Source organism: Klebsiella sp. CN_Kp066 (genome assembly GCF_040065135.1).
Classification (GTDB): Bacteria; Pseudomonadota; Gammaproteobacteria; order Enterobacterales; family Enterobacteriaceae; genus Klebsiella; species Klebsiella oxytoca.
In genome coordinates this window covers 1-57,671 of record NZ_JBEAIU010000039.1, presented here as the reverse complement: position 1 = coordinate 57,671, position 57,671 = coordinate 1, and the positions used below count along the sequence as shown (strand labels likewise).

Annotated in this window: 51 protein-coding genes and 1 pseudogene (1 of these 52 running past the window's edge); 36 read left to right on the top strand and 16 right to left on the bottom strand. The window is 54.5% G+C overall.

Going from position 1 to position 57,671, the window contains the following annotated elements:
- From ABLV75_RS15415 to ABLV75_RS15390, 6 genes are all read left to right on the top strand, one after another.
- Window positions 1-887, top strand: partial view of a substrate-binding domain-containing protein gene (locus ABLV75_RS15415; RefSeq protein ID WP_004104536.1) — the 3' portion only. Its footprint begins 97 nt before the window's first position; the window shows 887 of its 984 coding nt (coding positions 98-984); its start codon lies off the left edge, out of view; it ends in the stop codon at window positions 885-887.
- Window positions 888-920: 33 nt separating this feature from the next.
- A complete protein-coding gene (locus tag ABLV75_RS15410; protein WP_049128400.1) occupies window positions 921-2,435 on the top strand; it encodes a sugar ABC transporter ATP-binding protein in 1,515 nt (504 codons plus the stop codon).
- 27 nt (window positions 2,436-2,462) lie between these two features.
- Complete coding sequence (locus ABLV75_RS15405; RefSeq protein ID WP_004104530.1) at window positions 2,463-3,461, top strand: ABC transporter permease; 999 nt, start codon at window positions 2,463-2,465, stop codon at window positions 3,459-3,461.
- A 27-nt stretch (window positions 3,462-3,488) separates the two neighbouring features.
- Window positions 3,489-4,550: a zinc-binding dehydrogenase gene (locus tag ABLV75_RS15400; RefSeq protein ID WP_004104527.1), complete on the top strand. Its 1,062-nt coding sequence runs from the start codon at window positions 3,489-3,491 to the stop codon at window positions 4,548-4,550.
- Between the two features lie 9 nt (window positions 4,551-4,559).
- Window positions 4,560-5,441, top strand: coding sequence for an aldose 1-epimerase (locus tag ABLV75_RS15395; RefSeq protein ID WP_004104525.1), 882 nt, complete (start codon window positions 4,560-4,562; stop codon window positions 5,439-5,441).
- A 91-nt stretch (window positions 5,442-5,532) separates the two neighbouring features.
- Window positions 5,533-6,666, top strand: coding sequence for a 3-phenylpropionate MFS transporter (locus ABLV75_RS15390; protein WP_004104522.1), 1,134 nt, complete (start codon window positions 5,533-5,535; stop codon window positions 6,664-6,666).
- On the opposite strand, the gene csiE is transcribed toward ABLV75_RS15390, so the two are convergent.
- A complete protein-coding gene (gene csiE, locus ABLV75_RS15385) occupies window positions 6,663-7,940 on the bottom strand; it encodes a stationary phase inducible protein CsiE (protein WP_004104520.1) in 1,278 nt (425 codons plus the stop codon). The two genes, ABLV75_RS15390 and csiE, sit on opposite strands and share 4 nt — an antisense overlap.
- A gap of 124 nt (window positions 7,941-8,064) precedes the next feature.
- Here csiE and ABLV75_RS15380 point away from each other — a divergent pair, with 124 nt between their 5' ends.
- Both ABLV75_RS15380 and ABLV75_RS15375 read left to right on the top strand, forming a co-directional pair.
- Window positions 8,065-8,703: a DUF1007 family protein gene (locus ABLV75_RS15380; protein WP_004114434.1), complete on the top strand. Its 639-nt coding sequence runs from the start codon at window positions 8,065-8,067 to the stop codon at window positions 8,701-8,703.
- Window positions 8,694-9,674 carry a nickel/cobalt transporter gene (locus tag ABLV75_RS15375; RefSeq protein WP_004104516.1) on the top strand — a complete coding sequence of 327 codons (981 nt, stop codon included), beginning with the start codon at window positions 8,694-8,696 and terminating at the stop codon, window positions 9,672-9,674. Before ABLV75_RS15380 ends, ABLV75_RS15375 begins: the two co-directional genes overlap by 10 nt.
- A 54-nt stretch (window positions 9,675-9,728) precedes the next feature.
- Here the strand turns inward: ABLV75_RS15375 and suhB are convergent, their stop codons facing one another.
- Window positions 9,729-10,532 carry an inositol-1-monophosphatase gene (gene suhB / locus ABLV75_RS15370; protein ID WP_004104514.1) on the bottom strand — a complete coding sequence of 268 codons (804 nt, stop codon included), beginning with the start codon at window positions 10,530-10,532 and terminating at the stop codon, window positions 9,729-9,731.
- 120 nt (window positions 10,533-10,652) lie between these two features.
- Here suhB and trmJ point away from each other — a divergent pair, with 120 nt between their 5' ends.
- From trmJ to sseB, 11 genes are all read left to right on the top strand, one after another.
- On the top strand, window positions 10,653-11,390 hold the full coding sequence (gene trmJ, locus ABLV75_RS15365) for a tRNA (cytosine(32)/uridine(32)-2'-O)-methyltransferase TrmJ (protein ID WP_004114430.1): 738 nt from the start codon (window positions 10,653-10,655) through the stop codon (window positions 11,388-11,390).
- 251 nt (window positions 11,391-11,641) lie between these two features.
- Complete coding sequence (gene iscR, locus ABLV75_RS15360; protein ID WP_004104510.1) at window positions 11,642-12,133, top strand: Fe-S cluster assembly transcriptional regulator IscR; 492 nt, start codon at window positions 11,642-11,644, stop codon at window positions 12,131-12,133.
- A 175-nt stretch (window positions 12,134-12,308) separates the two neighbouring features.
- A complete protein-coding gene (gene iscS / locus ABLV75_RS15355) occupies window positions 12,309-13,523 on the top strand; it encodes a cysteine desulfurase (protein WP_004134936.1) in 1,215 nt (404 codons plus the stop codon).
- A gap of 26 nt (window positions 13,524-13,549) precedes the next feature.
- Window positions 13,550-13,936, top strand: a complete 387-nt coding sequence (gene iscU / locus ABLV75_RS15350; RefSeq protein WP_002913991.1) for a Fe-S cluster assembly scaffold IscU — start codon at window positions 13,550-13,552, stop codon at window positions 13,934-13,936.
- Between the two features lie 19 nt (window positions 13,937-13,955).
- Complete coding sequence (gene iscA / locus ABLV75_RS15345; RefSeq protein WP_004104506.1) at window positions 13,956-14,279, top strand: iron-sulfur cluster assembly protein IscA; 324 nt, start codon at window positions 13,956-13,958, stop codon at window positions 14,277-14,279.
- Between the two features lie 75 nt (window positions 14,280-14,354).
- Complete coding sequence (hscB, locus tag ABLV75_RS15340; protein ID WP_004114426.1) at window positions 14,355-14,870, top strand: co-chaperone HscB; 516 nt, start codon at window positions 14,355-14,357, stop codon at window positions 14,868-14,870.
- 15 nt (window positions 14,871-14,885) lie between these two features.
- Window positions 14,886-16,736 carry a Fe-S protein assembly chaperone HscA gene (hscA, locus tag ABLV75_RS15335; protein WP_004114424.1) on the top strand — a complete coding sequence of 617 codons (1,851 nt, stop codon included), beginning with the start codon at window positions 14,886-14,888 and terminating at the stop codon, window positions 16,734-16,736.
- 1 nt (window position 16,737) lies between these two features.
- The gene (gene fdx / locus ABLV75_RS15330) at window positions 16,738-17,073 is read left to right on the top strand and encodes an ISC system 2Fe-2S type ferredoxin (RefSeq protein WP_004104503.1); all 336 of its coding nucleotides are present in this window, start codon (window positions 16,738-16,740) and stop codon (window positions 17,071-17,073) included.
- A gap of 1 nt (window position 17,074) precedes the next feature.
- A complete protein-coding gene (gene iscX, locus ABLV75_RS15325) occupies window positions 17,075-17,275 on the top strand; it encodes a Fe-S cluster assembly protein IscX (protein ID WP_004104502.1) in 201 nt (66 codons plus the stop codon).
- Window positions 17,276-17,382: 107 nt separating this feature from the next.
- Complete coding sequence (gene pepB / locus ABLV75_RS15320; protein ID WP_023329919.1) at window positions 17,383-18,669, top strand: aminopeptidase PepB; 1,287 nt, start codon at window positions 17,383-17,385, stop codon at window positions 18,667-18,669.
- Window positions 18,670-18,773: 104 nt separating this feature from the next.
- Complete coding sequence (gene sseB / locus ABLV75_RS15315) at window positions 18,774-19,550, top strand: enhanced serine sensitivity protein SseB (protein ID WP_023329918.1); 777 nt, start codon at window positions 18,774-18,776, stop codon at window positions 19,548-19,550.
- 39 nt (window positions 19,551-19,589) lie between these two features.
- Here the strand turns inward: sseB and sseA are convergent, their stop codons facing one another.
- The 3 genes from sseA to ABLV75_RS15300 form a co-directional block, all read right to left on the bottom strand.
- Window positions 19,590-20,435: a 3-mercaptopyruvate sulfurtransferase gene (gene sseA / locus ABLV75_RS15310; protein WP_023329917.1), complete on the bottom strand. Its 846-nt coding sequence runs from the start codon at window positions 20,433-20,435 to the stop codon at window positions 19,590-19,592.
- Between the two features lie 124 nt (window positions 20,436-20,559).
- The gene (locus ABLV75_RS15305; protein WP_105890613.1) at window positions 20,560-21,744 is read right to left on the bottom strand and encodes a M20 family metallopeptidase; all 1,185 of its coding nucleotides are present in this window, start codon (window positions 21,742-21,744) and stop codon (window positions 20,560-20,562) included.
- A 35-nt stretch (window positions 21,745-21,779) separates the two neighbouring features.
- Complete coding sequence (locus ABLV75_RS15300) at window positions 21,780-22,991, bottom strand: hypothetical protein (RefSeq protein ID WP_224358701.1); 1,212 nt, start codon at window positions 22,989-22,991, stop codon at window positions 21,780-21,782.
- A 421-nt stretch (window positions 22,992-23,412) separates the two neighbouring features.
- On the opposite strand from ABLV75_RS15300, the gene ABLV75_RS15295 reads away from it, so the two are divergent.
- From ABLV75_RS15295 to ABLV75_RS15235, 13 genes are all read left to right on the top strand, one after another.
- Window positions 23,413-28,359, top strand: a complete 4,947-nt coding sequence (locus ABLV75_RS15295) for an alpha-2-macroglobulin (protein WP_348855016.1) — start codon at window positions 23,413-23,415, stop codon at window positions 28,357-28,359.
- The gene (pbpC, locus tag ABLV75_RS15290; RefSeq protein WP_348855015.1) at window positions 28,360-30,684 is read left to right on the top strand and encodes a peptidoglycan glycosyltransferase PbpC; all 2,325 of its coding nucleotides are present in this window, start codon (window positions 28,360-28,362) and stop codon (window positions 30,682-30,684) included. It begins immediately after the preceding gene.
- Between the two features lie 170 nt (window positions 30,685-30,854).
- Entirely contained in the window at window positions 30,855-31,286 is a 432-nt protein-coding gene (gene ndk, locus ABLV75_RS15285; RefSeq protein ID WP_004114414.1) for a nucleoside-diphosphate kinase, read from the top strand.
- Between the two features lie 353 nt (window positions 31,287-31,639).
- Window positions 31,640-32,806 carry a bifunctional tRNA (adenosine(37)-C2)-methyltransferase TrmG/ribosomal RNA large subunit methyltransferase RlmN gene (locus ABLV75_RS15280; protein ID WP_004104488.1) on the top strand — a complete coding sequence of 389 codons (1,167 nt, stop codon included), beginning with the start codon at window positions 31,640-31,642 and terminating at the stop codon, window positions 32,804-32,806.
- Window positions 32,807-33,080: 274 nt separating this feature from the next.
- Entirely contained in the window at window positions 33,081-34,070 is a 990-nt protein-coding gene (rodZ, locus tag ABLV75_RS15275) for a cytoskeleton protein RodZ (RefSeq protein WP_004114411.1), read from the top strand.
- Window positions 34,071-34,096: 26 nt separating this feature from the next.
- Window positions 34,097-35,218 carry a flavodoxin-dependent (E)-4-hydroxy-3-methylbut-2-enyl-diphosphate synthase gene (gene ispG, locus ABLV75_RS15270; protein ID WP_004104485.1) on the top strand — a complete coding sequence of 374 codons (1,122 nt, stop codon included), beginning with the start codon at window positions 34,097-34,099 and terminating at the stop codon, window positions 35,216-35,218.
- A gap of 91 nt (window positions 35,219-35,309) precedes the next feature.
- On the top strand, window positions 35,310-36,584 hold the full coding sequence (hisS, locus tag ABLV75_RS15265; protein ID WP_004104483.1) for a histidine--tRNA ligase: 1,275 nt from the start codon (window positions 35,310-35,312) through the stop codon (window positions 36,582-36,584).
- Window positions 36,585-36,618: 34 nt separating this feature from the next.
- Window positions 36,619-37,239, top strand: coding sequence for a YfgM family protein (locus ABLV75_RS15260; protein ID WP_004104480.1), 621 nt, complete (start codon window positions 36,619-36,621; stop codon window positions 37,237-37,239).
- A gap of 10 nt (window positions 37,240-37,249) precedes the next feature.
- The gene (gene bamB, locus ABLV75_RS15255) at window positions 37,250-38,428 is read left to right on the top strand and encodes an outer membrane protein assembly factor BamB (RefSeq protein WP_004104478.1); all 1,179 of its coding nucleotides are present in this window, start codon (window positions 37,250-37,252) and stop codon (window positions 38,426-38,428) included.
- Window positions 38,429-38,542: 114 nt separating this feature from the next.
- Window positions 38,543-40,021, top strand: coding sequence for a ribosome biogenesis GTPase Der (gene der / locus ABLV75_RS15250; RefSeq protein WP_348855014.1), 1,479 nt, complete (start codon window positions 38,543-38,545; stop codon window positions 40,019-40,021).
- A 156-nt stretch (window positions 40,022-40,177) separates the two neighbouring features.
- Window positions 40,178-40,555: a TonB family protein gene (locus ABLV75_RS15245; RefSeq protein WP_004104475.1), complete on the top strand. Its 378-nt coding sequence runs from the start codon at window positions 40,178-40,180 to the stop codon at window positions 40,553-40,555.
- A 57-nt stretch (window positions 40,556-40,612) separates the two neighbouring features.
- Window positions 40,613-41,005 (top strand): cell envelope integrity TolA C-terminal domain-containing protein, encoded by a 393-nt coding sequence (locus tag ABLV75_RS15240; RefSeq protein WP_004104474.1) that lies wholly within the window; start codon window positions 40,613-40,615, stop codon window positions 41,003-41,005.
- A gap of 118 nt (window positions 41,006-41,123) precedes the next feature.
- Complete coding sequence (locus tag ABLV75_RS15235) at window positions 41,124-41,339, top strand: zinc ribbon domain-containing protein (RefSeq protein WP_004104473.1); 216 nt, start codon at window positions 41,124-41,126, stop codon at window positions 41,337-41,339.
- On the opposite strand, the gene ABLV75_RS15230 is transcribed toward ABLV75_RS15235, so the two are convergent.
- From ABLV75_RS15230 to xseA, 3 genes are all read right to left on the bottom strand, one after another.
- A complete protein-coding gene (locus ABLV75_RS15230; RefSeq protein WP_004104472.1) occupies window positions 41,336-41,680 on the bottom strand; it encodes a protealysin inhibitor emfourin in 345 nt (114 codons plus the stop codon). The two genes, ABLV75_RS15235 and ABLV75_RS15230, sit on opposite strands and share 4 nt — an antisense overlap.
- The gene (locus tag ABLV75_RS15225; protein WP_004104471.1) at window positions 41,677-42,705 is read right to left on the bottom strand and encodes a M4 family metallopeptidase; all 1,029 of its coding nucleotides are present in this window, start codon (window positions 42,703-42,705) and stop codon (window positions 41,677-41,679) included. Before ABLV75_RS15225 ends, ABLV75_RS15230 begins: the two co-directional genes overlap by 4 nt.
- A gap of 81 nt (window positions 42,706-42,786) precedes the next feature.
- Window positions 42,787-44,160: an exodeoxyribonuclease VII large subunit gene (gene xseA / locus ABLV75_RS15220; protein WP_004104470.1), complete on the bottom strand. Its 1,374-nt coding sequence runs from the start codon at window positions 44,158-44,160 to the stop codon at window positions 42,787-42,789.
- Window positions 44,161-44,318: 158 nt separating this feature from the next.
- Here xseA and guaB point away from each other — a divergent pair, with 158 nt between their 5' ends.
- Window positions 44,319-45,785, top strand: a complete 1,467-nt coding sequence (gene guaB, locus ABLV75_RS15215) for an IMP dehydrogenase (RefSeq protein WP_014230355.1) — start codon at window positions 44,319-44,321, stop codon at window positions 45,783-45,785.
- A 68-nt stretch (window positions 45,786-45,853) separates the two neighbouring features.
- Window positions 45,854-47,431, top strand: a complete 1,578-nt coding sequence (guaA, locus tag ABLV75_RS15210; protein ID WP_004104468.1) for a glutamine-hydrolyzing GMP synthase — start codon at window positions 45,854-45,856, stop codon at window positions 47,429-47,431.
- Between the two features lie 164 nt (window positions 47,432-47,595).
- Here guaA and ABLV75_RS15205 read toward each other — a convergent pair whose 3' ends face one another.
- The 7 genes from ABLV75_RS15205 to ABLV75_RS15175 form a co-directional block, all read right to left on the bottom strand.
- Window positions 47,596-48,300 carry a fimbria/pilus periplasmic chaperone gene (locus tag ABLV75_RS15205; RefSeq protein ID WP_004104466.1) on the bottom strand — a complete coding sequence of 235 codons (705 nt, stop codon included), beginning with the start codon at window positions 48,298-48,300 and terminating at the stop codon, window positions 47,596-47,598.
- A 173-nt stretch (window positions 48,301-48,473) separates the two neighbouring features.
- Window positions 48,474-49,646, bottom strand: a complete 1,173-nt coding sequence (locus ABLV75_RS15200; RefSeq protein ID WP_077270096.1) for a fimbrial protein — start codon at window positions 49,644-49,646, stop codon at window positions 48,474-48,476.
- Between the two features lie 21 nt (window positions 49,647-49,667).
- Window positions 49,668-50,366, bottom strand: coding sequence for a LuxR C-terminal-related transcriptional regulator (locus tag ABLV75_RS15195; RefSeq protein WP_023321422.1), 699 nt, complete (start codon window positions 50,364-50,366; stop codon window positions 49,668-49,670).
- Window positions 50,367-50,479: 113 nt separating this feature from the next.
- The gene (locus ABLV75_RS15190) at window positions 50,480-53,014 is read right to left on the bottom strand and encodes a fimbria/pilus outer membrane usher protein (protein ID WP_023321421.1); all 2,535 of its coding nucleotides are present in this window, start codon (window positions 53,012-53,014) and stop codon (window positions 50,480-50,482) included.
- 46 nt (window positions 53,015-53,060) lie between these two features.
- Window positions 53,061-53,792 (bottom strand): fimbria/pilus periplasmic chaperone, encoded by a 732-nt coding sequence (locus ABLV75_RS15185; protein WP_004104459.1) that lies wholly within the window; start codon window positions 53,790-53,792, stop codon window positions 53,061-53,063.
- A 47-nt stretch (window positions 53,793-53,839) separates the two neighbouring features.
- On the bottom strand, window positions 53,840-54,400 hold the full coding sequence (locus ABLV75_RS15180) for a fimbrial protein (protein WP_004104458.1): 561 nt from the start codon (window positions 54,398-54,400) through the stop codon (window positions 53,840-53,842).
- A gap of 173 nt (window positions 54,401-54,573) precedes the next feature.
- On the bottom strand, window positions 54,574-55,017 hold the full coding sequence (locus ABLV75_RS15175) for a hypothetical protein (RefSeq protein ID WP_004104457.1): 444 nt from the start codon (window positions 55,015-55,017) through the stop codon (window positions 54,574-54,576).
- Window positions 55,018-55,536: 519 nt separating this feature from the next.
- Between ABLV75_RS15175 and ABLV75_RS15170 the strand changes: the two genes are divergently transcribed.
- Entirely contained in the window at window positions 55,537-56,322 is a 786-nt protein-coding gene (locus tag ABLV75_RS15170) for a winged helix-turn-helix domain-containing protein (RefSeq protein WP_049128512.1), read from the top strand.
- The gene (locus tag ABLV75_RS15165; protein WP_023321419.1) at window positions 56,306-56,785 is read left to right on the top strand and encodes a hypothetical protein; all 480 of its coding nucleotides are present in this window, start codon (window positions 56,306-56,308) and stop codon (window positions 56,783-56,785) included. The genes ABLV75_RS15170 and ABLV75_RS15165 overlap by 17 nt, the downstream gene beginning before the upstream one ends.
- Window positions 56,786-56,986: 201 nt before the next feature.
- Here the strand turns inward: ABLV75_RS15165 and ABLV75_RS15160 are convergent.
- Window positions 56,987-57,671: pseudogene (locus tag ABLV75_RS15160) on the bottom strand (cell envelope biogenesis protein TolA); the annotation flags it as partial.

The following is a 57,671-nucleotide window of genomic DNA, read 5'->3' as shown; positions in this document are numbered from 1 at the left end:
TCGGTGCTATCTATCTTGATACTCAGGGTTATTATGCCGGTGTTCGTCAGGGCGTGCAGGATGCAGCCAAAGAGAGCCAGGCAAAAATTCAGTTGATTGAAACCAACGCTCAGGGAGACATTTCTAAAGAGAGTTCGTTTATTGATACGCTGGTTGCGCGTAACGTTGATGCCATCATTCTTTCTGCCGTTTCAGAAAATGGCAGCAGTCGCGCGGTTCGCCGGGCCAGTGATGCGGGTATTCCGGTTATTTGTTACAACACCTGTATTAATGAGAAAGGCGTGGATAAGTATGTATCTGCTTATCTGGTTGGCGATCCGCTTGAATTTGGTAAAAAGCTGGGTGACGCTGCCGCCGATTATTTTATTGCCAACAATATCGGCGCGCCAAAAATTGCGGTCATTAACTGTGAAGCGTTCGAAGTATGCGTTCAGCGGCGAAAAGGCTTTGAAGCTGCGCTAAAAGCTCGCGTTCCGGGTATGCAGATTGTCGCTAATCAGGAAGGGACCGTTCTCGATAAAGCTATTTCTGTGGGCGAGAAGTTGATTATCTCCTCACTTGACCTGGACGCCATTATGGGAGAGTCGGGCGGCGCGACGTTGGGCGCGGTTAAAGCGGTACGTAACCAGGGCAAAGTGGGAAAAATAGCCGTATTTGGCTCTGATATGACAACGGAAATCGCGCAGGAATTACAGAATTATCAGGTGCTGAAGGCGGTTGTGGATATTTCCGGTAAGAAAATGGGCAACGCCGTTTTTGCGCAAACCATGAACGTAATTAATAAAACTCCCGCGGAAAATAAAATTATTCCTGTCGATATCGATATCTACGTTAAATCTGAAGATGGAAAGCAGTGGCTGGCTACCCATGTCGATGGTCTGCCTTGATGACTTATGTCAGCTAATAGAGGTAGCGATATTATGACGGTAATAGAAAATGGTTCGGCGGCGGTCGCGAAAATCATCGGGGGCAATAAACGTTATCCCGGCGTCGTTGCGCTTGATAACGTCGATTTTACTCTCTCAAAGGGGGAGGTTCGCGCGCTATTGGGAAAAAATGGCGCGGGAAAGTCGACGCTTATTCGCATGCTAACCGGCAGTGAAAGTCCTGATAGCGGCGAAATCTGGTTGGGAGGAATTCGTCTTGAGGGTAACGATGCCACGCTGACGCGACGTGCGGCGGAGCTGGGGGTCAGAGCTGTATACCAGGAGTTGAGCCTGGTGGAAGGATTAACGGTGGCGGAGAATCTCTGTCTGGGAGAGTGGCCGCGGCGTAGCGGCATGATTGACCAGTCTCTTATGGCCCATCATGCCACTGAAGCACTGGCCGCTCTCGGGGTGGACGTTCCGCCTGATGCCCTGGTCGATACGCTCAGTCCGGCACAAAAGCAACTAGTGGAGATTGCCCGCGTGATGAAAGGCCAGCCGCAGGTGGTCATTCTTGATGAACCGACCAGCTCGCTGGCGAATGCGGAAGTTGAGCTGGTGATCAACGCGGTAAAAAGGATGTCGGCGCTGGGCATTGCGGTGATTTATGTTAGCCATCGTATGGAAGAAATCCGCCGAATTGCATCCTGCGCGACCATCATGCGCGACGGTCAGGTGGCGGGGGACGTCACTCTGGATAGTACGACAACCCAGGAAATCGTCTCGCTGATGTTGGGCAAAGAGCATGTTGATCTCCCGCTGGTGAAGTCTGATACCTTGCTTACGATGCCGGTTCTGCATGTCACTCAGTTATGCCATCCGCCTAAGTTGCACAATATTAGCTTTACGTTACACCGCGGCGAAGTGTTGGGCATTGCCGGGCTGCTGGGGTCTGGACGTAGCGAGTTACTTAAGGCGATCGTTGGATTAGAACCTTTCTCCAGCGGGGAAATTACGCTCAATGGCGTAAGAATTATGCGGCCGGAATACGCTACCATGCTGAAAAGCGGCGTAGGTTATACCCCGGAAAACCGTAAGGAGGCGGGGATTATTCCACTACTGGGTGTGGATGAAAATACGGTGATGACTAACCGGCATAAGGTGAGTCAACGCGGCGTCCTGAACTGGCAACGGATCGAGGAATTGACGGCGGCAGTGATGCGCCGAATGACGGTTAAAGCGGCAACTACGCAAACGGCAATTGGGACCTTATCGGGTGGCAATCAGCAAAAGGTGGTGATTGGGCGCTGGGTTTACGCCGGTAGCGAAATATTACTTCTTGATGAACCGACGCGTGGAGTCGATATCGAAGCCAAGCAGCAGATATATCGCATTGTGCGGGAGCTGGCTGCTGAAGGTAAAAGTATCATATTCATTTCCAGCGAAATAGAAGAGCTGCCGTTAGTGTGCGATCGTATTTTGCTACTGCAAAACGGCGAGTTTAGCCGCGAGCTTTTAGCCCCTGTCAACGTCGATGAATTAATGTCGGCAATTTTATCCACGCATTAGCCATTACGTTTATTGAGGAACTCACAGATGTCCGCCTCATCATTAACGCTGCCGCAAGGCAAAAGAGCTACACCGAAGCAGTTTATCAGCCGTCATATTAATGAAATTGGCCTGCTGGTGGTTATTACTATTTTGTATCTGATTTTTTCATTTAACGCGCCGGGATTTATTTCTTTAAGCAATCAAATGAACGTGCTGCGCGATGCCGCAACGATCGGGATTGCCGCATGGGCGATGACGCTGATTATTATTTCCGGCGAGATAGATGTCAGCGTCGGACCTATGGTGGCGTTTATCTCCGTCTGTCTGGCTTACCTGCTGCAGTTTCAAGTACCGCTTAGCGTAGCCTGCCTGCTGGTTTTATTACTTGGAGCCGCTCTTGGGACGCTAGCCGGAGTACTTCGGGGAGTATTCAGCGTTCCCAGTTTTGTTGCCACTTTAGGTTTGTGGAGCGCATTACGTGGTATGGGATTGTTTATGACCAACGCGCTTCCGGTACCTATTGATGAAAGTGAGATTCTGGACTGGCTGGGTGGGCAGTTTTTTGGTATTCCCGTATCGGCATTAATTATGCTGATTCTGTTCGCCATCTTTGTTTTTATCAGCCGTAAGACCGCGTTTGGCCGTTCCGTTTTTGCTACCGGTGGTAATGCTGCAGCGGCCCAACTTTGCGGGATTAACGTCAAACGCGTACGGATTTTGATTTTTACGCTTTCCGGCTTGCTGGCCGCGATCACGGGAATTCTTTTGGCTGCCAGACTGGGGTCGGGTAATGCGGGGGCGGCAAATGGTCTGGAGTTTGATGTTATTGCCGCAGTGGTGGTTGGAGGTACCGCGCTGTCGGGCGGCCGCGGTTCGCTGTTTGGCACCTTATTAGGGGTGCTGGTGATAACCCTTATTGGCAATGGACTGGTGCTGCTGGGGATTAATTCATTCTTCCAGCAGGTTGTTCGCGGATTAATTATTGTGGTGGCGGTGCTGGCGAATATTTTGCTGACCCAACGCAATAATAAAATCAAACATTAATGTTTATTAATTTGTATAGAGGGAATTATGAAAACAATGCTGGCTGCTTTTTTACCCGGAAACTCCACAGTTGAGCTTAGAGAAGTCCCTGTGCCGACCCCAGGAATTAACCAAGTCCTGATTAAAATGAAATCCTCAGGAATTTGCGGTAGCGATGTGCACTATATTTATCATCAGCACCGTGGTACCGCTGCGGCACCGGATAAGCCCCTGTATCAGGGGTTTATTAATGGCCATGAGCCGTGTGGGCAAATTATTGAAACGGGCGCAGGATGCCGCCACTTTAAAGCGGGCGATCGGGTGTTGGTTTACCATATTTCCGGCTGCGGGTTCTGCTCTAACTGCCGCCGCGGCTTCCCTATTTCCTGTACCGGGGAGGGCAAAGCGGCCTACGGCTGGCAGCGCGATGGCGGTCATGCGGAATATTTATTAGCGGAAGAAAAAGACTTGATTCATCTTCCGGATGCCCTGAGCTACGAAGATGGGGCGTTTATTAGCTGCGGCGTTGGGACTGCCTATGAGGGCATTTTGCGCGGCGAAGTATCCGGTAGCGACAATGTTCTGGTGGTTGGTCTGGGGCCGGTCGGCATGATGGCTATGATGCTGGCGAAGGGACGCGGCGCGAAGCGCGTTATCGGCGTCGATATGCTTCCGGATCGCCTGGCGACGGCAAAGCAGCTTGGCGTGATGGACAACGGATTCCTGGCGACGACGGAAAACCTTCCGGCGCTGATTGCCGAACTGACGCACGGTGGTGCAGACGTTGCGCTCGATTGTTCTGGTAATGCTGCCGGACGCCTGCTGGCGCTACAATCGACCGCGGACTGGGGGCGGGTGGTCTATATCGGTGAAACCGGGAAAGTTGAATTTGAGGTGAGCGCCGACCTGATGCATCACCAGCGGCGTATTATCGGCTCCTGGGTGACCAGCCTGTTCCATATGGAAAAATGCGCCCGCGATCTGACCGACTGGAAGCTTTGGCCACATAGCGCCATTACGCATCGTTTTTCTCTTGAGCAGGCGGGAGACGCTTATGCGCTGATGGCGAGCGGTAAGTGCGGCAAAGTGGTGATTAATTTTCCCGATTAAGGAGGCCAGATGACGCTTTATACGCTGGAAAACGGAACGCTGCGGCTTGAGATTGCGGATCAGGGCGGCGCTATCGAAGGACTATGGTGGCGGAACCAGGGGAAATCGGTCCCCGTGCTGCGCCCGGGACGGAAAAGTGGAATTGCGGTGGAATCTTCTTGTTTCCCGCTCGTGCCGTTTGGTAACCGGGTCAGTGGGAATCGGTTTTGTTCGCCGACGGGAGAGTATCAGTTACGGCCTAACGTTGAGTGGGATAGCCATTACCTTCACGGCGATGGCTGGCTGAATGCCTGGCGCTGCCTTGAGCAATCCCCGACGCAGCTTAAATTAGAGTATATCCATCCGCAGGGCGTTTATCGCTATACGGCGCAGCAGTTATTTACTCTGAACGAGAACGGTATTGAGGTAGAGCTGGTTGTCACTAATGATGGCGATTCGTTGCCGTTTGGCCTTGGCTGGCACCCCTATTTCCCGTTGTCGTCAGAAACCCGCGTGCAGGCGCATACCAACGGCTACTGGCTTGAAAAAGAGCACTGGCTAACCGGTGAGCATCAAGAAAGCTTGCCGTCGGAGCTGGATTTCAATCATCCATCCCCGCTGCCTACGCACTGGGTGAACAATGGTTTTTCCGGCTGGGATGGCGCTGTGGCAATCCAGCAGCCGGATTTGGGGTATCAGCTTTCGATGACCACCGAGCCGCCTGCGCCATGCTATTTCGTCTTTGTTTCCGACCCGGCGTTTGATAAGGGGTATGCGTTTGATTTCTTCTGTTTTGAACCCATGAGCCATGCGCCTGACGATCATCATCGTCCGGACTTTGGTCAGTTGAATACGCTGTTATGCGGTGAGAGCATGCGGCAAAAAATGACGCTGAAAATTCATTCCTGTTAATCCTGAACCTGCCCGGAGACGGGCAGGATAATTGCCTCTTGCACCCGCCCCGCTTTATCGCCAGACTGTCGCCTCCATTCGGGAGGGAATCATGGTCTTACACTCCACGCGCTGGCTGGCGCTTAGTTACTTCACCTATTTCTTTAGCTACGGTATCTTCCTGCCTTTCTGGAGCGTCTGGCTTTCCGGACTTGGCCTGACGCCGGAAACCATCGGTATGCTGCTCGGCGCCGGGCTGGTGTCGCGTTTTCTTGGCAGCCTGCTGATTGCGCCGCGGGTCAGCGACCCGTCCCGACTGATCTCTTCTCTACGCATTCTGGCTTTGCTGACGCTGCTTTTTGCGCTCGCATTTTGGGTCGGCCATCATGTCGCCTGGCTAATGGTGATTATCGTCGGCTTTAACCTCTTTTTCTCGCCGCTGGTGCCGCTCACCGACGCGCTGGCGAATACCTGGCAAAAGCAGATCACCATGGACTACGGGCGCGTGCGTCTGTGGGGATCGATAGCTTTCGTCATTGGTTCGGCGCTAACCGGGAAGCTGGTCAGCCTGTATGACTACCGGATGATACTGGTGATGCTCAGCGTCGGTATTGCTTCAATGCTGCTCGGCATGCTGCTGAAACCGTCGGTGCAGCCGCAGGGAGAGTCCCGCCAGCAGGAAGCGGCCGGCCTGGCGGCCTGGCTTACGCTGGTGCGGCAAAGCTGGCGCTTCCTCGCCTGCGTCTGTTTGCTGCAGGGAGCGCACGCCGCCTACTACGGATTTAGCGCTATCTACTGGCAGGAGGCGGGGTATTCGGCCTCCGCGGTGGGCTATCTGTGGTCGCTTGGCGTGGTGGCGGAAGTGGTGATTTTCGCGCTGAGCAAAAAAGTCTTCCGTCGCTTTAGCGCCCGCGATCTACTGCTGCTGTCCGCGGTGTGCGGGCTGATTCGCTGGACGTTGATGGGCTGGACGACGGCGCTACCCTGGCTTATCGTCGCGCAGATCCTCCACTGCGGCACCTTTACGGTGTGCCATCTGGCGGCGATGCGCTATATCGCAGCGCGTCAGGGCAGCGAAGTGATCCGCCTGCAGGCGGTCTACTCCGCCGTCGCGATGGGCGGCAGCATTGCGGTGATGACGGTATTTGCCGGTTTCCTCTACCAGCATCTGCACCAGGGCGTGTTCTGGGTAATGGCGTTGGTGGCCTTACCGGCGCTGGTGGTGAGGCCAAAAGCGGTAGCCTAGGCCTCCAGCATTTTGCAAATCTGCTGCTGCTGATGATCGCTGAACGCCTCTTCAGCATGAAACAGCGGCGGTGAAAACAGCGGTAGCGCGGTGGTATAGGGAGTGACGATCAGCGTCACTTCCTTCGGGGCGCCCTCTTTCTGAAAGGTGCTCACGCTCAAATACTTGATATTGAGCGGCAACAGGGTTAACTCGCGCAGCTGCTGCTCCAGCGACTGCTCAAGATCCGGATTATCATCGGTAAGCAGCACCACCTGCTTCTCTTGCAGATCGCTTTTTTGCATCAGCCATGCGCCGAAAATCACCGCGATCAGGCTGACTTCCTCCTGGCTAAACCGCACTTGCCAGCTGGCTTCAAACTCCTCCAGTGCGGCCTGGGTGGTGCGCATCAGGCGGGGATAAAGACGGCCAATTTCCTCCGGCAGCGCGTTATCGATACCGATAGCGAAAACGCTGCGATGTAACGCCTGCGAGAGGTGGATATAGAGTTGATCGCTGAGCCCCTGTTCATCGCTAAACGGACGACCCGCCAGGTTCTGAAAGCGGTGAATCAGGCCAGATATAGCCAGATGCAGACGTCGATCCTGCTGATGACCATCGCGAATAGGATCGGGAGTTTTCAACAGCATAAACAGCAGGGTCAAAAACAGCTGTTCTCCTGCGTGGGGCGCTGCCGCAACCCGCCGCTGCCAGTGGCGGACAATCTCCTCCGCGAGGGCAAATTCGGCGGCGGCCTGCGCCCAGCGCTGCTGCTCGTGAGTGAAAGAGGGACTCTGCCCAAGGTGGTGCTGCAGCAAACAATACTGTAAATAAAGACGCAGAAAATGCACGTCGCGGCAGTCAAACTGCCGGTTCAGGGCGCGCGAGCAGCGGTTGACCAATGCCTGAAGATTGGTGTCATCATAGAGCGTGCGTGCGATACCTTGCTGTTTAAGCTGCGTTTTCAGAGCCGGGGTAAAATGGTGGCTGACAAAATGCGGGCACAGGCGCAGCCCGCGGCGCAGGCCGTGCAGCAGGCATAAGCGTTGATCGAGCGCGGCGCCTTCCATCCGATAGCTGCCGTCCGCTTGTGAAGTCAGGGTCAAGCGGTGATAACGCTGAATTTCGCGTCCCGTCTCCGCGATGTCCTGCCGGGCGGTATCCTCATCAACCTGGGTGAGGTTACCCAGCCATTCGGGCGTCACGGACTGCCCGGGCAGATAAAACATCAGGAGCACCTGGCTACGGCGCTGTGGACTGGAAAGCACAGATGGTGGTTCAATCACTGTCATCATCCGGTTAGTTCCAGTTAGGGTTTTCGTTAAGAGTAGTTAATGTATTGCGGGTGAACAGGGCATTTCCGGGTCTTTACATCAGGATTGCTGGCGGGGTTCACAGAATTTTTCACGCGAGGAACAGATGAAGAGAGTGAAACAATGCGTCAGCGTAGCGTTTTTCATGTTTTTATCGCTATCTGCGGCGGCGCATCCGCACAGTTTCATTAGTCTGCAAACCGAGGCCGTAGCGGAAAATGGGCAACTTACCGGCTTTAAAATGCGCTGGACGATGGATGAAATCACCTCCGCCGATCTGCTCTATGATGCGGGCAACGCCAAACCCGGTAGCGAAATCTGGAAAAAGCTGGCGGCGGAAGTGATGGCTAACGTACTGGGCCAGCACTATTTCAGCGAGCTGTGGCATAACGGTGAGAGAGTGAAGTTTGATAATCGGCCCGATGGCTATGGCCTTGAGCGCAGCGGCCATCAGGCGGTACTCTCTTTTACTCTGCCGCTGGCGAAGCCGCAGCCTCTGGCCGGGCAAACCTTCACCTTTTCCACCTACGACCCAACTTATTATGTTGATATGTATTATGACCAGGACGCAGACTTTGTTCTGCCGGCTGCAATGACAGCGGGCTGCACGGCAAAAGTGATGACGCCGAAACCTAATGAAAAAATGTTGTCCTACGCGCAGTCGCTGGATAAAGCGGATGCGCCGCCGGAGGATATGGAACTGGGGAATTACTTCGCGCAAAAGGTAACGCTGCAATGTCAGTGATTTTTGCACAAAACGGCCGTTCGCCGCGCTGGCGTCAGCTGTGGCCGCTGGCGCTGTTTCTGCTGCTGGCAGCCGGAGCTGGCTTCTGGCTATGGCGGGCCTGGCCGCAGGTGCTGCTGCAAAGCGCGGTCTGGCAGCGCGCGCTGAATGTCGAACTGAGTCGGCTTCTGCAGGCGGTTGCGGAGAATCCTGCCGCTGCCGGGCTGTCGCTGCTGGGATTTAGCTTCGCCTACGGCGTCCTGCATGCGCTGGGGCCGGGGCATGGCAAGGTGGTCATAACCACCTGGCTGGCAACCCATCCATCGAAGCTGAAATCGAGCATCGGTCTGACCCTGGCCGCCTCGCTGCTGCAGGGGCTGGTGGCCATCGCCTTAATCGTCGTGGTGCTGACGCTGCTGCGGCTGCCGGCAAGACAGCTGCATCTGAGCAGCTTCTGGCTGGAAAAGGGAAGCTATCTGCTGGTCGGCGCGCTGGGCCTTTTGCTGTGCTGGCGTGCGCTAAAAAAGCTGCGCGTACTGCTGCGCCGGCCGACATTCACCGCCTTCACCGCGCATCACGTTCATCACGCCAACTGCGGCTGCGGGCATCAGCATCTGCCGGCGCCGGAACAGCTGCAAAGCGGCGACGACTGGCGGGCGCGGCTGGCTATCGTGCTGTCAATGGGGATGCGGCCCTGCTCCGGAGCGATTATGGTGCTGTTATTCAGCAAGGTTATCGGCGTATTTAGCTGGGGCATGGCGGCCGCGATGGCGATGGCGGCAGGTACCTCGTTAACGATTAGCGCGCTGGCCCTGCTGGTGCATGGCTTCCGTCAGCTGGCGGTCAGGCTGAGCGCCGGCCGGGCGCCGGCGCTGTGGAAGCAGATTGGCTGGGCAACGCTGGCGCTGGCCGGAGGCGTCATCTTACTGGCGGCGGCGATAGTGATGTGGAGCAGCGCGATGCCATCGGGCGGCGGCCTGCGTCCGTTTTGAAGCGATAAAAAAAGGAAGCCGCGGCTTCCTTTTTGTTTTTCATGCGGTGAGAAATTAACGCTTCAGCGCTTCGCTCAGCTGCTCGCGCATATTGGCCAGCATCGCTTTCACAACGCGCGGGTTGCCTGCAACGATGTTGCCGGTCAGCAGGTAGTTATGGCCACCGGTAAAGTCGCAGACGATAGCGCCGGCTTCACGGGCGATCAGCTCGCCGGCCGCGAAATCCCACGGTTTCAGCGCGATTTCAAAGTAGCCGTCAACGCGGCCAGCAGCAACGTAGGCCAGATCCAGGGCGGCGGAACCGGTACGGCGGAAGTCCGCGCATTCGGTAAACATGTTGCCGAGGATGTTCATGTAGGAGGTCGCATGCTGTTTTGCTTTGAACGGGAAGCCGGTGGCGATGATCGTGCCATCGAGATCGCGAGCGCTGCTGCCGCGCAGGCGGTAGCCGTTCAGCTGCGCGCCCTGACCGCGGGTTGCGGTAAACAGTTCGTTACGCATTGGATCGTAAACCACGGCTACTTCAGTACGGCCTTTAATGCGTACGGCAATGGATACGGCGAAGTGGGGTAGACGTTTTACAAAGTTGGTGGTGCCATCCAGTGGATCGATAACCCATTGAACATCCTGATCTTCACCAGCGTGCTCACCGCTTTCTTCGGTGATGATGGTGTGCTGCGGGTAAGATTTGCGAATGGTTTCGATAATCATCGCCTCTGCGGCTTTATCGACGTTGGTCACAAAATCATTGCTGCCTTTCTGGCTGGTTTCTACGGAGTCAGGGGTTTCGTAGTGCTTGGCAATTAAATTACCCGCCTTGCGCGCTGCGCGCACGGCGATGTTCAGCATCGGATGCATCGGTATCTCTCACTGGATGTTAAAGAACAGGAAAAAACGGCGCATATAGTAACAGTGAAATCTGCTTATGTCTCCGTTTTATGATAGCATGCACGAATAATCTTTAGCCGAAGAACCATAATGCTGCAAAATATTCGAATCGTACTGGTAGAAACCTCACACACCGGCAATATGGGCTCCGTCGCCCGCGCAATGAAAACCATGGGGTTAACCAACCTCTGGCTGGTCAATCCTCTGGTTAAACCTGATTCTCAGGCCATCGCTCTGGCGGCCGGAGCCAGCGACGTGATTGGCAATGCCAACATCGTTGATACCCTCGATGAAGCCCTGGCGGGATGCAGCCTGGTCGTGGGAACCAGCGCCCGTTCTCGCACGCTGCCGTGGCCGATGCTCGATCCGCGTGAATGCGGTCTGAAAAGCGTTGCGGAAGCGAAGCATGCGCCGATCGCGCTGGTATTTGGCCGCGAACGCGTAGGCCTGACTAACGAAGAGCTGCAGAAGTGTCACTACCACGTGGCGATTGCCGCGAATCCGGAATACAGTTCGCTGAACCTGGCGATGGCGGTACAGGTTATCTCCTATGAAGTCCGGATGGCCTGGCTGGCGGCGCAGGAACAAAATGAACCTGTCGTTGAGCATGAGGAAACCCCGTATCCGCTGGTGGATGATTTAGAGCGTTTCTACGGTCATCTGGAGCAGACGCTGCTGGCAACCGGATTTATTCGCGCCAGCCACCCGGGTCAGGTGATGAACAAACTGCGCCGTTTGTTTACTCGCGCCCGTCCGGAAAGCCAGGAGCTAAACATCCTGCGCGGCATGCTGGCGTCAATTGAGCAGCAGCAGAAAAATAAAGAATAATAGTGCCCGCCGTTGCCCGGCGGCGCGATGCTGGCACGGTCGTTGCGGGTTCCCCTCTCCCTGTGGAAGAGGGGCGGAGTGAGGGCGTCAGGCCGCGCTGAAGTGAAACGGCACGGAAAGCCAAATACCTGACTAAAACAGTCAAGTAAATAGTTGACCAATTTACTCGGGAATGTCAGACTTGCCCTTGCTATGCAATACCCATATTAATAAAAAGCCCGGGCAGGGGCGAGTTTGAGGTTAAGTAAGACATGAGACTGACATCTAAAGGGCGTTATGCCGTGACCGCGATGCTTGACGTTGCGCTCAACTCTGAATCGGGTCCGGTTCCGTTGGCTGATATTTCAGAGCGTCAGGGAATTTCGCTTTCCTATCTGGAACAGCTGTTCTCTCGCCTGCGCAAAAATGGTCTGGTTTCCAGCGTACGTGGTCCAGGCGGCGGTTATCTGTTAGGTAAAGAAGCGGGTAGCATCGCAGTTGGCGAAGTTATCAGCGCAGTAGACGAATCCGTTGACGCCACCCGTTGTCAGGGTAAAGGCGGCTGCCAGGGCGGCGATAAGTGCCTTACTCACGCGCTGTGGCGCGATCTGAGCGAGCGACTGACCGGTTTTCTGAATAACATCACGCTGGGCGAACTGGTGAATAACCAGGAAATCCTCGATGTCTCCGGTCGTCAGCACAACCATGAATCCCAGCGTAATACCCGTGCTCAGGACGCTATCGACGTCAAACTGCGCGCGTAGTTCTCGTTCAGTTTCATCTTGCAGCGATGTGCTGCAAGCTGAAACGAACTGAGTAAAAAAGATAAAAAGATTTTCGAATCAGGCCGGGATGCTCCGACATCCTGTGTACTCGGTCGTACATCCAGCCGGTTGCCTGATTCCTTGCATTGAAGCGATGTACGGAGTTTATAGAGCAATGAAATTACCGATCTATCTCGATTACTCCGCAACCACGCCGGTGGACCCGCGTGTTGCCGAGAAAATGATGCAGTTCCTGACCCTGGACGGGACCTTTGGTAACCCGGCCTCTCGTTCACACCGTTTTGGCTGGCAGGCTGAAGAGGCGGTAGATATCGCCCGTAATCAGATTGCCGAGCTGGTCGGCGCTGACCCGCGCGAAATCGTTTTTACCTCCGGCGCGACGGAATCCGATAACCTGGCGATTAAAGGTGCAGCCAACTTTTATCAGAAAAAAGGCAAGCACATCATCACCAGCAAAACCGAACACAAAGCCGTGCTGGATACCTGCCGTCAGCTGGAGCGCGAAGGGTTTGAAGTGACCTACCTCGCCCCGCAGCGTAACGGCATTATCGATTTAAAAGAGCTGGAAGCCGCGATGCGTGATGACACCATCCTGGTTTCCATTATGCACGTGAATAACGAAATCGGCGTGGTGCAGGATATCGCTACCATCGGCGAGATGTGCCGTGCCCGCGGTATCATTTACCACGTTGACGCGACCCAGAGCGTGGGCAAGCTGCCTATCGACCTGAGCCAGCTGAAAGTGGACCTGATGTCCTTCTCCGGCCACAAAATCTACGGCCCGAAAGGCATCGGCGCGCTGTACGTGCGTCGTAAACCGCGTATTCGTATCGAAGCGCAGATGCACGGCGGCGGTCACGAGCGCGGCATGCGTTCCGGGACGCTGCCAGTCCACCAGATCGTCGGTATGGGTGAAGCTTACCGTATCGCGAAAGAAGAGATGGAAAGCGAAATGGCCCGCCTGCGCGGCCTGCGTAACCGTCTGTGGGACGGCGTAAAAGATATGGAAGAGGTCTACCTGAACGGCGATCTCGAGCAGGGCGCGCCGAACATTCTCAACGTCAGCTTTAACTACGTTGAAGGCGAGTCGCTGATTATGGCGCTGAAAGACCTGGCGGTCTCCTCCGGTTCAGCCTGTACTTCCGCAAGCCTCGAGCCGTCCTACGTGCTGCGCGCGCTGGGGATGACCGACGAGCTGGCGCATAGCTCTATTCGTTTCTCTTTAGGTCGTTTTACTACCGAAGAAGAGATTGACTACACCATCAATCTGGTCCGTAACTCCATCGGCCGTCTGCGCGAACTCTCTCCGCTGTGGGAAATGTTCAAGCAGGGCGTGGATTTGAACAGCATTGAATGGTCACATCACTAATTCGGCACCAATAAGGAGAATTCATCATGGCTTACAGCGAAAAAGTTATCGATCATTACGAGAATCCGCGCAACGTCGGCTCTTTCGACAATAGCGACGAAAACGTCGGCAGCGGTATGGTTGGCGCACCGGCGTGCGGCGACGTGATGAAGTTGCAGATTAAAGTCAACAATGAAGGTATCATTGAAGACGCGCGTTTCAAGACCTACGGCTGCGGTTCCGCTATTGCCTCCAGCTCCCTGGTAACCGAATGGGTGAAAGGGAAGTCGCTGGACGAAGCTCAGGCGATTAAAAACACCGATATCGCCGACGAGCTCGAACTGCCGCCGGTGAAAATTCACTGCTCTATTCTGGCGGAAGACGCGATTAAAGCCGCGATTGCGGATTACAAAAGCAAACGTGAAGCAAAATAATTAAGAGTTGAGGTTTGTTATGTCGATTACTTTAAGCGACAGTGCAGCAGCGCGAGTCAACACCTTTCTGGCCAACCGCGGTAAAGGGTTTGGTCTGCGCCTGGGAGTCAGAACTTCCGGCTGCTCGGGTATGGCTTATGTACTGGAGTTTGTTGACGAGCCGGCGGCAGAAGACACCGTGTTTGAAGACAAAGGCGTGAAGGTCGTGATCGACGGCAAAAGCTTGCAGTTCCTCGACGGCACGCAGCTGGACTTCGTCAAAGAAGGTCTTAACGAAGGGTTTAAGTTCACCAACCCGAACGTGAAAGACGAGTGCGGCTGCGGCGAAAGCTTTAACGTGTAATTGCAATGTCATCTAAACCCCACTGCGGACATCCGTAAGTGGGGTTTGCTTTATCTCGTTAACCCTGAGGTTGTTATGGACTATTTTACCCTCTTCGGGTTACCGGCCAGCTATACCCTTTCGTTAGAACCTCTGGCTGCCCGGTACCAGGAGCTACAGCGCCAGTATCACCCGGACAAGTTCGCCAGCGGCAGCGCGGCCGAACAGCTTGCCGCGGTGCAGCAGTCCGCCACCATCAATCAGGCGTGGCAAACCCTTCGCCACCCGCTGACCCGCGCCGAATATCTCCTTTCGCTTCACGGATTCGATCTCGCCAGCGAGCAGCATACCGTGCGCGATACCGCGTTCCTGATGGAACAGCTGGAACTGCGCGAAGAGCTTGATGAGATAGGCAAGGCGAAAGATGAAGCGCGGCTGGAAAGTTTTATCAAGCGGGTCAAAGCGCAATTTGATATCCGGCATCAGCTGATGGTTGAACAACTGAATAACGAGACGTGGGAGGCGGCGGCGGATACCGTGCGCAAGCTGCGTTTTCTCGATAAACTGCGAAGCAGTGCGGAACAACTCGAAGAAAAACTGCTCGATTTTTAATTTTCGGAAGCAATTATGGCCTTATTACAAATTAGTGAGCCTGGCCTGAGCGCCGCGCCGCACCAGCGACGTCTGGCGGCGGGTATCGACCTGGGCACCACCAATTCACTGGTTGCTACCGTGCGTAGCGGCCAGGCCGAAACTCTGCCCGACCATCAGGGGCGCTATTTGCTGCCATCGGTGGTGAACTATCAGGCTTCGGGTTTGACGGTGGGCTACGACGCGCGACAAAACGCCGCTCAGGATCCGGTCAACACCATTAGCTCCGTCAAACGCATGATGGGGCGCTCTTTGGCCGATATCGAGGCCCGCTACCCGCATCTGCCTTATCACCTGCAGGCCAGCGAAAACGGCCTGCCGATGATTCAGACAACGGGCGGACTGCTCAATCCGGTTCGCGTCTCTGCCGATATTCTGAAGGCGCTGGCCGCACGCGCCACCGAGGCGCTGGCGGGCGAGCTTGACGGCGTAGTGATCACCGTGCCGGCCTACTTCGATGATGCCCAGCGTCAGGGTACCAAAGATGCCGCGCGTCTGGCGGGCCTGCACGTCCTGCGTCTTCTGAACGAACCCACTGCGGCGGCGATTGCCTACGGTCTGGACTCCGGTCAGGAAGGAACTATCGCTGTTTACGATCTCGGCGGCGGCACTTTTGATATCTCCGTGCTGCGCTTGAGTCGCGGCGTATTTGAAGTCCTGGCGACCGGCGGCGATTCCGCGCTCGGCGGTGACGATTTCGATCATCTGTTGGCCGATTATCTGCGCGAGCAGGCTGGCCTGAACGATCGCAGCGATAACCGCCTGCAGCGTGAGCTGCTCGACGCGGCCATCGCGGCGAAAATCGCCCTCAGCGATGCCGATACGGCGCGGGTGAATGTCGGTGGCTGGCAGGGTGAAGTGACCCGCAGCCAGTTTAATGAGCTGATCGCGCCGCTGGTAAAACGTACATTGTTGGCCTGCCGTCGCGCGTTGAAAGATGCAGGCGTTGAGGCGCAAGAGGTTCTGGAAGTGGTGATGGTGGGCGGCTCGACCCGCGTGCCGCTGGTGCGTGAACGCGTCGGCGAATTCTTTGGCCGTACGCCGCTGACCTCTATCGATCCGGATAAAGTCGTCGCCATCGGCGCGGCGATTCAGGCGGACATTCTGGTAGGCAATAAGCCGGATAGCGAACTGCTGCTGCTTGATGTCATCCCACTCTCCCTGGGGCTGGAAACCATGGGTGGCCTGGTGGAAAAGGTTATTCCGCGTAACACCACCATACCTGTCGCGCGCGCGCAGGAGTTCACCACCTTCAAAGATGGCCAGACGGCGATGTCTATCCATGTTATGCAGGGCGAGCGCGAGCTAGTGCAGGACTGCCGTTCCCTGGCGCGCTTTGCGCTGCGCGGCATTCCGGCATTACCGGCGGGCGGGGCGCATATTCGCGTGACCTTCCAGGTGGATGCCGACGGTCTGCTGAGCGTGACGGCGATGGAGAAATCGACCGGCGTCGAGGCCTCAATTCAGGTGAAGCCGTCCTACGGTCTGACCGATGGCGAGATCGCCAGCATGATTAAAGATTCGATGAGCTACGCCGAACAGGACGTCCAGGCGCGTATGCTGGCCGAGCAAAAAGTTGAAGCCGCACGCGTGCTGGAAAGTCTGGTCAGCGCGCTGGCCGCCGACGCCGCGCTGTTAAGCGCCGCAGAGCGTCAGGCTATCGATGACGCCGCGGAGCAAGTACGCGCCGCAGCGGCAGGCGATGATGCCGATGCAATCAAAGAAGCGATTAAAAATATCGACACACAAACCCAGGAATTTGCCGCACGTCGTATGGATCAATCGGTCCGTATCGCGCTGAAAGGCCAATCCGTGGACGAGGTTTAAAATGCCAAAAATTGTTTTTCTGCCCCACCAGGACCTGTGTCCGGATGGCGTAGTTGTGGAAGCTGAGACCGGTGAGACCATTCTTGATGCTGCTCTGCGTAGCGGCATTGAGATTGAACACGCCTGCGAAAAATCCTGTGCCTGCACCACCTGCCACTGCATCGTGCGCGAAGGCTTTGACTCGCTGGCTGAAAGTACCGAAGATGAAGACGACATGCTGGATAAGGCCTGGGGGCTTGAACCCGACAGCCGTCTGAGCTGCCAGGCGCGGGTGACTGACGAAGATTTGGTCATCGAAATTCCGCGTTACACCATCAACCACGCACGCGAGCATTAATATGGGACTTAAATGGACCGATAGTCGTGAAATCGGCGAAGCGCTGTACGACGCTTTCCCGGATCTCGACCCGAAAACCGTTCGCTTCACCGATCTGCATCAGTGGATTTGCGACCTGGAAGAGTTTGATGACGATCCAAACGCATCCAATGAAAAAATTCTTGAGGCGATTCTGCTAGTCTGGTTAGACGAAGCCGAATAATTTTCGCGTCATGATTTACCCGGTGGTTTTAAGCCGAGTGAATCAACGAGCGAAAGAACTTTACGGGCTGCCATACGGCGGCCCGTTTGCTAAGAAGGATAATGATAATGACCGAAGCTATGAAAATTACGCTTACCGCTCAGCCAGCCGATGCGCGCTGGGGAGAAAAAGCGTCTTACAGCATGAATAACGACGGCATCGCCCTGCACCTGAACGGCAAAGACGACCTGGGTTTGATTCAGCGCGCGGCGCGTAAAATTGACGGCATGGGTATTAAACATGTCGCGCTTGACGGCGAGGGCTGGGATACCGACCGCGCATGGGCGTTCTGGGCGGGTTATAAAGGCCCGAAAGGCAGTCGCAAAGTTGAGTGGCCAGCTCTTGACGATGTGCAGAAAAGCGAACTGGATAACCGCCTGACCATTATTGACTGGGTGCGCGACACCATCAACGCCCCGGCGGAAGAGCTGGGGCCGGAACAGCTGGCGCAGCGTGCGGTAGACCTGCTGTGCAGCGTGGCCTGCGATAACGTCTCTTATCGCATCACTAAGGGCGAAGATCTGCGCGAGCAGAACTACCTGGGCCTCCACACCGTCGGCCGCGGATCCGAGCGTCCGCCGGTCCTGCTGGCGCTGGACTATAACCCGACTGGCGACAAAGAAGCTCCGGTATACGCCTGTCTGGTCGGCAAAGGCATTACCTTTGACTCAGGCGGATACAGCATCAAGCAGAGCGCATTTATGGACTCAATGAAGTCCGATATGGGCGGCGCGGCGACGGTAACCGGCGCGCTGGCGTTCGCCATTACTCGCGGCCTGAACAAGCGCGTGAAGCTGTATCTGTGCTGTGCCGATAACCTGATTAGCGGTAACGCCTTCAAACTGGGCGATATTATTCACTATCGCAACGGCAAAACCGTGGAAATCATGAACACCGATGCGGAAGGTCGTCTGGTGCTGGCGGACGGCTTGATCGATGCTTCGGCGCAAAAGCCGGAGCTGATCATCGATGCCGCCACGCTGACCGGCGCGGCGAAAACCGCGCTGGGCAATGACTATCACGCCCTGTTCAGCTTTGACGACAGGCTGGCGAATCGACTGCTGGCGAGCGCGCAGGCTGAAAACGAAGCTTTCTGGCGTCTGCCGCTGGCTGAGTTCCACCGCGGCCAGCTGCCGTCCAACTTTGCTGAACTGAACAATACCGGCAGCGCGGCCTATCCGGCCGGCGCCAGCACCGCGGCGGGCTTCCTGTCCCACTTCGTGGAGAATTACCATGAAGGCTGGCTGCACATCGACTGCTCGGCGACCTACCGCAAATCTGCGGTTGAGCAGTGGTCGGCGGGCGCGACCGGCCTCGGCGTGCGCACTATTGCGAATCTGTTGACCGCGGAATAACTTTTTCCCCTCACCCTGACTCTCTCCCTGAGGATGAGACAACGTTCGGTTTTCTCCCGCTGAGGAGAGCGTCGGGGCGGAGGGATCATCGTTGTGGAACTACTATGTCCGAAACTAAAAATGAGCTAGAAATCCTGCTGGAGAAGGCGGCTATAGAACCAGGCCATCGTCCGGCTTTTTTCCGCAGTTTGCTGGAAGCCACCGTTTGGGTACCGGGAGCCGCCGCGCAGGGCGAGCAGGTCGTTGAAGACAGCGTACTGGATCTGCAGCACTGGGAAAAAGATGATGGTACATCGGTCATTCCTTTCTTCACCTCGCTGGCGGCGCTGCAGCAGGCCGTTGAGGACGAACAGTCTTTCGTGGTGATGCCGGTGCGCACGCTATTTGCCATGACCCTCGGCGAGACGCTCTATCTCAATGCCAAACTCGCCACCGGCAAAGAGTTTGCGCCGCGTGAGATCAGCCATCTGCTGGGCGAAGAGGGCAGCCCGCTCAGCACCCAGACCGTGCTGGAAGGCGGAGAGTCGCTGCTGCTGTCTGAGGTTGCCGAGCCGCCTGCGCAGATGGTGGACTCGCTGACCGCGTTGTTTAAGACGCTGAAAACGGTGAAGCGCGCGTTTTTATGCTCTATCAAAGACAGCGCCGATGCGCCAGCCAACCTGCTGATTGGCATTGAAGCGGAAGGCGATATTGAGGAGGTTATTCAGGCGACCGGCAGCGTGGCGACCGATACGCTTCCCGGCGATGAGCCGATTGACATCTGTCAGGTGGTGGAGGGTGAAAAGGGAATTAGCCACTTTATGATCGCCCACATTACGCCGTTTTATGAAAAGCGCTGGGGCAGCTTCCTGCGCGACTTTAAGCAAAATCGAATTATTTAACACAACGGGGGCCCGGGCCCCCGTTGTGCTATCTACTGCCTACTGGGCCGGCTCAATCGGTAAATCCGTCCGCGCGCCCCATTCGCTCCATGAGCCGTCGTACAGGCTAACGCCGTTAACGCCGAGAGTAGTGAGCGCCAGCACGACGACCGCCGCCGTTACGCCGGAGCCGCAGCTGGCAATAATCGGCCGTTCAAAATCGACGCCCTGACGCGCAAAAATCTCGTTGAGTTCATCGGTGGTTTTAAGTTCGCCGTTAATCACCAGTTCAGTCCACGGCACGTTTAGCGCGCCGGGAATATGCCCGCAGCGCAGGCCCGGTCGCGGCTCTGCCACCTGGCCATTAAAGCGCCCTGCCGGACGCGCATCGACGATCTGCGCCGATCCTTCATGGCTGACCAGCAGCACATCGGTCAGCCGCTTGACCGCCAGCGGATCGACGCGTCCGTCAAAATCCCCTTCCGGCAGTTCGGGAAGGCCTTGCTCCAGCGGTAGCCCATCGCGGCGCCAGCCTTCCAGCCCACCCGCAACAATCGACACCTTTTCAACGCCGAACGTGCGCAGCATCCACCAGGCGCGCGGCGCAGAGAAGAGATTACCTTCATCGTATACCACCAGGTGCTTATCGCTGCTGACGCCTAGTTCGCGCATGGCGACGGCAAACGCCTCCGCGCGCGGCATCATGTGCGGCAGCGGGCTGGTGTGATCGGAGAGGGCTTCGATATCAAAAAAGACGGCGCCGGGAATATGACCGGCCTGATACTCAGCGTTAAGATCGCGCTCTTCCTGTCCCGGCGGCGCCATCCGCGCGTCGATAATCTGGATTTCCGGGTCATCAATATGCTCTGCCAGCCAGTCGGCAGCGACAAAAAACGAGGTAGACATGAGTGCCTCCGTGTCATCAACAATAGAGTGATTGTTGTTGTTTTTTGCGATATCGACAAGGCATTTTCAAGAAGAGGCGGTGGGAATGTGATGCTCCCCCGAGCTGCGTCGGGGGAGGGGGCGCTTAAAACGCGTTTTGCTGCAGATAGCGCCAGGCGTACTGCGCGTACAGTTCAGCGCCGCTTTTCATTACCTGCTCGTCAATATTAAAGCAGCCATGATGGTGCGCGTAGTCGCTGCCTTTCTCTTTATTTCCTGAGCCAAGCAGCGCAAAGGCGCCGGGGATATTTTCCATATAAAAACTGAAATCTTCTCCGCCGGTAGTCGGCTTTTCGTTGAAAAGGACGCTATCGCCGAATGCGTCGCGGATAACCGACTGCGCCAGCAGCGCGCTGCGCTCTTCGTTGATCACCGGTAGCGTACCGTAGCAGTAGTCAACCTGAGCGGTCGCCCCATACACTGCGGCGGTATGCTCGGCATAGCGGCTAATCGCCGTCTCCAGCCGCTGGCGCGCTTCAAGACTAAAGCAGCGTACGGTACCGTCAAGAACGGCGTTTTCAGCGATGACGTTAAAGCGCGTGCCGACATCCATTTTGCCGATAGTCACTACCGCAGATTCCAGCGGGGAAGTTTCTCGCGCCACAATAGCCTGTAGATTCATCACGAAAGCGGAAGCGACGACCGCCGCATCGACGCAGGCCTCCGGCATCGAACCATGGCCGCCGCGGCCGCGGAAGGTCACTTTCAGTAAATCGGCTGAGGCAAAGGATGAACCGACGTTACAGGAGATTTTTCCGGACGGCGTGCCCGACCAGATATGCATTCCGAAAACGTTATCCACGTTATCAATCGCCCCCTGCTGTATCATCGCCTTTGCCCCTTCGGCAATCTCTTCCGCAGGCTGAAAGATGAGCCGTACGTTGCCCGTCAGCTGTTCGCGAACATCATATAATGCATGGGCGGCGGTCAGCAGCATGGCGGTATGGGCGTCGTGGCCGCAGGCGTGCATTTTCCCGGGCGTTTGTGATTTATAGTCGAGCGGATCGTTCAGCTCCCGTACCGGCAGCGCATCCATATCGGCGCGCAGAGCTACGGTTTTACCCGGCTTGCCGCCGATGATGTCGGCGATGATTCCGGTGGGATGAGTGCGGCGGTAAGGGATACCGATGGCCTCCAGTCCGGCGGCGACGCGATCCGTCGTGCGCTTCTCCTCCCAGGGTAGTTCCGGATGGGCGTGCAGGTCGCGGCGAAAAGCGATCATCGCCTGTTCTTGTCTGGCGATAATCGCGGTGATGTCAGGGTTAATCATCAATGGCTCCATAATTTGCTAAAAATTCAACGCGCTCAACCGATCGCCGGCGTCAGGTAGCCGACCAGAATTCCGGCTAACACCACCGAAACCATGGTGACGGAGACGAATCCGCCAACCAGCATCGGGCCCAGCATATGGTGGGTGAGCATCTGGCGCTCTTTTTCATCGTGGGTGAGGGCGTTGATGGCCTCGTTGGTAATAATGTAGTCGGCGGGAAAACCGTACAGCGCGGTCAAAGAGATGGCGAATGCCATCGGACCGCTGACGCCAAGCAGTTTTCCGACCAGCCAGGAGACAACAAACATACCTATCACCGCCGTGGCGATTAACACTACCATCGGGAATAGCAGACGCAGCAGCATCTCCGGCGTGGCTTTGTTCAACGTATCAAAGATAAAGAGCATCAACGCCATAATGGCGAAGCCAAAGCCGTTAGCCTTATGCAGTGTATGTTTTTCCAGGAAGCCTAACGAGGTAAATACGACGCCAAAAAACAGACACAGTACGAAGGGGCTGATATTCACGATTGGCTTTGCGAGGTCAGCGACGATCCAGGCCAGACAGCCGACCAGCGCCAGACGCAGGAATTTAAAGTAATTGCTGTTGTAGCTGACGGGGATTTTACTGAACAGGCGCGGCATTTTCTCCTCGCCGACGGCGAGCATCGCGTGCTCTTCGGCAATGTCATCAGGGCGCTGTTCGCCGCTGCGGTAGCGGGCAAGCAGCGTTTTGCCTTCTCGTTGCAGCATAATCGCGGTCAGCGGATATCCGGCGAACCCCTGCATCACGTAAATCAAAATGGCAAAAACCGACAGGTCTACCAGGCCGGCGTTACTGGCGCCCTGCGACATAATCAGCGATGACACGATACCCCCGACCAGCGGAGGAATGGTGACCAGCGCGGTGTTAAGATCGAATAGCATCATGCTCACCGCAAAGACGGCCACCGCGATCCCGGCAATACCGGCGAGAGAGATGACCACGGTCTTCCACTGCTGCGCCAGCTCTTTCAGCGACAGCAGGGTGCCCATATTCGTGATTAACAGATACATGAGCATTATGGCAACTGGCGTACCGATCCCGGCCCGGCTAATGATATCTGCCGGAAAAAATGTCCAGTAGCCGACTAAAAACAGAACGGCGCAGACAAATACCGAGGGAATCCAGGCTTTTGTGCGGGTAGAAACAACGTCGCCGATATAAAGAATTAAAATAATAATCGACAGTGCGACCATTTGAGACATAAATAACTTCCATATTATTTATCCCATATAAGGAATATGAGATGGGTTGATGTTGTGCTTTCTGGAAGACTGTGGAACGGACAGTCACTATCATCGCCAGGGTAATGATTTATATTTTAAAGGCATTGATATCCCGAACAATAAATAGAAAGCTCGCGCCTTGTCAATTTATATGGCCGGAGAGACGGGAATTTCAGAATAAAAAGTGCCGATGGTTGAGGATATTAAAGGTCGAGGTAAGAAAAATCGTAGCGCGATATATCCGCTAAATTAATTCACTCCAGCTATCCGTGGTTCGCAGGGTCGCCGCCCCGGTTATCTACCAATATTGCGGGCTGGCGGGCTATTGGTAATTCTGCCGTTAACGCATAATAATGTGTTCACTGAATGTATCTGGCCTGCGGGCCGAGGGGTTAGAAGGATGAAACCATTTCGTTTGGCGGCGCTGTCTCTGGCGCTACTTACCGCGCTATCGATAACCGGCTGCGACGACAGCGGCAAACCGCAGGCGGCCGCGCCGGCGGCATCCGCAGCGGCGGATAACGCGCCCGCGAAGCCGGACAGCGCCCAGCTGGCGGCGCTGGCTGAGAAAAGCAAAGGCAAAGCGTTAACGCTGCTGGATGCCTCTGAAGTTCAGCTCGACGGCGCGGCGACGCTGGTGCTGACTTTTTCTATTCCTCTACAGCCGGATCAGGATTTCTCCCGCAGCGTGCATCTGGTCGACAAAAAAAGCGGCAAAGTTGACGGGGCATGGGAGCTGGCGCCCAACCTTAAAGAGCTGCGTCTTCGCCATCTTGAGCCAAAACGCGAGCTGATCGTTTCGGTGGATCCCACCCTGGCGGCGCTGAATAAAGCGACTTTTGACAGCAGCTTTGAAAAAACCATTACTACCCGCGACATCGCCCCGAGCATCGGCTTTGCCAGCCGCGGCTCGCTGCTGCCGGGGAAAGTCGTGGCCGGACTGCCGGTGATGGCGCTGAATGTCGATAACATCGACGTCAATTTTTTCCGGATTAAACCTGAATCACTTTCGGCCTTCGTCAGCCAATGGGAATACCGTAATTCCTTGAGCAACTGGGAGTCGGACGAGCTGCTGAAGATGGCCGATCTGGTCTACACCGGCCGTTTTGACCTCAACCCCGCGCGCAATACGCGCGAAAAACTGCTGTTGCCGCTGGCGGATATCAAGCCACTGCAGGAGCCGGGCGTCTATATCGCGGTGATGAATCAGGCGGGCCGCTACAGCTATAGCAACGCTGCGACGCTGTTCACCCTCAGCGATATTGGCGTATCCGCGCACCGTTATCACCATCGGCTGGATGTCTTTACCCAGAGTCTGGAAAACGGCGCGGCGCAGTCCGGTATCGATGTGCAGCTGCTGAACGCCAAAGGGCAAACCCTGGCGCAGGCGAAGAGCGACGCTCAGGGGCACGTGAAGTTGCAAACGGATAAAGACGCGGCGCTGCTGCTGGCGCGTAAGGACGGGCAAACCACTCTGCTGGATCTTAAACTTCCGGCGCTGGATCTGGCTGAGTTTTCTATTGCCGGCGCGCCGGGCTTCAGCAAGCAGCTGTTTATGTTTGGTCCGCGCGATCTCTACCGCCCGGGCGAAACGGTGATCCTCAACGCGTTACTGCGCGATAGCGACGGCAGGCCGCTTCCCGAACAGCCGGTAAAGCTGGAAGTGGTGCAGCCTGATGGCCAGGTAATCCGCTCGACGGTCAGCAAACCGATCAATGGCCTGTATCAATTTACTTATCCGCTCGATAGCGGCGCGGCGACCGGGATGTGGCACATTCGCGCTAGTACCGGCGATAACCAGCCGCGCGAGTGGGATTTTCACGTTGAAGATTTTATGCCTGAGCGCATGGCGCTGAATCTCACGCCGCAAAATGCCCCCGTTTCGCCGGCTGCGGATGTCAGCTTTGCCGTAAGCGGGGCGTATTTGTACGGCGCGCCGGCCAGCGGCAACTCGCTGCAGGGTAAACTGTTCCTGCGTCCGCTGCGCGACGCGGTACCTGCGCTGCCGGGCTTCCAGTTTGGCGACATTGCCGAGGAGAATCTTTCCCGCAGCCTGGATGAAGTGCAGACCACCCTGGATGACCAGGGACATGCGGAAGTCACCGCCGCCAGCCAGTGGCAGGAGAGCCGCTCGCCGCTGCAGGTGATCCTGCAGGCCAGCCTGCTGGAGTCCGGCGGCAGACCGGTTACGCGCACCGTCAGGCAGCCGATCTGGCCGGCCGAAACGCTGCCTGGCATCCGTCCGGAATTCGCCCTGAAAGAGGTTTATGACTATCGCACCGACAGCACGATCAAGCAGCCGGTAGTGGATGAAAACAGCAACGCCGCATTTGAAATTGTCTACGCCGATGCCAAAGGCGAAAAGAAAGCGGTCTCCGGGCTGCAGGTGCGATTAATTCGCGAACGTCGCGACTACTACTGGAACTGGTCCGAGAGCGAAGGCTGGCAGTCACAGTTCGATCAAAAAGATCTTCAGGAAGGTGAGGAATCGCTCGATCTCTCTGCCGGGCAAACGGCGAAAGTCAGTTTCCCGGTCGAGTGGGGCGCCTATCGCCTGGAAGTCAAAGGGCCGGATGATGTCGTCAGCAGCGTACGCTTCTGGGCAGGGTACAGCTGGCAGGATAACAGCGAAGGCCAGGGGGCGGCGCGTCCGGACCGCGTTACCATGAAGCTGGATAAACCGGCCTATAAACCCGGCGATACGATCAAGCTGCATATTGCCGCTCCGGCTGCCGGTAAAGGCTACGCGCTGGTGGAATCAAGCGAAGGGCCGCTGTGGTGGCAGGAGATTGACGTCCCGGCGGAAGGGATGGAGTTATCTATCCCGGTGGATAAAGCCTGGAATCGTCACGACCTGTACCTCAGCACCCTGGTGATTCGCCCGGGGGATAAATCCCAGTCCGCAACGCCAAAACGGGCCGTGGGGCTGCTGCACCTGCCGTTTGGCGATGATAACCGTCGCCTGAATCTGGCGCTGGAAGCACCGGATAAAATGCGTCCTGACCAGCCGTTGAAAGTGAAGATTAAGGCCAGCCTCAAAGAAGGCGAGACGCCGAAACAGGTAAACGTTCTGCTCTCTGCCGTCGATAGCGGCGTACTCAATATTACCGACTACGCCACGCCGGATCCCTGGAACGCGTTCTTTGGCCAGAAACGCTACGGCGCCGATATTTACGATATCTATGGTCAGGTCATTGAAGGACAGGGGAGGCTCGCCAGCCTGCGCTTTGGCGGCGACGGCGATGAACTGAAACGCGGCGGTAAGCCGCCGGTTAATCACGTGACGATTATCGCCCAGCAGGCGCAGCCGGTTATGCTGGATGAGAAAGGCGAAGGGACGGTGACCCTGCCAATCGGCGACTTTAACGGCGAACTGCGGATCATGGCGCAGGCGTGGACGGCTGATGATTTCGGCAGCAGCGAAGAAAAAACGATCGTGGCGGCGCCGGTGATTGCGGAGCTGAATATGCCGCGCTTCCTCGCCAGCGGAGATACCACTCGCCTGGCGCTGGATCTCAGCAACCTGACCGATAAGCCGCAGACTCTCAACGTTGCGCTGGCAGCCAGCGGTCTGCTGCAGCTTGCAGGGGGAGAAATACCGCTGGTGCATCTGGCGCCCGGCGCGCGCAGCACCCTGTTTGTGCCCGTTCGCGCCCTACAAGGCTTTGGCGATGGTGAGGTAAATGCCACTATCAGCGGCCTGAACCTGCCGGGTGAAACTTTCACGCCAATGCAGAAGCAGTGGCAGCTGGGCGTGCGTCCCGCCTTCCCGGCGCAAACCGTGAATTCCGGCGCTGTCCTCCAGCCGGGGGAAAGCTGGCAGGCTCCGGCGGCGCAAAGCGAGGGTTTCTCGCCGGCCACGCTGCAGGGGCAACTGGTGTTTAGCGGCAAGCCGCCGCTGAACCTGGCGCGCTATATTCGCGACCTGAAGGCCTATCCTTACGGCTGCCTGGAGCAGACCACCAGCGGGCTATTCCCGTCGCTCTATACCAACGCCGCCCAGCTTAAAGCCCTGGGGATCGGCGGCGATAGCGATGAAAAACGACGCGCGGCGGTGGATATCGGCATTTCTCGCCTGCTGCAGATGCAGCGCGATGACGGCGGTTTCGCCCTGTGGGACAGAGAGGGGGCGGAAGAGTACTGGCTAACCGCCTACACGATGGACTTCCTCGTCCGGGCGGGCGAGCAGGGCTATAGCGTACCAACCAATGCCGTCAATAACGGCAACCAGCGCCTGCTGCGTTATTTACAGGAGCCGGGGCTGATCGCCGTCCGCTACAGCGATGATGCCCAGGCCAGCCGTTTTGCTGCTCAGGCCTACGCCGCGCTGGTGCTGGCACGGCAGCAGAAAGCGCCGCTCGGCGCGCTGCGCGAAATCTGGAGCCGTCACGACCAGGCGCGTTCCGGTCTGCCGCTACTGCAGCTGGGCGTGGCCCTGAAATTGATGGGCGATGCGCCGCGCGGCGACGAAGCCCTGAAGCTGGCGCTGAGCACGCCGCGGCAGGAGGCGAACCGCTGGCTCGGCGATTACGGCAGCGAGCTGCGCGACGATGCGCTGAAGCTGGCGCTGCTGGAGGAGAACAAACTGCTGCCGGAAGCGCAAAATACGCTGCTCAGCAATCTGGCGGAAGAAGCCTACGGCCAGCGCTGGCTCTCGACGCAGGAGAGTAATGCCCTGTTCCTGGCCGGACGTACGTTGCAGGATCTTCCCGGCAGCTGGCAGGCGCAAACCTCCGTGCAGGCCGAACCGCTCTCCGGCGAGAAAGCGCAAACCCGTAACCTGACCGGCGATCAGCTGGCGGCCTTGCAGGTGACCAATACCGGTCAGCAGCCGCTGTGGCTCCGTCTCGACAGCAGCGGCTATCCGCAGAACGCGCCGCAGCCGGGGGGCAACGTGCTGGGCATTGAACGGCACGTTTTCGATACCCAGGGTCAGCAGAAATTGCTCTCTTCGCTGCGCAGCGGCGAACTGGTTTTAGTGAAGCTGGAGGTGACGGCTAAGCGTAACGTCCCGGACGCGCTGGTGGTGGATTTACTCCCGGCGGGGCTGGAGCTGGAAAACCAGAATCTGGCCAACAGCAGCGCCAGTCTGCAGGAGAACGGCGAGGTGGTGCAAAATCTGCTTAACCAGATGCAGCAGGCCGATATCCAGCATATTGAGTTTCGCGACGATCGCTTTGTGGCCGCGGTAGCTATCAATGAAGGCCAGCCGGTGACGCTGGTTTATCTGGCGCGCGCGGTGACGCCGGGCACCTATCAGGTACCGCAGCCGCAGGTTGAGTCGATGTACGTGCCGCAGTGGCGGGCAACTGGCGCAGCCAGCGGACCGCTAATCGTTGCGCCATAAATGCGGGTGCTGAGGCGTATCAAACGCCGCTGGCGCTGGCTGGCGGCGTTTATTTTTTTGCTGTGGCTATTGCTGCTGGCGGCAGACCGGCTGTGGCCGCTGCCGCTGCGTGAGGTTACCCCTGCCAGAGTAGTGGTGGCGGAAGACGGGACGCCGCTGTGGCGCTTTGCCGATGCGCAGGGCGTCTGGCGCTATCCGGTAACGCTGGCTGACGTTTCGCCGCGCTATTTGCAGGCGCTGATCCACTATGAAGATCGCTGGTTCTGGGAGCATCCCGGCGTTAACCCGTTGGCGATCGCTCGCGCCGCCTGGCAGGATCTCACTTCCGGGAGAGTGATCTCCGGAGGGAGCACCCTGACCATGCAGGTGGCGCGCCTGCTCGATCCTCATCCCCGCACCTTCGGCGGCAAGCTGCGTCAGCTATGGCGGGCGCTGCAGCTGGAGTGGCATCTGTCAAAAAGCGAGATCCTCACGCTCTATCTCAATCGGGCGCCGTTCGGCGGCACGCTGCAGGGGATTGGTGCGGCCAGCTGGGCTTATCTCGGTAAACCGCCCGCACAGCTAAGCTACGGCGAAGCGGCGCTGCTGGCCGTTCTGCCGCAGGCGCCAAGCAGGCTGCGCCCGGACCGCTGGCCGGAACGAGCGCAGGCGGCGCGCGATAAAGTGCTGCGGAGAATGGAAAATCAGGGCGTGTGGCCGCCGCAGCCGGTGCGAGAAGCTATCGAAGAGCCCGTCTGGCTGTTTCCGCGGCAGATGCCGCAGCTGGCGCCGCTTTTCTCCCGCCGCGCGCTGGCGAGCAGCCGGTCTGAGAAGGTAGTAACGACGCTGGATGCCGGGCTGCAGCGGCAGCTGGAAGATCTGGCGCTGAACTGGAAATCGCGCCTGCCGCCGCGCAGCTCTTTAGCGATGGTGGTGGTCGACCATACCAATATGAAGGTGCGCGGCTGGGTAGGATCGGCGGATATCAGTGATGATAGCCGCTTTGGCCACATTGATATGGTATCGGCGATCCGCTCCCCGGGTTCGGTACTGAAACCGTTTGTCTACGGCATGGCGCTGGATGAGGGACTGATCCATCCGGCTTCGCTATTACAGGACGTCCCGCGCCGGTTTAGCGACTACCGGCCGGGCAACTTTGACAGCGGTTTTCACGGGCCGGTAAGCGCCAGCGAAGCGCTGGTTCGCTCGTTGAACCTTCCGGCTGTGCAGGTGCTGGAGGCCTACGGGCCGAAGCGTTTTGCCGCCAGGCTGCGCAATGCCGGATTGCCGCTGATGCTGCCCGCCGGCGCGGAGCCGAATCTATCGCTGATCCTCGGCGGCGCCGGCGCGCGTCTGGCGGATATCGTGGCGGCGTACAGCGCGTTCGCCCGTCACGGTAAGGCGGGGCAACTGCGCATCGCTCCTGATTCACCGCTGGTTGAACGACCGCTGCTGTCGCCGGGGGCCGCCTGGATTGTGCGGCGCATTCTGGCCGGCGAAGCGCAGCCGGTTCCCGATGCATCGCTGGTACAGGTGGTGCCGCTGGCGTGGAAAACCGGAACCAGCTACGGCTATCGCGATGCCTGGGCAATCGGCGTGAACGCCCGCTATCTGATAGGTATCTGGACCGGAAGACCTGACGGCACGCCGGTTGTCGGACAGTTTGGTTTCGCCAGCGCGGTGCCGCTGCTGAATCAGGTCAATAATATGCTGCTGGCGCGGCCGGCAATGAGCCGCGGCGGATTGCCGAGCGACCCGCGTCCCTCATCGGTCAGCGCCGGAACGGTTTGCTGGCCCGGCGGGCAGTATTTACCTGCGGGGGATGCGAACTGTCGCCGACGGCTGGCCACCTGGCTACTTGATGAGAGTCAGCCGCCGACCTTGCTGCTCCCTGGACAGGAAGGTATGCGTGGGATCCGCTTTCCGGTCTGGCTGAACGAAAAAGGACAGCGGGTGGCGGCAGATTGCCCCGGCGCGGTAGAGAAAAGTTTCGACGTCTGGCCGCTGCCGCTCGAACCCTGGCTACCCGCAGGCGAACGACGTCGGGTCAGGCTGCCTGCAGTTTCGGCGGCGTGTCCGCCGGTCCAAAGCGCTGATGCCGCACCGTTGGTGCTCTCGGGCATACGCGAGGGCGCAGTCGTTAAACGACTGCCCGGCGAGCAGAGGGTGATGCTGTCGCTGCAAACGACCGGAGGGGAAGGGCGGCGCTGGTGGTTTCTGAACGGCGAGCCGCTGCTGGCGGAAGGGGGCAGTGCGACGCTTGGCATCGATCGCCCTGACCGTTATCAACTGGTGGTGATGGATGAGGCGGGGCAAATTGTTGCCGCGAACTTCACGGTGCAATAAACAGAACTTGCCTTAATGGGCTGGATTTGTTGTTTAAGGTCGCTTTTTTTTAAAAAAATGTTACCTAAACAGATAGGCAATCGCCTTAGATGATGATTATAATTCGCGCCGTATTTATCGGTCTCATCTGCTCATCTGCAAAACAGAACAACATATATAAAGAGGTTATCATGGCTATTGAACGTACTTTTTCCATCATCAAACCAAACGCGGTGGCAAAAAACGTTATTGGCGGCATCTTTTCTCGCTTTGAAGCTGCAGGGTTCAAAATCGTTGGCACTAAAATGCTGCATCTGACCGTTGAGCAGGCTCGCGGCTTCTATGCTGAGCACGAAGGTCGCCCGTTCTTTGACGGTCTGGTTGAGTTCATGACTTCCGGTCCGATCGTTGTTTCCGTGCTGGAAGGCGAAAATGCGGTTCAGCGTCATCGTGACCTGCTGGGCGCAACCAACCCGGCGAACGCGCTGGCGGGTACGCTGCGCGCAGACTACGCTGACAGCTTCACCGAGAACGGCACCCACGGTTCCGATTCCGTTGAATCCGCTGCGCGCGAAATCGCGTTTTTCTTTGCTGAAGGCGAGGTTTGCCCGCGCACCCGCTAATCTCCCGCGTCTTTCACGCCACCGCTTTGTTGGCTTCATTCGCGCACCCCGGTCACATCGTTATCTATGCTCCCGGGGATTTGCGAACTCGCCGCCTCGCCGTGACGTAAAATACTTTGGAGATACCATCCTCGTCGCCTTTTCGACCGTCGCGGTGTTGGCTGCGCGCGTTCACCCCGGTCACGAGGAGCTGCCTGGCAGTTACAGATTTTTTCATCATTGCTGCGTACAGACGTAGTATTGATGGGCCAGAATTTGTAGAATACAGCGCCCCGGCTGAGCAGTCGCTCCCGGGGCGTTTCTTTTTAACCCTCCAGGGGCCATAACGTGTAATAACGAGGCCGGAATCAATTATGTCTGAACAAATAGTCACACCTGATAGCGCCGCACTGACGGTGCCGAACAAAGATGCCAAAATCAACCTGCTGGATCTGAATCGTCAGCAGATGCGCGAGTTTTTCAAAAACATGGGCGAAAAGCCTTTCCGCGCCGATCAGGTGATGAAATGGATGTATCACTACTGCTGCGATAACTTTGACGAGATGACCGACATCAACAAAGTTCTGCGCGGCAAATTAAAGGAAGTCGCGGAAATCCGCGCCCCGGAAGTCGTGGAAGAACAGCGCTCCAGCGACGGCACCATCAAATGGGCGATTGCCGTTGGCGATCAGCGCGTCGAAACCGTGTATATCCCGGAAGACGATCGCGCCACCCTGTGCGTTTCTTCTCAGGTGGGCTGTGCGCTGGAGTGTAAATTCTGCTCCACGGCGCAGCAGGGCTTTAACCGCAATCTGCGGGTTTCGGAAATTATCGGCCAGGTCTGGCGCGCGGCGAAAATCGTCGGTGCGGTGAAGACCACCGGCGTGCGTCCGATTACCAACGTGGTAATGATGGGCATGGGCGAGCCGCTGCTGAACCTGACCAACGTGGTTCCGGCTATGGAAATCATGCTCGACGACTTCGGCTTTGGGCTCTCAAAACGTCGCGTCACGCTCTCCACTTCCGGCGTGGTGCCTGCGCTTGATAAGCTTGGCGATATGATTGACGTCGCGCTGGCTATCTCTCTGCACGCGCCGAACGATACCATTCGTGACGAAATCGTGCCGATCAACAAGAAATATAATATCGAGACCTTCCTGAACTCGGTACGTGGTTATATTTCGAAGTCCAATGCCAACCAGGGCCGCGTGACGATCGAATACGTCATGCTGGATCACGTCAACGACGGTACCGAGCATGCCCACGAGCTGGCGGCGCTGTTAAAAGATACGCCGTGCAAGATCAACCTCATCCCGTGGAACCCCTTCCCGGGAGCGCCGTATGGCCGCAGCTCCAACAGTCGCATCGACCGTTTCTCCAAGGTATTGATGGAGTATGGTTTCACCACTATCGTGCGTAAAACTCGCGGTGACGATATCGACGCAGCCTGCGGCCAGCTGGCCGGCGACGTTATCGACCGAACCAAACGTACGCTGCGTAAACGTATGCAGGGCGAAGCGATCGACGTGAAGGCAGTCTGATAAATGATGCAGCGCACAGCCTGGGCGGTGCGCTGCATATTTATGTTGTATAGCCGGGCGAAATACGCTGTTCTGGTTAATAATTACGGTGCGTTTTTGTCGACTTTGAGGCAGTATGTAGCGGTACAACAACCGCTTAGCATTCAATATTGATAAGTCTCTGTGATAGTACGTCATACGGACTTATACTGTTTGTCTGACGTTGAGCAGATGTCTCGCGGCGCGGGGTCACCGGCGCTGAATTTTAAATTTCACGTACCAGTAGTTGTAGCGAATGAATACTGAAGCCACTCAAGACCATCAAGAAGCAAACACTACGGGCGCGCGTTTGCGTAACGCCCGCGAACAACTCGGGCTCAGCCAGCAAGCGGTGGCTGAGCGCTTATGCCTGAAGGTTTCCACGGTTCGTGATATTGAAGACGATAAGGCACCCGCCGATCTGGCTTCAACCTTCCTGCGCGGCTATATCCGCTCTTATGCCCGCCTCGTGCACATCCCTGAAGAAGAACTGCTGCCGATGATGGCGAAGCAGGCTCCCATTCGTGCGGCAAAAGTGGCGCCAATGCAGAGCTTCTCGCTGGGTAAACGTCGCAAAAAACGCGACGGCTGGCTAATGAGTTTTACCTGGCTGGTGCTGTTCGTGGTGATTGGCCTCAGCGGCGCGTGGTGGTGGCAGGACCACAAAGCGCAGCAGGACGAGATCTCCACCATGGCCGATCAGTCCTCCGCCGAGCTGAACGCTGGCGATAACAACAGCCAAAGCATTCCTCTGGACAATGGTTCGGCGAATTCTTCCGCCGATACCGCTGCTAACAGCGCGCCGGCAGAGACCTCTTCTGCGCCAGCAACCTCGGCTCCGGCTGCGACTGCGGCCCCGGTCGATAACAACGCCGTTGTTGCGCCTTCTCAGGCGAACGTTGACACGGCGGCTACCCCAGCGCCCGCCAGTCCAACTTCGCCGCTACCGACCGACCAGGCAAACGTGACCGCTGCGCCAGCCTCGGCTCAGGATCTGGTGCTAAATTTTACCGCCGACTGCTGGCTGGAAGTGAGCGATGCGACGGGTAAAAAGCTGTTCAGCGGGTTGCAGCGTAAAGGCGGTAATCTCAATCTGAGCGGCCAGGCACCTTATAAACTGAAAATCGGTGCACCGGCGGCGGTACAGATACAGTATCTGGGTAAACCAGTCGATTTGAGTCGTTTTATCAGAACTAACCAGGTTGCACGTCTGACCCTTAATGCCGAACAATCACCGGCGCAGTAACAGACGGGTAACGCGGGAGATTTTTCATGCATAACCAGGCTCCGATTCAACGTAGAAAATCAAAGCGAATTTACGTTGGGAATGTGCCGATTGGCGATGGCGCCCCCATCGCCGTACAGTCGATGACAAACACGCGCACCACCGATGTGGCGGCGACGGTAAATCAAATTAAAGCCCTTGAGCGCGTTGGCGCGGATATCGTTCGTGTTTCGGTGCCAACGATGGACGCGGCAGAAGCCTTTAAGCTTATCAAACAGCAGGTGAGCGTACCGCTGGTTGCCGATATCCACTTCGATTACCGCATTGCGCTGAAGGTAGCGGAATACGGCGTTGATTGTCTGCGTATCAACCCGGGCAATATCGGTAACGAAGAGCGTATCCGCATGGTGGTGGACTGCGCTCGCGATAAAAATATTCCCATCCGTATCGGGGTAAACGCCGGTTCTCTGGAAAAAGATCTCCAGGAGAAATACGGTGAACCGACTCCGCAGGCGCTGCTGGAATCGGCAATGCGCCATGTCGATCATCTCGATCGTCTCAATTTCGATCAGTTTAAAGTCAGCGTAAAAGCTTCCGATGTGTTCCTCGCGGTCGAATCCTATCGTCTGCTGGCGAAACAGATCGACCAGCCTCTGCATCTAGGGATTACCGAAGCGGGCGGTGCGCGCAGCGGCGCGGTGAAGTCCGCGATCGGCCTCGGACTGCTGCTGTCTGAAGGGATCGGCGATACCTTGCGCGTTTCTCTGGCGGCGGATCCGGTTGAAGAGATCAAAGTTGGCTTCGATATTCTCAAGTCGCTGCGCATTCGCTCTCGCGGGATCAACTTCATTGCCTGCCCGACATGTTCACGTCAGGAGTTTGACGTTATCGGTACCGTTAACGCCCTGGAGCAGCGCCTGGAAGACATCATTACGCCGATGGACATTTCGATCATTGGCTGCGTGGTGAATGGCCCAGGCGAGGCGCTGGTGTCGACGCTCGGCGTGACCGGCGGCAACAAGAAAAGCGGCCTGTACGAAGACGGCGTCCGTAAAGACCGACTGGATAACGACGATATGATCGATCAGCTGGAAGCGCGTATTCGCGCTAAAGCATCGATGCTGGATGAGGCGCGTCGCATCGATATTCAGCAGGTTGAAGCGAAATAACGTGTTGGGAAGCGATACGCTTCCCGTGTATGATTGAACCTGCGGGCGCGAGGCGCCGGGGTTCATTTTTGTATATATAAAGAGAATAAACGTGGCAAAGAACATTCAAGCCATTCGCGGCATGAACGATTATCTGCCGGGCGAAACCGCTCTCTGGCAGCGCATTGAAGGCTCACTGAAGCAGGTGCTTGGTAGCTACGGTTACAGCGAAATCCGTATGCCGATTGTAGAGCAGACCCCGTTATTCAAACGCGCTATCGGCGAAGTGACCGACGTGGTTGAAAAAGAGATGTATACCTTTGAGGACCGTAACGGCGATAGCCTGACCCTGCGTCCGGAAGGTACGGCGGGTTGCGTACGCGCCGGCATCGAACATGGTCTCCTGTACAATCAAGAACAGCGCCTGTGGTATATCGGGCCAATGTTCCGCCACGAGCGTCCGCAAAAAGGCCGCTATCGTCAGTTCCACCAGATTGGTGCGGAAGCGTTCGGTCTGCAGGGGCCGGATATCGATGCCGAGCTGATCATGCTGACCGCCCGCTGGTGGCGTGAACTGGGGATCTCCAGCCACGTTGCCCTTGAGCTGAATTCTATCGGTTCACTGGAAGCTCGCGCCAGCTATCGCGACGCGCTGGTGGCTTATCTTGAGCAGTATAAGGATAAGCTCGATGAAGATTGCAAACGCCGCATGTACACCAACCCGCTGCGCGTGCTGGATTCTAAAAACCCGGAAGTTCAGGCGCTGCTGAACGATGCGCCGACGCTGGGTGATTATCTTGACGAAGAGTCCAAAGCGCACTTCGCCGGGCTTTGCGCGCTGCTGGACGATGCCGGTATTCGCTATACCGTGAATCAGCGTCTGGTGCGCGGTCTCGACTATTACAACCGCACCGTGTTTGAGTGGGTTACCACCAGCCTCGGCTCACAGGGAACCGTCTGTGCCGGTGGGCGTTATGACGGTCTGGTTGAGCAGCTTGGCGGTCGCGCAACGCCTGGCGTCGGCTTTGCGATGGGGCTGGAACGTCTTGTTTTACTGGTTCAGGCAGTGAATCCGGAATTTAAAGCCGATCCTGTTGTCGATATATACCTGGTAGCCTCCGGAACTGACACCCAGTCCGCAGCAATGCGTCTGGCTGAACAGGTACGCGATGCGTTACCCGGCGTTAAGCTGATGACCAACCACGGCGGCGGCAACTTTAAGAAGCAGTTTGCTCGCGCTGATAAATGGGGCGCTCGCGTTGCGCTGGTGCTGGGCGAAGCAGAAATCGCTGACGGAAACGTGGTAGTGAAAGATTTACGCTCAGGTGAGCAAACTACCGTAACGCAGGATAGCGTTGCCGCGCATTTGCGCACACTTCTGGGTTAATTTCCCGGGAAACATTAGTCAGGAGAAGGACTGCGTGGAACTTTACAATAACGAAAACGATCAGGTCGACGCGCTGAAGCGCTTCTTTGCTGAAAATGGCAAAGCGCTGGCCGTTGGGGTGATTTTGGGCGTTGGCGCGCTGGTTGGCTGGCGCTACTGGACCTCCCATCAGTTGGATACCGCCAGAGGCTCGTCTCTGGCTTATGAAAATGCGATTTCCGCGCTTAAAGCGGATAAACCAGAGGCGCTGAACGCGGCGCAGAAATTTGCCGCCGACAGCAAAAACACCTATGGTGCGTTTGCTTCTCTTGAGCTGGCGCAGCAGTTTGTTGAGAAAAACGATCTGCAGAACGCTGAAAAGCAGCTTCAGCAGGGGCTTGCCGCTGCTTCTGATGATAACCTGAAATCGGTTATCAATATGCGTCTTGCTCGCGTACAGCTACAGCTTAAGCAGCCTGATGCCGCGCTGAAAACCCTGGATGCTGTGAAAGGCGAAGGCTGGACCGCGATTGTCGCCGACCTGCGCGGCGAGATCCTGCTGAGCAAAGGCGATAAGCAAGGGGCGAAAGCGGCCTGGGAAGCGGGCGCGAAAAGCGATGCTTCGCCGGCGCTCAGCGAAATGATGCGTATGAAAATAAATAATTTGTCCATCTGAGAGGGACTCGATGCAATTGCGTAAATTACTTTTGCCAGGGCTGCTTTCCGTTACCTTATTGAGCGGTTGTTCGCTGTTTAACAGCGAAGAAGATGTGGTGAAAATGTCGCCACTGCCGACGGTGGAAAACCAGTTTACGCCGTCCACGTCCTGGAGCACCTCCGTTGGCGGCGGTATTGGCGAATTCTACTCTAACCTGCACCCGGCTTTTGCTGATGGCGTTGTGTATGCCGCCGATCGTAAAGGCACCGTTAAAGCCCTGAATTCAGGCGACGGCAAAGAGGTGTGGTCGGTTAACCTGGCCGAGAAAGATGGCTGGTTCTCCCGCGCGCCTGCGCTGCTCTCCGGCGGCGTGACCGTCTCTGGCGGCCATGTGTATATCGGTAGCGAAAAAGCGAAAGTTTACGCGCTGAATACCAGCGACGGCACCGTCGCATGGGAAGCGAGCGTAGCGGGTGAAGCGATTTCCCGTCCGGTCGTCAGTGACGGTATGGTGTTGATTCACACCACTAACGGTCAGCTGCAGGCGCTGAACGAAGCTGACGGCGCGGTGAAATGGACCGTTAACCTGGATATGCCAGCGCTCTCTCTGCGCGGCGAATCCGCTCCGGCTACCGCATACGGCGCAGCGATTGTGGGCGGCGATAACGGTCGCGTCAGCGCGGTGCTGATGCAGCAGGGGCAGATGATTTGGCAGCAACGTATCTCTACCGCCACCGGTCCGACGGAAATCGACCGTCTTAACGACGTCGATACGACACCGGTTATCGTGAACGGTGTGATTTATGCGCTGGCCTATAACGGCAACCTGACGGCTTTGGATCTGCGTAGCGGCCAGATTATGTGGAAACGCGAGCTGGGTTCAGTGAATGATTTCATCGTCGACGGCAACCGTATTTACCTGGTTGATCAAAACGACCGTCTGCTGGCGCTCACCACCGACGGCGGCGTGACGCTGTGGACGCAAAGCGATCTACTGCACCGTCTGCTGACGGCGCCTGTGCTGTATAATGGCAACCTGGTTGTTGGCGATAGCGAAGGCTATATGCACTGGGTCAACCCGGAAGATGGTCACTTTGTGGCTCAGCAGAAGGTAGACAGCTCAGGCTTCCTGACCGATCCAGTTGTTGCTGACGGCAAACTGCTGATTCAGGCGAAAGACGGTACGCTGTACGCGATTACGCGTTAACAACAGCGGTAGTCTATTTTTGAGAAACGGCCCCTGGCAGACAGGGGCCGTTTTGGCTTTTTTAAAAACGCCGTGAAAATGGCGTTGTATCGATTTTAGTATGAGGCATTTAACATGATACCTGTGGTCGCGCTTGTCGGGCGCCCTAACGTTGGAAAATCCACGCTTTTTAACCGCTTAACGCGCACTCGCGATGCGTTGGTCGCGGATTTCCCGGGGCTGACTCGTGACCGTAAGTACGGTCGTGCTGAAGTGGAAGGCCGCGAATTTATCTGTATCGATACCGGCGGGATCGACGGTACCGAAGATGGCGTAGAAACGCGGATGGCGGAACAGTCGCTGCTGGCGATTGAAGAAGCGGACGTGGTGCTGTTTATGGTCGATGCGCGGGCGGGCCTGATGCCGGCGGACTCGGCAATCGCTAAACACCTGCGCTCCCGCGAAAAGCCGACCTTCCTGGTGGCAAACAAAACTGACGGCATCGATGCCGATCAGGCGATCGCCGATTTTTGGTCGCTGGGGTTAGGCGAGATTTATCCTATCGCCGCTTCACACGGTCGCGGTGTCACCAGTCTGCTGGAGCACGTCCTGCTGCCGTGGGTTGATGAGGTGAACCCGCCGGAAGAAGTGGACGAAGACGCGGCATACTGGGCACAGTTTGAAGCCGAGCAGAACGGCGAAGCAGTTGAAGAGCCGGAAGAAGATTTTAACCCACAGGATCTGCCGATTAAGCTGGCGATAGTGGGTCGCCCGAACGTGGGTAAGTCAACGCTCACCAACCGTATCCTGGGCGAAGACCGCGTAGTGGTCTACGACATGCCCGGAACGACCCGCGACAGCATCTACATCCCGATGCAGCGCGACGAGCGTGAATACGTGCTGATTGACACCGCCGGCGTGCGCAAACGCGGTAAGATCACCGATGTCGTCGAGAAATTCTCGGTGATTAAAACCCTGCAGGCGATCGAAGACGCCAACTTGGTGCTGCTGGTGATTAATGCGCGGGAGGGGATTTCCGATCAGGATCTCTCTCTGCTGGGCTTTATCCTCAACAGCGGTCGCTCGCTGGTGATTGTCGTTAACAAATGGGACGGCCTGAGCCAGGAAGTTAAAGAGCAGGTGAAAGAGACTCTGGACTACCGTCTGGGCTTTATCGACTTTGCTCGCGTGCACTTTATCTCCGCGCTGCACGGTAGCGGCGTAGGCAACCTGTTTGAATCCGTGCGCGAAGCGTACGACAGCGCAACCCGTCGCGTGGGTACCGCTATGCTGACCCGCATCATGACCATGGCTGCCGAAGACCATCAGCCGCCGCTTGTGCGCGGTCGTCGCGTGAAGCTGAAATATGCCCACGCCGGGGGTTATAACCCGCCGATCGTGGTTATTCACGGTAATCAGGTTAAAGATCTGCCGGATTCGTATAAGCGCTACCTGATGAACTACTTCCGTAAATCACTGGAAGTGATGGGCACGCCAATTCGCATTCAGTTTAAGGAAGGGGAAAACCCGTTTGCCAACAAACGTAATACTCTGACGCCTAACCAGATGCGTAAGCGTAAGCGCTTGATTAAACACATCAAGAAAAGCAAATAAGCTATCCGTCAGCATTAAAAATATAAAGCCCGCATCCGTCGGGCTTTTTTATTATCGGCCACCGATCATGCGCAGAATAATAAACTCGCTTGAGGCTGCGTTATAAATGTGAGAAAAACCAGGGAGGATAAATATTTTTGTGACAATGAGGTCAGAATGAAAAGCTTCTTAACTCTCCTGATGCTGTTTCTTTTTCCCATAGCCTGTACCGCTGAATCACAACCTGTTGAACCGCGCGTTAAGCCTGCTTATCCCGCGAAAGCCGCAAAAAAAGGGATACCGGGTCAGGTTAAAGCGCAATTTGACGTTGACGAGAATGGGCGGGTGACTAACGTTCAGTTATTAAGCTCCGATCCCTCCGGAATGTTTGATAATGAAGTCAGGGCCGCAATGGGAAAATGGCGATACGTTAAAGGGAAGCCTTCCAGCAATAACATCATTACCATTCATTTCACGCCGGGGCCGTGTTCCGTTGAGGTGCCAGCGCCAAATCAGCCCGGCAGTATTCGAAGCGGTGGCGTCCCTTTTCGCTAAGATGAATGCACGTGAAATAACGAAGGGACAATCGAAATAAACGCCGGGAACAGGGATATGAAAAAAACAATCGTGATGTTCGCTTTGGTCATATTAACCAGCAGCTGTACGCCGTTTCATCCTGCTGACTGTCATAAAACCTCAGCGCTTGGGAGCTGTAGCTCTGGACGATTCAGCGATGATGATGAATATGGCAGGCAGGCGAGATCGATAAAAGAGTCTATTGATTCCCGATTATCCAATCGCTACGGCTGGACGGGGAAAAAATGCACGATCCATGTGAGTTTCAGCTATGAGGGGAAACTGAATAGCATCACAACGAGTGAAGGTAATAAAAAATATTGCGCTGCGCTGATTGATGCCGCTAAACGGGCCACCTTCCCGCCGTTCACCGATAAGCAGGTGTACGACGCTTTTGCTCAGTCCCGGTTCAGTATGCAGGGTGAGTAAAATAAACGCGGCGATCCGCCTGGGAGCGAATAGTCTGCTGGAGTTCAGTGGCTGGCAGCAGCCACAGATTGTGCAACCGTGATAAAATAAAGCCACATACCCGTCGTCAGGAGTCACCATGGAATTTGATTGCCCCGTGTGCCATGCGCAGCTTGCTGTGCAGGGCAATAGCGCCCACTGCGCGCATTGCGCGAAAGAGTATGTTGTTGAAGCCCGCTGCCCGGACTGCCACAAGCCGCTGGAAGTATTAAAAGCCTGCGGCGCGGTAGATTATTTTTGTCAGAATGGCCACGGGCTGATTTCAAAAAAACGCGTCGAGTTTGTGCCGGTTTAATTTTTATCGCTGACGCAGCTTTCGCCGTCGCGCCAGAGTTCAACCAGTGATTCTGGCGCACGCTCCTCCGGGATGAGAATAATCAGGCTGTGGTAGTGCTGCTCGCTGACGATCTGAATGCGAAAAAAACGCTGGTCGCCGCTGCCCGGCGAGTCGGGCTGCCCCGGCGGCTTGCCCAGCGGTAGCGATTGTTGAAGAATTGAAGCGATCCGCTGCTTCTGTTGCTCGTTGAGCTTCGCAACCACAATCTTACGCATTCCACTGAGCGCCGGGATCCAGGCGACGCCCCCCTCGCGAGCCAGCTCAATAATCGCATCATCGCTAAGATCGGCAAGATTCATAGCACCACTCCGACGCGCCCCCAGGCTTGAGTAATGGCATCAGCGATCTCTTTGCCAAAACGTTTTTCGCCATGGCGAACCGTGAGCCTGGCAAAGGTTGAAAAATCAGCGTCTTTTGCCAGAGAGTTATCACACACCGCGTCATACCAGGCGTGGCCCGCTTTTTGCCACGCAAAACCGCCGATCGCGCGGGCGGCGAGATAAAAGGCGTGATTAGGAATGCCGGAATTGATATGTACGCCGCCGTTATCCTGCTGGGTATGCACAAAATCTTTCATGTGAGCGGGCTGCGGATCTTTGCCAAGGATGGGGTCATCGTAAGCGGAGCCGGGCTGAGACATAGAGCGCAGACCTTTGCCGTGAATGCCTTTCGCGAGCAGTCCCTCACCTATTAGCCAGTCCGCCTTGTCCGCCGTTTGCTGGCGCTGATATTGTTTGACCAGCGAGCCAAAGACGTCCGAGAGTGATTCGTTAAGCGCGCCAGATTGTTCGAAGTAGATAAGACCGGCTTCGCTCTCCGTCACGCCATGGCTTAGCTCGTGCGCGACGACGTCAATGGCGATAGTAAAGCGATTAAAAATCTCGCCATCACCGTCGCCAAATACCATTTGCTGGCCGTTCCAGAACGCATTTTGATATTCGTGGCCATAGTGGACGCTGCCGGTGAGCTTTAGCCCGCGGTTATCCAGAGAATCGCGCTGGTAGCTCTTCCAGAAAAACTCATGGGTGATGCCGAGATAGTCATAGGCTTCATCAACGGCCACATCACCGTTGGAGGGCTGCCCCTCAAAACGGACCTGCGTTCCCGGTAGTTCCTGGGTTTGCCCGGCATCGTAAATGTCGCGCTCAAGCTGGCCCGGCGTGGTGACATGGGGCGCAGCGGGGCGTCCGGGAACATGCGCCATCAGGGACTGAACATGGCTGAGGGTATTCTGCGCGCAGCGCTGCTGCTGAAGCGAGCCATGGTCGACAATGCGGCGTAAAATATAGGGTGGAATCACATAACGAGGATAAGCAACAGGCATATCACGCTCCTTAGCCGGATATAACCGTTTAAAAAGGGCATGAGAGCAGTATAGTTATCCCCGGTTGAAAAGGCAGAATAATCAGGCTTTTTTACGGGAGCGCGTTTTCTTCGCCGGCGTGATGTTTTTCACTTCGCTCTCCACCCAGCCATCGTTCAGGCGGGTAGTGAGAAGGTCTCCCTCGCGTACCTGTTTGGTCTGCTTCAGCACTTTGCCGTCGCTGGCGGAAGTCACGCTATAGCCGCGGGCGAGCGTCGCCAGCGGGCTGACGGCCTCCAGATGCGTGACCATATTGCCGAAGCGCTCGCGCTGCTCGCCGAGGCGGCTGCGGATATTTTCCGCCAGGCGATATTCCAGCTGTTGAATACGGCTCTGGGCACGGTGAATACGCGGCTGCGGATTTTGCTGATTCAGACGCTGCGTAGCGCGCTGCTGGCGCTGATCGGCGCGCTTCATCTGCGTCTCAAGAGCGAAACGCATGCGCTGACGCAACCTTTCCAGCTCCGTTTGCTGGCGAGCAAGGCGCAGCTGAGGATGCTGCTGCTGCAGGCGGTGAAATATCTGGGTAAAGCGACGATGGCGGTTGGCAAGGAAGTAGTCCATCGCCATCTCAAGACGCTGCTGTCCTGACTGGAGCTGGCGCAGCAGCTCCAGCTGGTTACGGCTGACCATTTCTGCCGCCGCGGAAGGCGTTGGCGCGCGCAGGTCGGCGACGAAATCGGCAATAGTGACGTCAGTTTCATGGCCCACGGCGCTGACGATGGCAATCGGACTGGTAAATATCGCCCGCGCCACCCGCTCGTCGTTAAAACTCCATAAATCTTCCAGCGAACCGCCGCCGCGTCCGACGATAAGTACGTCGCATTCGCGGCGCGCGTTGGCCAGTTCAATCGCGCGAACAATCTGCCCCGGTGCGTCTTCGCCCTGAACGGCGGTCGGATAAATAATCACCGGCAGGGAAGGGTCGCGACGCTTGAGCACCTGTAAAATATCATGCAGCGCGGCGCCGGTTTTAGAGGTAATGACGCCTACGCAGTGCGCAGGGGAGGGAAGCGCTTTTTTATGCTGCTGATCGAACAAGCCTTCCGCCGCCAGGGCGGCCTTCAGCTGTTCATACTTCTGCTGAAGCAGTCCTTCGCCCGCAGGCTGCATGCTCTCCACGATAATCTGATAATCGCCGCGCGGCTCGTAAAGGGTAATGTTGGCGCGAACCAGCACCTGCTGCCCGTGCTGCGGACGGAAGGTCACCCGGCGGTTGCTGTTGCGAAACATTGCGCAGCGCACCTGGGCGTTATCGTCTTTTAAGGTAAAGTACCAGTGACCGGAAGAGGGCTGGCTGAAATTGGAAATCTCGCCGCTGATCCATACCTGGCCCATTTCACGTTCCAGCAGCAGCCGGACCGACTGATTGAGGCGGCTAACCGTGTAAATTGAGGGGGATTGAGATGGCAACATGTGAGCAAGATCAAATTCTAAATCAGCAGGTTATTCAGTCGATAGTAACCTGCTGAGAGGGGATCGCAAGTATTATTTGCAAAAAAGGGTAGATGCAATCGGTTACGCTCTGTATAATGCCACGGCAATATTTATCCACCCTGGTCGAGATATTGCCCATGCTACGTATCGCTAAAGAAGCTCTGACGTTTGACGACGTCCTCCTCGTTCCCGCTCATTCAACCGTTCTGCCAAACACCGCCGATCTCAGCACCCAGCTGACGAAAACCATTCGCCTGAATATTCCTATGCTCTCCGCAGCAATGGATACCGTGACGGAAGCGCGTCTGGCGATTGCCCTGGCACAGGAAGGCGGCATCGGTTTTATTCATAAAAACATGTCTATCGAGCGTCAGGCGGAAGAAGTTAAGCGCGTGAAGAAGCATGAGTCCGGCGTGGTTACCGACCCGCAGACCGTTCTGCCGACTACGACTCTGCGCGAAGTTAAAGAGCTGACTGAACGTAACGGTTTTGCTGGCTATCCGGTTGTGACCGAAGACAATGAGCTGGTCGGCATCATTACCGGCCGCGATGTGCGTTTCGTCACCGACCTGAACCAGCCGGTTAGCGTATATATGACGCCGAAAGAGCGTCTGGTTACCGTTCGCGAAGGTGAAAGCCGCGAAGTGGTCTTTGCCAAAATGCATGAAAAACGCGTTGAGAAAGCCCTGGTTGTGGATGACAGCTTCCATCTTCTCGGCATGATCACCGTTAAAGATTTCCAGAAAGCGGAACGTAAACCGAACGCCTGTAAAGATGAGCAGGGTCGCCTGCGCGTTGGCGCAGCGGTTGGCGCGGGCGCGGGTAACGAAGAGCGCGTTGATGCGCTGGTTGCCGCGGGCGTCGATATTCTGCTGATCGACTCTTCTCACGGTCACTCTGAGGGCGTATTGCAGCGTATTCGCGATACCCGCGCAAAATATCCTGACCTGCAAATCATCGGCGGCAACGTGGCGACCGGCGCGGGCGCACGTGCGCTGGCGGAAGCCGGCTGCAGCGCGGTGAAAGTGGGTATCGGTCCTGGCTCCATCTGTACGACGCGTATCGTGACCGGCGTGGGCGTTCCGCAGATCACCGCCGTTTCTGACGCGGTTGAAGCGCTGGAAGGCACCGGTATTCCGGTTATCGCTGACGGCGGTATTCGTTTCTCCGGCGATATCGCGAAAGCGATTGCCGCAGGCGCAGCCGCCGTCATGGTCGGTTCGATGCTGGCGGGTACCGAAGAGTCTCCGGGCGAAATCGAACTCTACCAGGGGCGTTCTTACAAATCTTACCGTGGTATGGGTTCCCTTGGCGCGATGTCTAAAGGCTCCTCCGATCGCTACTTCCAGACCGATAACGCCGCCGACAAACTGGTACCGGAAGGTATCGAAGGTCGCGTCGCCTATAAAGGCCGTCTGAAAGAGATTATTCACCAGCAGATGGGCGGACTGCGCTCCTGTATGGGCCTGACCGGTTGTGGTACCATCGACACCCTGCGGACCAAAGCGGAATTCGTGCGCATCAGCGGCGCGGGTATTCAGGAGAGTCACGTTCACGACGTGACCATTACCAAGGAATCCCCGAACTACCGCATGGGCTCCTGATTTTCATCGCCCGGCCACGCGCCGGGCGATTTATTTAACCTGTATCACTTGCCTCGGAATTATCGTCAATGACGGATAACATTCATAAACATCGTATTCTTATCCTGGACTTCGGTTCTCAGTACACCCAGCTGGTTGCGCGTCGCGTTCGTGAATTGGGTGTCTACTGCGAACTGTGGGCATGGGACGTGACTGAAGCTCAAATTCGTGAGTTCAATCCTAACGGCATCATTCTTTCCGGCGGCCCGGAAAGCACTACCGAAGATAACAGCCCGCGCGCGCCGCAGTATGTCTTCGAAGCTGGCGTGCCGGTCTTTGGCATCTGCTACGGTATGCAGACCATGGCGATGCAGCTGGGCGGCCACGTTGAAGCCTCTAATGAGCGTGAATTTGGCTACGCGCAGGTTGAAGTTCAGACCGATAGCGCGCTGATCCACGGCATTGAAGATGCGCTGAGCGCGGACGGCAACGCTATGCTGGACGTCTGGATGAGCCACGGCGACAAAGTCACCGCCATCCCGTCTGACTTCGTTACCGTTGCCAGCACCGAAACCTGCCCGTTCGCCATTATGGCCAACGAAGAGAAGCGCTTCTACGGCGTGCAGTTCCACCCGGAAGTGACCCACACCCGTCAGGGCCTGCGCATGCTGGAGCGTTTTGTACGCGAGATTTGCCAGTGTGAAGCGCTGTGGACCCCGGCCAAAATTATCGACGACGCCATCGAACGTATTCGTCAGCAAGTGGGCGACGATAAAGTCATTCTCGGCCTCTCCGGCGGCGTGGACTCGTCTGTTACCGCAATGCTGCTGCATCGCGCTATCGGCAAAAACCTGACCTGCGTCTTCGTGGATAACGGTCTGCTGCGTCTTAATGAAGCTCAGCAGGTTATGGATATGTTCGGCGATCGTTTCGGTCTGAACATCGTTCACGTCGAAGGCGAGGCGCGTTTCCTGGCTGCGCTGGCGGGCGAAAACGATCCGGAAGCGAAGCGTAAAATCATCGGCCGCGTGTTTGTTGAAGTGTTTGACGAAGAAGCGCTGAAGCTGGAAGACGTGAAATGGCTGGCTCAGGGGACTATCTACCCTGACGTGATCGAGTCTGCGGCTTCCGCAACCGGCAAAGCGCACGTTATCAAATCTCACCACAACGTGGGCGGCCTGCCGAAAGAGATGAAGATGGGCCTCGTTGAACCGCTGCGCGAGCTGTTCAAAGATGAAGTGCGTAAGATTGGCCTCGAGCTGGGCCTGCCGTACGACATGCTGTACCGTCACCCGTTCCCGGGACCGGGTCTGGGCGTGCGCGTGCTGGGCGAAGTGAAGAAAGAGTACTGTGACCTGCTGCGTCGCGCGGATGCCATCTTCATTGAAGAGCTGCACAAAGCTGACCTGTACAACAAAGTGAGCCAGGCGTTCACCGTATTCCTGCCGGTGCGTTCCGTCGGCGTAATGGGCGATGGCCGTAAGTACGACTGGGTGGTCTCCCTGCGCGCAGTTGAAACCATCGACTTTATGACCGCTCACTGGGCGCACCTGCCGTACGATTTCCTCGGCCGCGTGTCCAACCGCATCATCAATGAAGTTAACGGTATCTCCCGCGTGGTGTATGACATCAGCGGTAAGCCGCCGGCTACCATTGAGTGGGAATAAGCTGATTTAGCACATTGATTTAATTCAATAAAAATAATGCCATTAATGATTTCTTACCTCATTAATGGCATTTTTTATGGAGTGTGAAAAGGTATGGGCTAGCGCTACAAGGTGATAAGCGTACGTTTTCGCCGATGGTTTGTGAACGATAACGGATTTCAATATTAGGGGATGATCTGCTGCGCAAAGGAATTAATCGCTCCCTCATCACTAATATAAGATGGATAAATCGTCGCGAGGTGCTTCTTCATGGGGAAAACGCTCTTTCCTCCCGGTGCAATCATCCCTCCGTTGGCAACCACTGTTTTCCCTTCTTTATCCTCGGTGATATTCGCCAGGGAGACAAAGTACGGGGTAGGATTTGAACCTTCAATTCCACCATTGACCTTTTTCCAGATGATTGACTTTCCTGCCTGATTGGCGCTGCCGGCTAATCCCTGCGGGCGGTAAAAAATTTTAATTCTTGAACGAACCGCCATTTTTAGCTGGTTTTTATTGTCTTTTTTCGTCGCCGGAATTTCCAGCACGTTTAGCCAGAATAAGGATTCTTTATCACCGGGCAGCTTTTCTCCCGTATATATCATGCGCAGCGTCTGGCCTTTACCGCCGTTGATGCGGTTAATAGGAGGAGTAATCGTAAAGGGCGCTTTGGCCGTCTCCGGCGTGGCATTAGGGTCCCCGGCGTCAATCCAGACCTGTGCGAGAGCCGGCTTATCTCCAACATTATCAATTTTTACCGTTACTTCACGCTCTTTTTCCGGATAGACGAAGCGGGTTCCGGTGATGACAATATCGGCTAAAGCAGAACTTATCCCGCAAAAAGCGAAAATGATTATCATGATATGACTGTAAATTATTTTTCGAGGCATAATATATTTCTCCCTTATAAACTATAGCGTGCAGACCAATGCTAAATCGTAAGGTTATCCTTCATTGTTACGCTTTATCGTGCCTCAGTTTTAATGGGTAAAATTTAAAAAAGAAATTTTACCCACCATATTAAAAAAGAGACGAATATGACTTTACTTTCCTGAAACCACCGTCACAAATAGGTAATAGTAAAAATGACGGAACCATTAGCTGGCCCTGCCGTGACGTTGGTATCAGACTGAACATAGCGAGCTTTTAGCGGGATGGTATAGGTGGCGTTATCTTGTTGTGTAAGATTGGTCAGGTTAAAGCCGCCGGAACCATCCAGCGGTATGCTGCCGGATATATTTCTTTGTGATAATTCAATGCCGACCCCGGTGGCTGCATTGGCTCCAGAATCCAGTTTGGCCAGTGAAGGGTTGCCTTCAATGACGCCGTTAGCGCTTTTAAAGGTAATAGAGACAACGTTTTCGGCATTGGAACCGGTAAGTTTGTCCGTTTTTTCAGTATAGGTGTAATTGCCATAACCATAGAATGGTGGGCATCCCTGCAGTACGATATCAAAATCCTTCCACTCGGTAACCGTTCCCGGGCTGGTAAAATCACCAACCGCATGGTTGTCAAGATTCACATCAATATTGGACGTTGCCAGCTGACAGGTTTTGGTGTGGATCATTGTTGAACCCACGAAATTCAAATTGACAAAAACATTGTTTACAATGAAAGGGGAGTTTGAACCAGAGGTAATCTGAAATGTTGGAAAGGATGAACCATCAACCTGCTGAGTACCTCCTGCAATAGGACCGGTCTTGATAAGTTCTACGGTTACTTTCCAAAATTGGCCCAGACCTTGGGTAAGAGTGCCATAGCTTATACTTTGACTTCTCTCCCAAAGGTGAGGGAAGGAAGTATAATCTACCTCTATCCCGGAAAGATAAAAAATAGCCCCAATACCGGAAACGTTGGTTGGGAATATATCTTTACCACCTGACTTCACTGCCGGCCCCGACGGCGTGGATATAACCTCAGTTTTTGTATATGTGTTCATTGTGTATGGCGCGGATGCAATATCTTCAAGCTCAACGGTACATGCGAATGATGTAGTTCTGCTGGCACTTCGATAGTCCTGGCGATATAAAATTTTACCTACCGGAACGTCTTCACCGGCGGTGGATATTCCGAGACCAACAACGGGGATTGAAATGTTATCGGTATATAACTCTGTGAATTCACAATGAAGAGCCTGGGCCTGAGATGTGAATATGCAGGCCAGACCGAGGCTCAGGTATTTTACCGGCCGGAATTGTGTTTTAAAAAAACGAACGACAGTTAATAACACTTTCATTTAAACCCTCACAAATTACCATCAGTGCATATCATGTTCAACCGGATTCGGGAGAAACGGTAAACGTCCATTGTTAACCAGAGAGGCGTTATCGCCGGTGGCTTGAGTGCTTTCCCTGAAAGTGTAATACTCAACGAATTCACAAAACTTCAGCATCATATGCAAATCTTTTTTATTCGTTAATCTCATCTTCTTCATTAAATTGGTTCTCGACTGATATACCGTTTTTTTGCTTTTACCCAGTGCGAGAAAAATTTCATCCATGCCGTATCCCGAAATTAAAAAAAAGAACAGCTCCTTTTCGGAAAAGCTCAGAGAGGACAGCGGGTTACTCCTTGTTAACGAGTGCTTTTTCTGCCCGACGCTGTTGATAATATGCAGCAGCGCTTTCTTTATTTTACTGACCGAGCCGCACAGCGGCAGGAAGGGGACCCGGCCAAACTTCATATCGGTTAAGGAAATGAAAACGTAATAATCTGCCCTGATAATTTCTTTGTAAATTTTATACCAGGCACCTCTTAGGTGATAAATGTATTCGGTATCGATAAGTGCCACTCTGAAATGTTCAGGCTTGTTAATAAAAGCAGGGTGATACCCTGAGCGCACCTTCTTATCGCCCGCCGTACATTCCACTATTAACGACTCGAGGGCCTTTTTCAGGTATACATTCTGGGTCAGAACGTTGACTTCGGTGGTCTGTGTAAGGTGATTGATAATCATAATGTCATCCCTGTCGGAAATTAAACGGCCGTACCGCCATGCGCGAATGAACAAGGAACCCAACGCCGTGACAATCAGGTCTGGCAGCGTGGTGCTGGTTTTTCATTTCTTTTTTATTTGCACGTTTCGGTCAACTTTCTGAACCCTGATGGTTTCTCATCGTTGACCCGATAGGTTATCCGGCACTGTTCATTATCCTTGCTGCCCCACTTCACGGTCAGCTGGCCGGCGGCGGCTTCGGTCAGCGCATATATTTGTCCCATCTGCCCAACGTTGCCGACGTTGGCTCCGGATGCATCAAATACTTCCGCGCCGAAAGGTAAGGGCTCGCCTTGCAAATTTTTTGCACTGATAAGCAGCGGGATCCCTTTGCGGGTATTGAAAACAACCTTGCTGACTGCGCCCCAGTGAGGTGCGACCTTCTCGGTGGTATTGCTCAGCTCGACTTCCTGTGACAGCCCTTTCGGGTCAATACTGACCTCGTTCATTTCATACGGTGTCAGGTACGGAATAGCCGCGTGTCCAAAGCGGTCAATTTTCAGCCCCGGATAGCCGCCGACTTTGGCGCCTTTCGCATCCTTCGCCTCGACCACGGCAAAGGTGTCTCCCGTATAAGGCGTGGCCACCACGCCGTTCTGCCAGGCAATCACCGTCCCGCTGGCGGCCAGGCTGGTGTTCTGGTAATGCTTGCCGGCGCCATAGCTGGCCGTCAGATGGCTGTAAGGCGTGCGCCATCCGCCGCTCGCGGTCATGCTGCTGCCGGTGCCCTGGTTATAGTTCGCCGCCGTCATCCCGTAGTTATACTGGTTATCCTCCCCGTAGGTGCCGGAAAGGCCCAGCTGTTCACCCATGCGACCGTTGCCGCTTTTGTTCAGGCTGGCGGTGAGCATCGGCACATGCTTCTTATCGTATCCACCCAGCGGGGTGGAAATGTTCAGCAGAAAGTTGTTTTCCATTTTTCCGCTGTAGTTTCTGACGCGTCCTGCGCTGAGGTTATAGTTAACCCGGCCGAAGTTATTGCTGTAGCCCATTTGATACTGAATGTCAGACTTACCGTTGTTCCAGTAATCCTGGGTGTACCCGGTGACATACAGCTGTCCCCATCCCGGGCCAAGCCCCTGGTTCATCGTAATATTCAGGCGATTTTTGGGACGCCATATTCCGGAGGCCAGACCGCCGCGTTTTTCTTCATCAATGGCGCGCATTGCGGTCTGGAAGTCGTAATATCCGGACGTGGAGAATCGGTACGCTGCGATAGTCAGGTTACTGTCCGTATCCGGTAAATACTTGCTGTAGCTTACCTGGTAGCTCTGGCCGCTATTCGCAGTCTCGTCTGTAGTTTTCAGGTGTACGCGCGCCTGGGTGACATCGACAGAAAAAGCGCCGATAGCCGTGCTAATAGCCATACCTAGCTGCACCGCATAGTAGGCGGCGCCGCTGCCCTGGATCCCGGTGTATCCGGTCAGGATATTCGACAGGCCGCGCTGATAGGTCGCCTGATACAGCGTTGGGTTAAAGGAAAGGCTGGGATCGTTCAGTCGTCCTGCCACCACATCATAGCGGTGCGCGCCCGGGCGCAGAAGCTGGGTCACCGACGCGTAAGGCACCTGGAAGCTCTGCACGCTGCCGTCGGCTTCCGTGACCTTCACGTCAAGATTGCCGCCGTAACCGGTGGGATACAAATCCTCAATCACGAAAGCTCCGGGCGGTACCGTGGTTTCATAAATGATGCGATCGTTCTGCCGTACGGTTACCCTGGCATTGGTACGCGCGATACCGCGGATATCAGGCGCATAGCCGCGGCGGGACTGCGGCAGCATCCTGTCGTCGCTGACCAGCTCAACGCCCCGGAAAGGGAGGGTATCAAAGAGCTGCCCCCCGGTGGAGGTTTCGCCAAGCAGCACCCGGCCGAGGATGGATGAGATATCTTTTTGTACGTAATTATTGATGGACTGATACTGGCCGCCGTTGCTTTGCTGCCAGCTGTAGTTACCATCATGGCGGAAATACCAGCCACCAATATTCAGTCCGCCGTTGAGGCCAATATAGGAGGATGTGTAATCCCTTCCGTGTGAGCGGGTGGTGTAAGTGCTGGCGTTATAGCCCAGTAGGGCCGCAGGAATACCGGTATCCCATAATGCCGGGCTGACATAACCGCGAGCCGTGTTACGCAACAGGGCCTGTGGGATTTCGACATCCAGCCGCTGCGTGGAGGAGTCATAGATGATGCTGACCCCGGGTAATAATTCTTCAAGGTTATAGCACGCACGGTTCTCCCGCAGAGCGGTGGTAAAAGAGGCCGGGACCTTATCGAAATTCAGATTGAGATTTTTAATCAGGCCGGCAGTGATACACGGGCGCACTTTTTTATCCGCCTGCTCGGCAAATAAAACCGGGCTCTGAGTGACTGATTCACCGTTAACGAAAATATCCGTTGACCATGTTCCGGGCGTGGCGGAGCCGCCATTTTCAAAGCGCGATAAATCGATTTTTTCTTCACCCGAGGTATTCAGGAAAATGGGGTCAAAAGTAAGATTGTCTTCATTCGCGGGAGACGATGAAAGCGATGTTGCAACGACCTGCCGCGGGGTCATAATTGCAGCCATGACAGCGATGGCAATCAATGAATATCCAAACTGAAGACGCATGACTTTATTTCCTCATGGCTGAAGCGGTAAAAAATATAAAAAGGGCTTATAAGGTGTATTCGACTTTTCTGAGTGCGCCCCAGTCATTCACATATTCATAAATCAGTAATGAACCTGCACCGGCGTTTACGGATTTCGGCAAATTAAAGGTATAGCTGCCCATTGGAGGAACCATTTCGCCTTCAACCGAGCCATTTTTGCCGGCGTTTTTCAGCGAAACGGACACCAGCGAAATAAAATAGGGTGAGGAATTAGAGGCAATCAGTTTTCCCCCGGATACGGTCCACTTAATTTTTTCAGCCGCTTCGGTGACTTTTGCTCTGTCAGTGAGGCCCGCCGGGCGATAAAACAGTTTTATTCGGGTACGAAAAGCCACCTGCAGTTTATTTAAACTGTCGTCTTTTTTGGATGCCGGCACCTCAAGAAGATTCAGCCAGTAAACGGACTCCTTGTTTTGCGGCAGGGCCGGTGAGCCGGTATAGCTGATTCTGAGAGTCTGACTTTTATCGGCATTAATACGGTTGATCGGCGGCGTCAGAGTAAAGGGCGTACGGATGCGATCCGGCCTGGCATTCATATCACCCTCATCAATCCAGCTTTGTACCAGAACCGGAAGCGTGCCGGTATTCGTCAGTCTGACAGACACTTCCTTTTCATTTCCGTTGTAGATCACGCGCGTCCCGTTAACGATAACGCTGGCCAGGGATGACCATGACGTTACCGCCGCAGCGAGGCAGGCTACCGTTGAGAGTGTTCGGATGAGAGATGAAGGTCTCATTGGGGGCTCCTTGTGACAGGGGGAGAGTCTCCCCCTGATATTCCTGATTACTTGTACTGCAGGTTATAAATGACGCTGCTGGTGACGGTACCTGGCGTGGTCTGGGCATTCGCGAAATATTCGACAGCGTATGGCAGCAGAGCGGTACCGTCGGTATTGATATCGACATAAGCCATGCCATCAACCTGATCGGTGTTACCGATGTTAATCGGCGCATAGCTGTTGGAGGCGTCGAGCAGACGCAGATCAACGTTAGTGGCGCTACCGCCAACGTTTTTCAAACGACCGGTGCTGAGGTCAACGGTGTTACCCGGCTGGAAGAAAGCGGCTACTTTGGAGTGGCCGCCTTCGGTACCGATAACGCAGTCAGAGATATTCATATTGAAAGAGGTCCGTCCGGTGGTGTCGCCGCTGGCAGTCAGCTGGTTTACGCCGACGGTCGGCAGGATGACGGTTGCGTCGGAGCCCTGGCCATTGATATCCACTTCGCAGGTTGTGTCGGTCAGTTCACCGTTAAAAGTAATGGTCCCCGTGGAAGCAGCCTGGGCGGAAAATGCTGCGAGAGCGAAAACAGCAAAGATTGAGGTACTAACAACTGACTTTTTCATAAAATTATCCTTAATTGATTACTTTTGGTTTTACATGATTTCGACGAAATACATCGCCACAGCATCATGAGTACTGTGTCTCTCTCGGAGAGGAATTTAGAAAAAATAGCTTTATCAAGGTTGTGTAAACACAACTTTAAAAGATAATTCGCCGCTGTTTAACTTACATATATCTATATGTTCTGGTCATGTTTTTCTGGCTTAGCAGTCTCAAACATCTCAAAGTGAGAGTTGTTGAGGGCGTAACATAACAACATTCCAATTCTCACATTGGAAATTAAAAAACCATTGTTATTTACTCTGTAGATAATAAAGCGGCTGAAACCACACTTTGCCAAAGTTTTTTTTAGCGAGTTAATGGCCTGCCACAGCCGCTGCTTGTTACACTTGAGGCCATAATTCTCAAAAACATCCCGCATTATTTTTTCATCTTCAATCATTCTTTCGTTTGAATGATTTAAGATATAAGAAAGCAGTCGCGCCATTGTTGGCCGCAGACGAATGCTGATGCCTGTCAATGTATTTACTAATAAGGCAGGTGATATCCTGAACTCTAGATTATCCCCAATGCAATATCCATAAAGGTGATGATCTAATTTTCTTGGGTTTTGCGTCATTGAAAATGATCTCCTTTTACCTTTGCCTTATCCGTGTTGTGGCATTCTATATGTTAAAAATGATTAATCAATCAGACATATATGTGATGATTAATGGCTGCTTACTGATTAATGTTTGGTTTTAAAATCTGGTTTTTTCTTCTTTATTGGTGTTTTTGTCTTTTTCGGGCGTTCCTCATCATTAATATCACCCATATTTAGATACTAAGTAGTTAACACTCTGCGTAAGATATTTTTATATTACGTTTTCGGTATGAATCAATTATAAGGAGCCGTTTGATAAATTTAAGATTTTTCATTTGAGGAACTTATTCATAAATAAAAAAAATGTGTTATGAAAGTGAAAATAACTTATGATTGATTAAAAATGATTAAAATCAAGTGGTTGATAAAAATTGTGAAGGTATTGGTTTTGTCTTATATAATCTAATTGAAGGTTTTTTGTATGTTTCCTAATGGTTGTTACTTAATATGTAACTTTATTGTTGTTGGTTTGGATTTGAGGTGTTGATATTTTGTATGCAGAATATTTATGTACTAAATGATTCAGTTATATTTTGGCCAGAACAGAATCTTTTGTCGTGCGTGTCTGATAGTAGTAAAAAAGTGCAATTGACAGGCCCCTCAGCTCGCTGCCTGGAGTTATTGATTTCCAGAAAAGCTCTGGTGCTACAAAATGATTTCTATGAGTATGCCTGGCAAGGAAGTGGATTTATCCCGTCTCCTAATACTTTGTATCAGAGCATATCTGTCATTCGTCGGGCATTCAGAGAGATATGTGAAAATGAGACTGATTATATTCTAACCGAAACCAGGAAAGGTTTTCGACTAAACCCAACGGTAACCGTGTTGGCTAAAATGCAGGATTATAACGAGGATGACAGTGAAAAAAATGAGAATGGGACAGACGCACCAGAACAAACTGTCGAACCCGTGATTTATCAAAACAGAAAGCTAACTCACTTTACAACAATGGCTTTTATACTAATCATCATGATGATGTCAGGCACATTAACTTTTGAAATATATGGTACACAAACCAGAGGCTACAAATTCTTTGAAAACTACAGTGGCCCAGTTTTTATGCCCGGGAGTACGTGTAAGTTTTTTCTATCCCCGAAAAATGGCAAAGACCGATTGTCTATTTTGAACCTGTCATTTTTGAAATGTCAGCATCAATATTTCGTTTATGTAACTATACTTCCCTATTCGCCTGATATCTCAGTTATTTCGTGCGATAGAGCTATTGATTTGAGACCAAAAAAATGTGAAGTCATGGATTTGAGAGATGAAAATGTATTTTAAAAATAGCAGAATTATAATCTTAGTTACTGTTTTGATATCAATTATTATTCCGGTGATGGTGTTTTTTTATGTCAACTACAAAAGCACTCATTTTCGATGTGATGCTACATATTCGGCGAGGAAATCTGGTAAGCTTCTGGTTTCTAAAAGCAGCCTTGTCATTAATGGCAGGCACGGTACTATAATGATGGATGGGCGTATTACTGATGGCAATGCAAATGTGTATTTTTTTAAACTGAGAAATTATCTTGAAATTGAAAGAAATAACTTTTCCTATAACTTTACCTCACAAAAAGTGTCAATTTTACCGGAAAGCTTAAATCATTCGAAAGTGCTGAGTGATTTTCTTGCTGATGTATTAATTAAAGAAGGTGTAAGTACCTTTTTTTACCTTTATCCTTTAAATGATAATTATGTTATTACAAGTGGTAATATGCCGATATTTTTTTGTATAAAGCACTGATGTGGTCGATAGTAGAAATGATCGCTAAGTGTTATTAGTTCATCTGATGTGATAATTAATTATGGCAGAGAATGGAGGTTGATAAAAACGGCTGGCAGAGGACATGGATATGCCACCGCAGCCGCTTGTGATATAAGAAAACAGGAAATATACATACCAATAAGCACGATGCTTTTACTGATGATTTCCTGTATATATTTTCTACTTTAACATAAAGGTTATCGATACCAGACTTTCCGGTGACACGCCATCAGGTACGTTTTTATATAAGATATCTGCCTTGCCATACAGCGTCATTGCACCACCTTTACCACCCTCTGAAACGACTTTTCTAAGCAACGGATCACGGATTTGATTAAAATTAACATTAGTATTCATGGTGTTAAGTATAGGCTTGCCGTTCAGGTTTTTCTCCAGCATATCGAATGTTACTATCTCATTCTCACTGTATTTTTTCGATGTCGATTTATCGGTAACTAAAAATGAACCATTTGCAAGTACTTCATATTTCTTCTTGTTAATTAATTTAAGGATCTTTTTAGCATAGTCGCTATTAATGCTTTGCACGATTCGATCAATTTTGACCACATTTTCCATTATCTCTGATTTATTTATTTTGAGTGATTTATTGAAAGCATCATTCATACCGTCAATCATCAATGAAGGCGCGAGTTTAATGTTGTTTTTAGTGATTTTTTCAAATTCAGCGTTAATTTTATCATAATAAAAAACACCCAAGGAATATGAGTTTTTGCCTTCGGGGGTTTTTAATAAATTGGTTTTTAAAATAGCTGACTGCTGCGAACTTTTTTCCAGGCTGGCCAGCTTATTAGCGGCCTCGGCAAGCTGTTTACGTGTAGCCTCAGATTCGTTGAGCAGGCGGGCA

Excerpts from the sequence above, each read along its gene's own strand:
- ABLV75_RS15410 (WP_049128400.1), top strand. The coding sequence starts at position 921 with ATGACGGTAATAGAAAATGGTTCGGCGGCGGTCGCGAAAATCATCGGG.
- ABLV75_RS15405 (WP_004104530.1), top strand. The coding sequence starts at position 2,463 with ATGTCCGCCTCATCATTAACGCTGCCGCAAGGCAAAAGAGCTACACCG.
- ABLV75_RS15400 (WP_004104527.1), top strand. The coding sequence starts at position 3,489 with ATGAAAACAATGCTGGCTGCTTTTTTACCCGGAAACTCCACAGTTGAG.
- ABLV75_RS15395 (WP_004104525.1), top strand. The coding sequence starts at position 4,560 with ATGACGCTTTATACGCTGGAAAACGGAACGCTGCGGCTTGAGATTGCG.
- ABLV75_RS15390 (WP_004104522.1), top strand. The coding sequence starts at position 5,533 with ATGGTCTTACACTCCACGCGCTGGCTGGCGCTTAGTTACTTCACCTAT.
- csiE (WP_004104520.1), bottom strand. The coding sequence starts at position 7,940 with ATGATGACAGTGATTGAACCACCATCTGTGCTTTCCAGTCCACAGCGC.
- ABLV75_RS15380 (WP_004114434.1), top strand. The coding sequence starts at position 8,065 with ATGAAGAGAGTGAAACAATGCGTCAGCGTAGCGTTTTTCATGTTTTTA.
- ABLV75_RS15375 (WP_004104516.1), top strand. The coding sequence starts at position 8,694 with ATGTCAGTGATTTTTGCACAAAACGGCCGTTCGCCGCGCTGGCGTCAG.
- suhB (WP_004104514.1), bottom strand. The coding sequence starts at position 10,532 with ATGCATCCGATGCTGAACATCGCCGTGCGCGCAGCGCGCAAGGCGGGT.
- trmJ (WP_004114430.1), top strand. The coding sequence starts at position 10,653 with ATGCTGCAAAATATTCGAATCGTACTGGTAGAAACCTCACACACCGGC.
- iscR (WP_004104510.1), top strand. The coding sequence starts at position 11,642 with ATGAGACTGACATCTAAAGGGCGTTATGCCGTGACCGCGATGCTTGAC.
- iscS (WP_004134936.1), top strand. The coding sequence starts at position 12,309 with ATGAAATTACCGATCTATCTCGATTACTCCGCAACCACGCCGGTGGAC.
- iscU (WP_002913991.1), top strand. The coding sequence starts at position 13,550 with ATGGCTTACAGCGAAAAAGTTATCGATCATTACGAGAATCCGCGCAAC.
- iscA (WP_004104506.1), top strand. The coding sequence starts at position 13,956 with ATGTCGATTACTTTAAGCGACAGTGCAGCAGCGCGAGTCAACACCTTT.
- hscB (WP_004114426.1), top strand. The coding sequence starts at position 14,355 with ATGGACTATTTTACCCTCTTCGGGTTACCGGCCAGCTATACCCTTTCG.
- hscA (WP_004114424.1), top strand. The coding sequence starts at position 14,886 with ATGGCCTTATTACAAATTAGTGAGCCTGGCCTGAGCGCCGCGCCGCAC.
- fdx (WP_004104503.1), top strand. The coding sequence starts at position 16,738 with ATGCCAAAAATTGTTTTTCTGCCCCACCAGGACCTGTGTCCGGATGGC.
- iscX (WP_004104502.1), top strand. The coding sequence starts at position 17,075 with ATGGGACTTAAATGGACCGATAGTCGTGAAATCGGCGAAGCGCTGTAC.
- pepB (WP_023329919.1), top strand. The coding sequence starts at position 17,383 with ATGACCGAAGCTATGAAAATTACGCTTACCGCTCAGCCAGCCGATGCG.
- sseB (WP_023329918.1), top strand. The coding sequence starts at position 18,774 with ATGTCCGAAACTAAAAATGAGCTAGAAATCCTGCTGGAGAAGGCGGCT.
- sseA (WP_023329917.1), bottom strand. The coding sequence starts at position 20,435 with ATGTCTACCTCGTTTTTTGTCGCTGCCGACTGGCTGGCAGAGCATATT.
- ABLV75_RS15305 (WP_105890613.1), bottom strand. The coding sequence starts at position 21,744 with ATGATTAACCCTGACATCACCGCGATTATCGCCAGACAAGAACAGGCG.
- ABLV75_RS15300 (WP_224358701.1), bottom strand. The coding sequence starts at position 22,991 with ATGTCTCAAATGGTCGCACTGTCGATTATTATTTTAATTCTTTATATC.
- ABLV75_RS15295 (WP_348855016.1), top strand. The coding sequence starts at position 23,413 with ATGAAACCATTTCGTTTGGCGGCGCTGTCTCTGGCGCTACTTACCGCG.
- pbpC (WP_348855015.1), top strand. The coding sequence starts at position 28,360 with ATGCGGGTGCTGAGGCGTATCAAACGCCGCTGGCGCTGGCTGGCGGCG.
- ndk (WP_004114414.1), top strand. The coding sequence starts at position 30,855 with ATGGCTATTGAACGTACTTTTTCCATCATCAAACCAAACGCGGTGGCA.
- ABLV75_RS15280 (WP_004104488.1), top strand. The coding sequence starts at position 31,640 with ATGTCTGAACAAATAGTCACACCTGATAGCGCCGCACTGACGGTGCCG.
- rodZ (WP_004114411.1), top strand. The coding sequence starts at position 33,081 with ATGAATACTGAAGCCACTCAAGACCATCAAGAAGCAAACACTACGGGC.
- ispG (WP_004104485.1), top strand. The coding sequence starts at position 34,097 with ATGCATAACCAGGCTCCGATTCAACGTAGAAAATCAAAGCGAATTTAC.
- bamB (WP_004104478.1), top strand. The coding sequence starts at position 37,250 with ATGCAATTGCGTAAATTACTTTTGCCAGGGCTGCTTTCCGTTACCTTA.
- der (WP_348855014.1), top strand. The coding sequence starts at position 38,543 with ATGATACCTGTGGTCGCGCTTGTCGGGCGCCCTAACGTTGGAAAATCC.
- ABLV75_RS15245 (WP_004104475.1), top strand. The coding sequence starts at position 40,178 with ATGAAAAGCTTCTTAACTCTCCTGATGCTGTTTCTTTTTCCCATAGCC.
- ABLV75_RS15240 (WP_004104474.1), top strand. The coding sequence starts at position 40,613 with ATGAAAAAAACAATCGTGATGTTCGCTTTGGTCATATTAACCAGCAGC.
- ABLV75_RS15235 (WP_004104473.1), top strand. The coding sequence starts at position 41,124 with ATGGAATTTGATTGCCCCGTGTGCCATGCGCAGCTTGCTGTGCAGGGC.
- ABLV75_RS15230 (WP_004104472.1), bottom strand. The coding sequence starts at position 41,680 with ATGAATCTTGCCGATCTTAGCGATGATGCGATTATTGAGCTGGCTCGC.
- ABLV75_RS15225 (WP_004104471.1), bottom strand. The coding sequence starts at position 42,705 with ATGCCTGTTGCTTATCCTCGTTATGTGATTCCACCCTATATTTTACGC.
- xseA (WP_004104470.1), bottom strand. The coding sequence starts at position 44,160 with ATGTTGCCATCTCAATCCCCCTCAATTTACACGGTTAGCCGCCTCAAT.
- guaB (WP_014230355.1), top strand. The coding sequence starts at position 44,319 with ATGCTACGTATCGCTAAAGAAGCTCTGACGTTTGACGACGTCCTCCTC.
- guaA (WP_004104468.1), top strand. The coding sequence starts at position 45,854 with ATGACGGATAACATTCATAAACATCGTATTCTTATCCTGGACTTCGGT.
- ABLV75_RS15205 (WP_004104466.1), bottom strand. The coding sequence starts at position 48,300 with ATGCCTCGAAAAATAATTTACAGTCATATCATGATAATCATTTTCGCT.
- ABLV75_RS15200 (WP_077270096.1), bottom strand. The coding sequence starts at position 49,646 with ATGAAAGTGTTATTAACTGTCGTTCGTTTTTTTAAAACACAATTCCGG.
- ABLV75_RS15195 (WP_023321422.1), bottom strand. The coding sequence starts at position 50,366 with ATGATTATCAATCACCTTACACAGACCACCGAAGTCAACGTTCTGACC.
- ABLV75_RS15190 (WP_023321421.1), bottom strand. The coding sequence starts at position 53,014 with ATGCGTCTTCAGTTTGGATATTCATTGATTGCCATCGCTGTCATGGCT.
- ABLV75_RS15185 (WP_004104459.1), bottom strand. The coding sequence starts at position 53,792 with ATGAGACCTTCATCTCTCATCCGAACACTCTCAACGGTAGCCTGCCTC.
- ABLV75_RS15180 (WP_004104458.1), bottom strand. The coding sequence starts at position 54,400 with ATGAAAAAGTCAGTTGTTAGTACCTCAATCTTTGCTGTTTTCGCTCTC.
- ABLV75_RS15175 (WP_004104457.1), bottom strand. The coding sequence starts at position 55,017 with ATGACGCAAAACCCAAGAAAATTAGATCATCACCTTTATGGATATTGC.
- ABLV75_RS15170 (WP_049128512.1), top strand. The coding sequence starts at position 55,537 with ATGCAGAATATTTATGTACTAAATGATTCAGTTATATTTTGGCCAGAA.
- ABLV75_RS15165 (WP_023321419.1), top strand. The coding sequence starts at position 56,306 with ATGAAAATGTATTTTAAAAATAGCAGAATTATAATCTTAGTTACTGTT.